Raw genomic sequence first — 56,452 nt, 5'->3', positions numbered from 1 at the left:
GTCATGTGAGATGTCTCGCAAATGCAGGATGACAGCGTCGGAGTCTGTCTGACTTGTATGCGCAGTATATTCGAATTTCCATTCCGTGTGTGCATCTTCGAGCTCTTTTCCCCAGGTTTTTCCTTTTAGAAAGAGGGCACATCCGGAAGGCTGAAGATGTCGATAAGCGAAGTTACATAAAAGCGGAAGCGGTGCCAGTGCGCGGGCCGTTGCGACATCACAACCCAACGGCTCAATCTGTTCTATCCGCTTTGCGATCACTGTCGCTGAGACCGACGTTTCGCGCAAAACTGTACGCAAAAAACTCGCTTTCCGCTGGTCCGCTTCAATCAATGTGATGTTCATCTCAGGCATTAATTCAGTGGCAATAATAGCCAGCACGAGACCAGGAAAGCCACCACCGGATCCGAAATCCACAACGCTCTTGGCGTGCTTCGGCAGCAAAGCGAATACCTGGGCTGAATCGTAAAAGTGACGGTTCTCGGCTTCGCTCAGAGTTTTTGCCGATATCAAGTTTATTCTAGGGTTCCACTTTTTTACGAGTTCCAAATAGTGGCCCAGCCGCTCCAGTGTTTCACGTGAAACATCCAGGCCAGCGATAGAACTCAAGGACATCAAGCTGACTTTCTGACAGAGTGACGAAGTTTAGCCAAAACCAACATCAGACCGGCCGGTGTCATGCCCTCGATCCTTGAAGCTTGGGCAATACTCTCGGGACGGACCGCTTCCAGTTTGGCGCGAAGTTCATTCGAAAGGCTTGAAACACTAGAGTAATCAAAATCCACGGGAATGCTCAACGCTTCATCACGCTTAAGAATTTCGACATCCCGAGATTGGCGGTCAAGGTAGTTGGCGTACAGAGCTTCCTTTTCAATCTGCGCTGAAATGTCTTCTGATATTGCAGACAAAGCATTGGAGCCTTTTGCAATCTGGGCAAAGCTGCAGTCCTTTAGGGACAGGAGCTGATAGGCTGACCGCCGTGTCCCGTCTAGGTTGACGGCAACACCCAATTCCCGAGCTTCCTTCGGCGTAAACATCAAATCGTTCAGGAGGTCGCGAGCTTTTTCAAGGTCTTCCTGCTTCTTAACAAAGGCCTGAGTCCTCTCTTCGGAAATGCACCCGATTTTCATGGCCAGAGGCGTCAAACGCTGATCAGCGTTATCGGCCCGAAGAGAAAGCCGAAATTCCGCGCGACTGGTAAACATACGATATGGCTCAGTCACTGACCGTGTGGTCAGGTCGTCGATCATCACGCCTATATAACTGTCGGTCCTGCTGAATCGAATTGGATCTCGATCAAGCGCTTTTGCAGCTGCGTTAAGCCCTGCAACAGTCCCCTGTGCGGCAGCTTCCTCGTACCCGGTTGTTCCATTGATTTGGCCAGCTAAAAACAAACCACCTACTGATTTCACCTCCAATGTAGAAGACAAACTTCTAGGGTCAACAAAGTCATATTCTATAGCATATCCGGGTTGGAGAATGGTGACGCTTTCAAGGCCTGCCATACTCCGAACATAGCTTTCCTGAACCTCGGCAGGCAAAGAGGTGGAAATGCCATTAGGATAGACAACGTCTGTGTCCAATCCTTCAGGTTCAAGAAAGACCTGGTGCGAAGTCTTCTCGGCGAATCTGACGATTTTGTCTTCAATTGACGGGCAATAGCGAGGACCCACACCATCAATGTGCCCCCCGTACATTGCAGATTTACCGAGGTTCTCTCGTATAATTTCGTGTGTTTCTTCGTTCGTGTGTGTGATCCCACAGGAGATTTGTCGCGCAGCCGGCCGTGTCGACAAAAATGAAAACATGACGGGATCGAAATCCCCTGGTTGCGCCTCCAAAGCGTCCCAGCGGATTGTGTTCCCGTCCAACCTTGGCGGTGTACCCGTCTTTAGACGTCCCAGAGGAAGTCCAAAATCGTCGATACGTTCAGCCAAAGTCAGAGAAGCCTTGTCACCCATTCGACCACCGGAATAGTTTACATCCCCGATATGGATAAGGCCTCGTAAAAAAGTTCCGGTTGTTAACACAACCGCGCGCGCAAAAATTTTCGTTCCGTCTGCTAAAACAATCCCTGAGACGTCAGGCCCGCTCAATATTAAGTCTGAAACCTCACCCTCAATGATATCCAAGTTTTGTTTTTCATGCAGAGCTTTGGTCATCGCGGAGGCATAGCGCTTCCGATCAGCTTGAGCGCGCGGGCCTTGGACGGCGGGCCCCTTTCGACGATTGAGTAGACGAAATTGAATACCCGCGAAGTCAGCAACGCGACCCATCAAACCGTCGAGCGCATCAATCTCGCGAACGAGGTGGCCTTTACCAAGTCCGCCAATTGCCGGATTACAAGACATAACCCCAATATCGGACAGTTTCAGCGTCACAAGTGCGGTGCGTACTCCCATACGAGAAGCCGCTGAAGCCGCGTCAGCACCTGCGTGCCCGGCACCGATTACAAGAACGTCGTAGTTCGATTGTTTCACGTGAAACACTCCTCACTTACCGATGCAGAAAGACGAGAAAATCTCATCTAACAGGTCCTCTACGTTGATTTTACCAACCAGGGTCTCAAGGTATCTGATGGCCACACGGATATCTTCACTCACAAGATCAGCTTGAAAATTCTCATCTAAAAGTTCGGTTAACGCACGATCTATATACGATATACTGAGACCAAGATTTTCTCTGTGTCGGGCACGAGATGCTAAGCCCGCATTGGCAACACGCCCGGACAGTACAGACTTAACATTATCTAGCAGGACTGAAACACCAAATCCCGAATGACCAGATACGCCCTTAGGATGCCCATGGTCCTGCTTGGGAACCAAAACTATATCTTCTTTTTGAACAGGGAGGAGGAGCTCTTCTTCATTTCTGGCAAGGTGTATCCGCAGATCCGCAGCTGATGCGCGATCTTTCGCGCGCTTTACACCAATTTGCTCGACAACATCGGAGGTCTCACGCAATCCGGCAGTGTCGAGGAATGTCACTGCCAGACCAAGAATATCCATTCGGACTTCGATGACATCGCGTGTGGTGCCAGCAACATCTGACGTAATAGCCGCTTCGCGTCCTGCCAGATAGTTGAGAAGTGTCGACTTCCCAGCGTTGGGCGGACCAACAATCGCCACCTCGAAACCTGAACGAATGCGTTCTGCTGCATCGACGCCGGAATGTTCGGTTTCCAAGTCCGCTTTTACTGAGGAGAGCAGAGAAACGACTTCATCAGACACATCGTAAGGAACATCTTCATCGACAAAGTCAATCGTTGCTTCAAGCAACGCTGCGGCACGAACCAACTTAGCGCGCCATTCAATGACCTTATCTGACAGCGCTCCGGTCAGAACCTGGATCGCTTGCTTCCTTTGCGCTTCCGTTTCAGCATCGATCAAGTCTGACAATGCTTCGACTTGGGTCAGATCTAGTTGACCATTATCAAGCGCTCTCCGAGTAAACTCGCCAGGTTGAGCCATTCTGTAAGACGGAAGTTTGCTCAGAAACGATAAAACGGCATTTACCACGGAAATACTTCCGTGGAGATGGAATTCGGCAATGCGCTCGCCAGTGAAGCTAGCACCTTCCTCAAAAACGACAATCATCGCTTGATCGAGAAATATGCCAGCTTCGTCTTTTAACGTACGCAGGCTTGTCGTTCGCGCCGGGGGAACTTTCCCCGCCAGCCGCTCGACCGACGTCCACGCATCTGGTCCAGATACGCGCAATACGGCGACCCCCGCCTTTCCAGGCGCGGAGGCCAAGGCAAAGATCGTATCCATATTTGCCTCAGCTGTTCATAGAGTCGAAAAACTCTGAATTTGTCTTGGTTTGCTTAAGCTTCGAAATCAGGAACTCAACAGCATCGGTAGTGCCCATGGGGTTCAGGATCCGACGCAACACGAAGGTCTTTTGAAGGTCAACTTTGTCGACCAACAGTTCCTCTTTCCGAGTACCTGACTTGAGAATATCCAGGGCCGGGAAGACGCGCTTGTCTGCGACCTTTCGATCGAGAACGATCTCAGAGTTGCCTGTACCTTTGAATTCTTCAAAGATCACTTCGTCCATGCGCGAACCCGTATCGATCAGCGCCGTGGCAATAATCGTCAGCGATCCGCCTTCCTCAATGTTACGTGCCGCACCAAAGAAACGTTTTGGGCGTTGCAGGGCGTTTGCATCCACACCGCCAGTCAAAACTTTGCCAGAAGATGGCACAACTGTGTTGAACGCCCTACCAAGTCTAGTGATCGAATCCAGGAGGATCACTACATCTCGCTTATGTTCAACAAGACGCTTGGCTTTTTCAATAACCATCTCAGAAACGGCAACGTGACGATCCGCAGGTTCGTCGAAGGTAGACGAGACGACCTCACCTTTAACTGAGCGTTGCATGTCCGTGACTTCTTCAGGACGTTCGTCGATCAACAGAACGATCAAGTAACACTCTGGATGGTTTTTCTCGATCGAGTTGGCGATGTTCTGGAGCAGTACTGTCTTGCCTGTTCGCGGCGGGGCCACGATCAAGCTTCGTTGGCCTTTGCCAATCGGAGCGACGAGATCGATGATACGGGCAGAACGGTCTCTGATCGTCGGGTCTTCAACTTCCATTTTCAGGCGCTCATCTGGATAGAGCGGGGTAAGGTTGTCGAAGGCAATCTTGTGACGGGCCTTGTCCGGATCTTCGAAGTTGATCCGTGCAACTGAGATCAAAGCGAAATAACGCTCTTCTCCATCGGGGGCTTTAATTTCGCCTTCGATGCTGTCGCCAGTGCGAAGCGAGAATTTACGGATCATATCGGGCGAGACGTAGATGTCGTCGGGACCAGGCAAGTAGTTTGCTTCAGGCGACCTAAGAAATCCAAACCCGTCCTGCAAAACTTCCAGAACACCGTCGCCAAAGATCTGCCAGCCATCATCCGCGCGTTCGCGGAGAATCTGGAACATCATCTCGCCCTTACGCATGGTCGAGGCGTTCTCGATCTCCAACTCTTCTGCCATCGACAGAAGGACTTTGGGACTTTGTGCCTTGAGATCGGCGAGGTTGAGCTTTTCTTCGGTCATGAAACACCTCACGCCAAGCCATGCGGCAGCGTGCTTTCTTGGTAGACTGGGAGAGTTTGATCCAGAACAGGAACAAGCGTTCAGGTAAAGGTCATGAGCTCGTCCGTCAATGCTCAAGTTCGAGAGCCTATCTTCCTTAAAGAATAAAGAATTTAGAAAGGTTTTTGATGTTCGTTGTGCGAGCTGTTTCTGTGGATACTTGGCATATCAACACGAATGTTAACAGGTTGTAAGTCTGAGGATAAAGTGGGGGGAAGGCTTGTGAACGTCATCTTGAAAAATACAAAATTTACAATGATTTCAGCCGCTTAAAGAGAATTTATTTTTTGTCTTCTGGCATGGATAAATCTGTGGGGTGGTGCTCCCTCACAGAGAAGTTCTCTCCTCATCAGTTATCCGTATCCACAGACGTACAGAAGATGTGAGAGGCGGCACAAGGTAGGGCTTTGCCCACACGCTTGCATGTTTAGGGAATTTTCCTCAAAACCATCATCAGACAACCGCACACGTTTATGCAAAGACTTACCCACATGAAAGTGGACTTGATCCTCGCTTCCAGTTCGTCAATCCGCCGCGAAATGCTCGAATCGGCGGGCCTTGTGGTTGAGTGCCAGCCAGCATCTATCGACGAAAAGACGATTAAAGAATCGCTCTTGTTTGAAGAAGCCTCGCCTAGAGATGTTGCCGATACGTTAGCAGAGGCGAAGGCACGCAAAATTTCCGCTCGAATACCGAGTGCTCTAGTTCTCGGCTGTGATCAGGTCTTGGAAGTGGAACAGTCTCTCCTGTCTAAACCTGAGACGCGAGATGATGCGCGCGAGCAGTTGCTCCGGCTTCGGGGAAAGACACATCGGTTGCTGTCTGCAGCTGTCATTTACGACGGTGGTGAACCGGTGTGGCGACACATTGGGATCGCGCGGCTTGGGATGCGAGCATTTTCAGACGAATATCTTGAAGCCTATCTTGACCGAAACTGGCCTGACGTTGGATCGTCGGTCGGAGGATACAAGCTAGAGAAAGAAGGTGTGCGTCTGTTTTCGCACATACAAGGCGACAATTTCACAATCCTCGGTCTGCCTCTGGTTGAGCTTTTGAACTATCTTTCGCTAAGAGGAGCCATTTCCGCATGAGTCTTCACCGCATTCCTTTGGCAGGTGTCATTGGCTCGCCTGTGGCGCATTCGCGGTCGCCGCGTTTGTTCAGTCATTGGCTTCGAAAATTTGGTATTCCCGGGCACTATGTCCCGATGGAGATTGCAGAAGACAAGTTGGAGGCAGCGCTGCGTAGTTTGCCGGACCTCGGATTTGTTGGCGCAAATGTGACCATTCCACACAAAGAAACGGTGATGGAGATCGCGGATCATGTATCTGAGCGCGCCACTCTGATCGGAGCTGCCAATACATTGGTTTTGAAGGAAGACGGGAGCATCCACGCGGACAACACCGACGGCTTTGGTTTCATCGAAAACCTGCGCCAAGGCGCGCCCGGTTGGGATCCTACGACCGGACCAGCCGCTGTCTTTGGGGCAGGGGGAGCATGTCGGGCGGTCATTGCCTCGTTGATTGATGTCGGCGTTCCGGAAATTCGCTTATCCAACCGCTCACGGGATCGGGCAGAGCAGTTGCGCCAGGACTTCGGCGATACGATTGTTGTTTATGATTGGGTGCAGGCTGGGAATATAGTCGAAGATTGCGCCACGGTGGTGAACACAAGTTCCCTTGGGATGACCGGTAAACCGGAATTCCGCGTGCCGCTTGATGCGTTAACGTCAGGCATGGTTGTGACGGACCTTGTTTACACTCCTTTGCAAACACGCCTGTTGGCCGAGGCAGAGGCGGCAGGCTGCACAGTGGTCGACGGATTGGGGATGCTATTGCACCAGGCCGTGCCGGGCTTTGAACGATGGTTTGGCACCAGACCCGAGATTGACGAAGAAACCCGCGCTGCCGTACTTCGATGAAATATCGGCTGGGTCTGACAGGCTCTATCGGCATGGGTAAATCCACAACCGCCCGGCTGTTTGCGGAGGTGGGGTGTGCTGTTTGGGATGCAGACGCCGCGGTTCATCGACTCTATGGTCTTGGCGGTGCCGCGGTTCCACTTATCTCAGAGCGGTTTCCAGAAGCGGTGAAGGCGGGGCAGGTGGATCGCAGTGTTCTGAAGGCCTTGATTGCAAAGGACAGTGGAGCGCTGGCAGGGTTGGAAGCTATCGTACATCCGCTTGTCCAAGAAGATCGTGTTCATTTCATGACGGAAGCGAAACAGGATATCGGCGTTTTCGATATTCCATTGCTGTTTGAAACCGGTGGTGACGCAGAGATGGATGCCACGGCCTGCGTCTCGGTTTCACGTGAAACGCAACGTGCACGAGTCCTCGCTCGTGGCACAATGACTGTGGCAGATCTTGAGCGGATCCTGGCGCGTCAGATGCCGAATGAAGACAAATGCACGCGCGCCAATTGGGTGATAGAGACAGACACAATGGAACATGCCCGCGCTCAGGTGCAGGCTATCGTTGCCGAGATTGAGGAGACCCTATCCCATGCGTGAAATCGTACTCGACACAGAGACGACCGGCTTCGAACCCGAGCAGGGGGACCGTATCGTTGAAATCGGTGCCGTTGAACTTTTCAATCATATGCCCACAGGTAAGACCTATCACCAGTACATTAACCCTGAGCGCGGTATGCCGGACGAAGCTTTTGGTGTGCATGGCATCGGTCCAGACCTGTTGTCTTCGCCGCGTCCGGCGGAGCCGGGTGAGGTCACCCTCAAGGACAAACCGCTTTTTGCAGAAATTGCTGACGATTTTTTAAAATTCGTTGGTAGCGATGCGAAGTTGGTCATCCACAATGCCAGCTTTGATATGAAATTCCTCAATGCGGAGCTTCGGTGGAGCAAGCGCCGCTTGCTACCGAGTGAGATCGCTATCGACACACTAGGTATGGCGCGCAGGAAATATCCCGGGTCTCCGGCCACGCTCGACGCGTTATGCCGACGGTTTTCCATCGATAACACAGCAAGAACACTGCACGGTGCTTTGCTCGACTCGGAGATTTTGGCGGAAGTTTATCTCGAACTGATTGGGGGAAAGCAGCCGGATTTTGGTCTGAGTGCGGTGCAGGAAACGGCGGGTGCCAGTGATCTGGACAGCAATTGGCGTCCCCAACCGCGCCCGACGCCTTTGCCATCGCGTTTGTCGGACAGCGAAAAGGCGGCTCACGCCGCCTTTGTCGAAACTCTTGGGGATGCTGCTCTTTGGCTGAAGAGCTGATCCCGATAGGGTCAGGCGGTTCCGGCGGGCTGCTCGGACGCGCGGCGCTGCAGTTCGGCCCGGTAGAGAGCCAGAAAATCGATCGTCTCCAGGTTCAGCGGCGGGAAGCCACCATCGCGGGTGACGTCCGACACGATGCGACGCACAAAGGGGAACAGCATGCGCGGGCATTCGATCAGCAAGAACGGGTGCATCTGATCTTCGGGCACGTTCTCGACATGAAACACACCCACGTAATCAAGTTCGAGCAGGAACAGAACTTCAGCGTTTGACTTGGACTTCGACTCGACCTTGAGCTTCATCACGACTTCGTACTGATTGTCGGCCGTGCGTTTTTTGGCATCAAGATTAACCTGAACCTGAACGTCGGGTTGAACTTCGCCGGTTACACCCTTTTGCGACAGGATGTTTTCAAACGACATGTCACGAATGAATTGCGCGAGAACGTTCATCTTCGGCGCCTGTTGGGGCGCTTCAGCGCCTCCGTTGGTCTCTGCCATGGATACTCTCCGGTTTAAATATTGTCAGTCTTGGGCATAGCAGGCGGGAAGTCGACGCTCAATGCCTACTGCGACGACGTGTCAATGCCTTGTCCAACCAGACCCGGGATGGTTCGGCGACTTTCCCTTTGGAGCCTCGGTAAACTCTCCGTCGATGACATCCTGCGAGGCCGGCGGCGCGTTGCGTGGATCGTGCGGGCGATGCATCTCTGTCGGTTGCGGCCCCATCTGGAAGCTGCTGACCTTAACGCGCTTGCGTACCCATCCGAAGACAGCAACACGCACCGGTGGTGCAAGCAAGGCAAAGCCCACGGCATCGGTAAAAAAACCTGGCGTCAACAAAAGCGCGCCGGAAATCAGAATCATGGCACCATGCGCCAGCGGTTGGCTGGGATCCTCGAGCTGAGAAAAGCTGCGACGCAAGTCGTTTATGGCACGCGCACCTTGCTGTTTGACCATCCAAGTGCCGAGAATAGCCGTCAAAATAACGATCAGCAAAGTCGGCCACAGACCGATAAGGCCCCCGACCTGAATGAACAGACCGATCTCGATCAGCGGGACCAAAAGAAAGGCCAGAAACAGCCGCATAGGTAAATCCTCCGTTTGCCGTGACTGTCGCCCTGCCGAACCTTCGGGCCGGCTTCTGTGGACTTGTCCAGACACGTCACCTACATAGGTATGCAGAACCGAAATTTCCATCCAATGACCTGCGAGGCCTTGATGCAAAGTACGCTTCTCCAGTTGCTTATTCTGGGCGGTATAGTTGTTTTCCTGGTGCTTCGGCTCCGTAGTGTGCTGGGCACGAGAGAGGGATTCGAACGAACTGACGAGACCCAGGCCACGGCACCGGAGCCGTCCAGTCGCAAAGGCTTCGAAGTCATCGAAGGCGGCCCGGATCATGATATCACCGATCACGTTCCCGAGGGCAGCGATTCCGCCTTGGCACTGGCCGAAATGAAACGGATGGAGCCGAGCTTCTCCGCGACTGAATTTCTCTCCGGTGCCCGCGGCGCATACGAAATGATCCTGATGGGATTTGAGCGCGGCGAAATTGAAGAGCTGAAACCGTTCCTTGCCGACGATGTGTACGAAACCTTCGTCGAAGTCGTCGCCAGCAGAAAGGCTCAAGGTCTGACCATCGAAGCACAATTCGTTGGCGTACGGGATCTTGCGCTGAACGAGGCGACTTTCGACGCGGCGACCAACACCGCCGAGATCACTGTGCGCCATGTGGGTGAACTGACCTCTGTCGTCAAAGACGCGACTGGTGAAGTGATCGAAGGCTCGCCGACGGCTGTGAAACGGCAAAAGGATATTTGGACCTACGCCCGTGTCATGGGCAGCTCCGATCCGAACTGGCAATTGGTCGCAACGGACGAATGATCCGTCTGGTCCTCGCGCTCTGTCTGGCCATGGGACCCATGCCCGGATCGGCGCAGGACGCGCCGGACGTCAGCTACGCGGTGCTGGGGTTCGAGGATTTGAATGGCTGGGACAGCGACGACCACGCCCAGGCATTGGAGGTGTTCCGCAACACCTGTCGGGACTTCGACGATCCCGACTGGCGGGCCCTGTGTCGCGTTGCCGACGAGGCCGGCAATGCCAGAGACTTCTTCGAGTTGTTTTTCCGCCCCGTTCAGATCAGCGACGGCACCGGAGAGGCGCTGTTCACGGGGTATTTTGAGCCCGAACTCAGGGGGTCTCCTGTTCCGACGGCGCGCTATCGATACCCGATCTACAAAATGCCCGAGGAGGCGCGGAACAATCGTCCCTGGCTGACGCGTCGTTCTATCCTGACGTCCGGCGTGATGAAAAACCGCGGACTGGAGATTGCTTGGGTTGATGACCCTGTTGAGCTCTTTTTCCTTCAAATACAAGGCTCTGGCCGTGTGCGTTTCCCCGACGGACACAGCATCCGGGTCGGCTATGGGGGATTTAATGGGCATACATATCGTTCCATAGGGCAAGAACTTGTGCGCCGCGGTATCTTCAATATGCACCAGGTTTCGGCCCAAGTGATTGGCAATTGGGTCCGGAGCAACCCATCCGCGGGGGAGGAGCTGTTGTATCACAACGACGGCTACGTTTTCTTTCGTGAAGTCAGCGAAGTGCCGTCGGAACGCGGACCATTGGGTGCCATGAATAGGTCGATTACGGCCATGCGGTCAGTGGCTGTAGATCCAAGATTTACGCCGCTTGGCGCGCCGGTCTGGATCGAAAAAGGGGGGCGCAGCCCTTTGAAACGGTTGATGATCGCGCAGGACACTGGATCGGCCATCAAGGGTGCGCAACGTGCGGATATTTTCATCGGTACAGGTTCGAGAGCCGGTAGGATCGCTGGCAAAATCAAAGATCCCGGCCGTATGATCGTGTTGATGCCGATCCAACGGGCGTACGCCTTGCTTCCGGACTGGATTGAATGACCCGCCGTCGGAAACTACACCCCGAGGAGATGGACCTCTGGAAACAGGTGACCCGCAGTACGGAACCTTTGCCAGATAAGCTGAAGTCGCATCCTGCGCCGACTGTCGATCCGGCGATGTCGCGCCCGTCAGAGCGCAAGGATGCGCCTTTGCAGTCGTTTGATCTGGGTGAGAAAGTTTCCCGAACTGAAACCCACGTCTTTCCCCGAACGACGGCGGATCGCTTGCACAATGCGCCTGTGCGGATGGACAGCAAGGCCTATCAGCGGCTGAAGCGTGGGAAGCTTAAACCCGATGCGCGTATCGATCTGCATGGCATGACGCTCGATCAAGCGCATCCCACATTGAATCGCTTTATCATGGGCGCACAGGCCAAGGGTCACAGGCTGGTGCTTGTGATCACTGGTAAGGGTGCTCCGCAAGATCCCTACGATCCTGCGCCGCGCCGGAGGGGTGTTCTGAAACAGCAGGTGCCGCTTTGGATGACGATGGCGCCCCTGTCCTCTGCGATTTTGCAGGTCTCGGAAGCGCATCTGAAGCACGGCGGATCAGGGGCTTACTACGTATATCTGCGTCGCGGGCGCTAAAGCATCCGGGCCGCGCGACGCACCCCTATGATCATGCACACCGTGGCAAACACGAAAAATGCGGCCACGCCAATGTACTGCGTTTCGATCCCGATGCCTGCATCGATCAAGACACCGGTTATGCCCGGTCCCAGAGCAGAGCCCAGAACCATGACCGCAGCGGCCATTGCCTTGATCGCGCCAAGGCTGCGGGTGCCATAGAACTCGGCCCAAAAAGCATTCGGCAAAGTTTGGTTGGCACCAGCGCTGATGGCGAGGAACATCAGACCAAGAAGTGCGGAAAACAGGCTTTGTCCTAACGCGAAAAGCACAAAGGCCGCCACCATCGGCAGTTGATACCAAGGCAGCAAACGAGCCGTGCCAAAGCGATCCAGCAGGCTACCGGAGAGCATCATCGCAGAGACAGCGGCGAGTGTGTACAGCGGGAAAAGCGCAACAAGCTCCAGGTGCGACCAGCCTTTGATCTCGGCAAAATGCACCTGTTGGAAAAAGAACGCCGTGTTGAATGCGCTTGGTCCCAGTAGGGCAGGGATCATGAACCAGAATAGAAAATGACGCAGCATTTCAGGCCGTCGCCAGTGCCGACCGAGCATCCCGGTGGCGTGATCCGTTTCCGCATGACTTTGCGGTGTGCGTTCTTGTTTCAGCAAACGGACCAAGACGGGGATCGCCAACAATGCTACAACCGCTGCCCCGACCCATAAGAACCGCCAGTCGACGAAGACCATTAGCGCCACGAAGGCCAGTGGCAAGATCGCCTCGCCGATGGAAAAGCCGAGCGTTGCCACGGACAGCGCCTTGCCCCGTGTGGCCACGAACCAACGCCCCATGGACACCACTGCGATATGGCTCGTCATGCCTTGGCCGGTAAACCGCAGTGCGAAGATCACCACGGGAAGCAGTGCTGCCCACATGTTAAACGCCATGAACAGGCAGGCTGCGGAGAGCATCGCCAGAACGATCCCGCCGATAACGCGCGTGCGGAAAATGTCGGTCAAACCGCCAGCCCAGATCATCACGGCGGCTGAAACGCTTGTGCCGATGGTGTAGGTCAGCCCCCAATCGCCATGGCTGAGGCCAAAGCTCTCGCGGATTTCACCGGCAAAGATTGAGATGAAAAAAGTTTGACCGAAGCTCGACAGGAATGTGAGTAGGATGCCCGCCGCCAGCCACTGCGCATTGTCGAGAAAAAAGCGAAAAAGGTTCATGGCATGTGGATGCGTCGGTCATGCAAAATGCGCAAGACCGGAATGCAGGCCCATGCACAAAACCTACTGATCAGTTTGACATGGCACCAGCCTGAGCCGTTACGCCAAGAAGTGACCCGATCAGACCAAAAATCGTGCGTGCGCTGGTGACAGGGCTTTCTGTTGCCAGCAGCGTATCATCCGGCTGAACCTCGAATTGGCGAGCTGCAAAGAGACCGTCGGCACTGGTCAGATCAAAGGTAAAGACAACTTGTTGTTTTTGAGGGCCTTTTCCGATCTGGTGCGCTGCGTATTCCCGCAGGACCAGCACGCCTTGGGGATCGGCGCGATTGTCTGAGATCCCACCCATGAGCGACATCGCCTCTATTGCGTTGAGCCGATCCTTGGGGAAATAGATCATGTTTTCGATGCCAGCGGCGCCCAGTGCGGTAAAGCTGCGGTCATCTTCCTCCACAACCACGCTGTCACGCGGCCACATCAGGGCATTGCGCGACCCGTCGGCGAACAGCTCTTTGGCAGAAATGACATAGGTGTTCGACCCGCGCAGCAGTCGTACGTGCGGGTTGCGCATAGAGGCGGGGATACCGCCGGCATCCGCCAAGACGTTCAAGATTTTGTAGTTGCGCGAGGGCATTGGATAGGCCCCTGGATTGACCACACCGCTCACCATATCCACTGCATGGTCTCTTCCCTGGGTCAGGCTCACCTGTACCTGCGCCGAAGGAATGATGGGCTCCAGACGGCTTTGAATGCGCGAGCGTGCGTCGGACGGACTAAGGCCGCGAACGCCTATCTTGTTGATATAGGGCAGGAAAACCGATCCATGCGCGTCGACCTCAAGCCCCTCGATCTTGGTGAAGTTCTGGCCGGGATTGGTCAGAAGAGAATTTTCCCGGCTATCCCAGATCGTCACGTCCAGCAGGTCTCCGGTGCGAATAATCGAAGAGGTGCTTCCGGACGACGTGTTGGGCCAATGAACAGATTTGTTTCCTCCTGTTTTGGGCCATGTCGCGATAGCAGGCATATTGGCCCGCGTGACCTGAACCACCTGAAAGGTCGGTTGCTCGGTATTCTGTTCTCTAACAACCTCTGATTGGAGGGCGGCCCCACGTGGAAGGCTGCACGCAGAGAGCGCAAGTGTCAGAACGATCATGGGTAAAAGACGCAGCTTCAAACTCACGCCGATCCCCCGAGCGGTGATTGAGTTCTTCTGCATACCCTGTTTACGTCGATGCACTTCATTGGCTTTCTACATCAAACAAGAGAGGCGATCAGCGTGTCACGCGTATGCTTAAAAGAGTGTAAAGTTTTGCTTGGCGCCTCGGGAAAGGTTGGCCGTATGGTCCGCACGCTTATGCAGGGAGACGGCTCCGGTTTGATTTGCCTCGGCCGTTCAGGCGCGCCGGGCGTCATGAAATGGACAGATATCGAGACGCAAAATTTTCAGGGTGTTCAAGCGGTTCTGGCTTTTTGGGGCGTGACGTCTGGCGACGATAGACAACTGTCCAGGAATGCAGAACTGGCGATCAAGGCGCAGGAGCTTGCCGTCACGCTTGGCGCGGAATTGGTGGTGCACTGCTCCAGCGTTGCGGTTTACGGCGCGCAGGCGAAGGTGTTGACGGAGGACACTTCCCTGCGTCCGGCGAACGCCTATGGCCAGGCCAAATCTGACATGGAGAAAGCTTTGGCAGATTGGCAGGCATCCCATCCGGGCGGGCCGAGGACAATCGTGCTGCGTTTGGCAAATATCGCCGGAGCAGACAGCTTGTTTGGTAATCTGGTTCCGGGCGGTACCGTGAGGTTGCACAGTTTCCCCGATGGGCGAGGGCCGTGCCGAAGCTACATTTCCCCCGTTGATTTAGTCACTGTTTTGGGCCGTTTGAGTTCGTCCGCGGAGATATCCGGGACTTTCAATTTGGGTGCGCCGGTGGCGACAGATATGGCAGATATCGTGCGTGCCGCAGGGGCCAAAATTGAGTGGGAAAGAGCACCGAGAGATGCGATTCAGGAAGTTACCGTCGACATGACACAGCTTGTCTCGCATCTGCCTGGCCTGTCTCTGGCTCATGACGCAACGACGCTTGTCTCGGACGTTCACGCGGCGGGTGGATGGTCGGAGAGCAGTTTGTGAGCGGTCGGGACCGAATTGCCGGGCTGACGCGCGTCCTCGATGTGGTCTATGCAATTGGGCTAGGGATCTTGCTTTCGCCGTTGATCCTCTTTGTTGCGCTGGTTGTCTGGCGGCGCGAGGGCACACCAATCCTCTTCAAAAGCGAACGGATGCACGCGGTTGATCAGCCTTTTTTGCTGTGGAAGTTTCGCACGATGGAACCTGTGACGCAGGACCAGGGCGTGTCCGGCGGAGACAAAGCTGCACGGATAACGCCGACGGGCAAATGGCTGCGGAGAACACGGCTTGATGAGCTGCCTCAGCTTTGGAATATCCTCCGGGGCGATGTGGGTTTCGTCGGGCCTCGCCCTCCTTTGCGGCGTTATGTGGAGATGTTTCCAGAGCTTTACGCCGATGTGCTTCGGGAGCGGCCCGGCGTGACCGGACTTGCAAGCATGATCTACCATGGTCATGAGGAACGCCTCCTGAGCAAAACCGAAACGGCCGCCGAGACGGAACAGGTCTATTGCCGCCGTTGCATCCCGACGAAGGCGCGGCTGGACTTGATATATGCCCGTCGGCGCACGCCTTGCACGGATATGCGGCTTATGTTTGCAACGGTTTTCCGGCGGGTATCGATGCATGACCGTCGTCCGGTAACGAAGCGTTAACCGACATTTTAACTGCGCATTTTTATTTATTAAGCCGAAGGTAAGCTGCGACCGCTAGACCTGCCCTTGGTGGGAGAAAAGGTGAGTGGGATGGCGAGCAACAATGAGCTGGCCCCGATCATCATCAAGCGCAAGAAGGTCGTCGGGGGTGAAGGCCACCATGGCGGCGCGTGGAAAGTAGCATATGCGGACTTCGTGACCGCTATGATGGCTTTCTTTTTGTTGATGTGGCTGCTGAACGCGACGACGGACAAGCAGCGTAAGGGGATTGCAGATTACTTTACACCGACTATTGCGATAGCTCGGCTATCAGGCGGTGGGGACGGATCTCTCGGAGGAGATTCCGTCTTTTCGGAAAATACGCTGCCACGGATGGGGACAGGCGCGACCAGTCTGAACGCAGCCTCGATACGTGGTGATACAACAACGGATTCCGAAGGCAAAAGTGACGAGGAGTCCGCCGAGGCAAATGAGCAGTTCAAGGAGGTCGAAGACATGCTCATGGGCCGGGGCGGTGAAAGTATGGTCGCCGACGAACTGATGCAGCACATCGTCACCCGTGTCACGGATGAAGGCCTGGTGATTGAGCTGTTCGAGACAGAGACGGCGCCGCTGTTCACGGGGGCGGCTACGCCGACCCCCCTGCTCGAAGATCTTGCGGTTGTTTTGGCGCGCGCGTCCGAGATTGTGACAAACGCCATGGCCATCGAAGGACATACAGCGGCCTATCCCTTGGTTCTGGCCGAGGATCCGTCGTGGAATGTTTCCGCGCTAAGGGCATCTGTTTTCCGAGAATTGCTGACGGGTGACGGGCTGGACCGAAAAAGAGTCCAGCGCCTGACCTCGCACGGCGATAGAGAACCCTCACATGCGAACCCAATGAATGTTCGTAACAATCGGATTGAGGTGGTATTTCTGAGAGACATTTGATCCGGAGCTGACCCGGGCAAAGAACCGGGTTTCGTGGGGAAGAATTGATCGGATTTTAGCTGTTAGCCGGGCGTTAAACCCGTTGGCCTTACTAGTTGTCTCGAAATTTGAACGAGACAGCAGAAAGGCGTGTCATGACAATCTCATCATCCCTCAACGCAGGCGTATCAGGACTGGCGGCCAACGCCAACCGCTTGGCCACCATCTCTGACAACATCGCCAACTCCTCCACGCGGGGATACAAACGCGTGGAGACAGAGTTTGCGGCAATGGTGACGGCCGGGCGAGGTGGTACTTACACAGCGGGCGGTGTGCGCACCACGACCAATCGACTGGTGTCTGAAAACGGCGCGCTTGTGTCGACAAACAACCCTACTGACCTTGCGATCAGAGGTTCAGGTTTCTTGCCTGTAGCGCAGGCGACGGAAGTGCTTGCGGGGAACGGGAACCAGCAAATGTACTTGACGACGACAGGCTCGTTTCGCCTGGACGCTGATGGATATTTGCGTAGTGAATCTGGACTGATGCTCATGGGCTGGGCGGCCAATGCAGATGGTACCATTCCGACCAACGCGAGGGACACCTCTGCAAGCCTTGAACCGATTCGAGTTGCTTTAAATCAATACCTTAGCGAGCCAACGACTTCCGTCACTCTGGGTGTGAACTTGCCTGCGACGGAAACCACGGCAGGGGCAAGTGGCGACTCGCTTGAACTTCCGGTGGAGTATTTTGACAATTTGGGCCGGTCTGAATCGTTGACAGTCAGCTTCACGCCGACTGTCGCTGCCTCCGGATCTTCGAACGAATGGACGATGGTCATTAGCGATTCAGCGAGCGGCGGCGCAGTCATAGGTGATTACACGGTAACCTTCGACGACACGCCCGCCGCCGGTGGGACACTCTCCAGTGTGAGCGCACCGCTGACCACCGGCGGCACGTACGTTCCGGCAACCGGGTCGGTCATCGTGAGCGCAGCGGGTGGCCCCATCGAATTGACAATCGGCCAACTCTTTACAAACGGCGGTTTAACCCAGCGCTCGGACAGCTTCGCACCGTTGAACATTGCAAAGGATGGTTCTCCTGCCGGGCATATCTCCTCGGTGGAGATAGATGAAACCGGCCAGGTGTTCGCACACTCCGACACAGGGATCAGCGCGTTGATTTATCAGGTTCCCCTGGTCGATGTGCCGAACCCGAACGGTATGATTGCCTTGAACGATCAGATTTACCAGCCGTCCCAGGAAAGCGGCAGGTTCTTTCTGTGGGATGCGGGTGATGGGTCTACAGGCCAGATCGTGCCCTATGCCCGGGAGGAATCCACCACCGACGTAGCTGGGGAACTTACTGACATGATCCAGACTCAGCGCGCGTATTCTTCGAACGCCAAGGTCATTCAGACAGTCGACGAGATGTTGCAGGAAACCACCAACATCAAGCGCTGACGCCAACTCATAGCTAAAGCAAGGAGGGCAAAAAATGTCCCTGTCGAGTGCTTTGAACAATGCCTTTACAGGCTTGAAAGCGAATACGCGCGCAGCTGGCGTCGTTTCGTCCAACATTTCGAACGCATCAAACGAGGCCTATGGCCGCCGCGAACTCGGGCTTTCCGCGCTGAGCGCGGGAAACCTCGGGGGAGTCAACGTAGCCTCGGTGATACGGCACTCCGATCCCGCTTTGCTGGCGGATCGCATGGTGTCCGATGCGCGGCTTGCCTACAGCAATGACATGTTCACCTTTGCTCAGCGATTGGAAGACATGGTTGGGGAGTCAGGAACAGCGGGGTCCCTGACAGATCGCGTCACCGCATTCGAAAATGCGCTGTTGTCAGCGGCCTCCAACCCATCGTCGACCCAGAGGCTGGAACTGGTGGCCACCAATGCTCGAGATCTGGCCACCACTTTCAACGAACTATCCAAAGAAGTGCAGGTCTCCCGGCAGTCAGCGGACACGGCAATTTCCCTTCAGGTCCGGGATTTGAACGACGCTGTATCGCGGCTGAAGGATATTAACGAGGTTATCGTCAAGGCAAAGGCCACAGGCACGGAAACGGCATCTATCCTTGATGAGCGCCAGGCCATCCTAAATCAGATATCGGACATTGTTCCGCTGCGTATTGTCGAAAGAGATAAAGGCGAAATTTCTCTTTTTACGCGAAACGGCGCAACACTTTTGGATGGCATGGCTTTTGAGGTTGGCTTCTCCACCACAGGAGCAATTGATGCGAGCACCACTTTTGCCAATGGATCACTGAAAGGTCTGACGCTGAATGGTAAGGCTGTTTCTGCGGCAGACGGCGGTATGTTTGCAGGAGGCAGCCTTGCGTCAAAGTTCGCCATTCGTGACGAGGCCGGAGTTTTGCGGCAATCCGAACTGGACGGCATGGCACGCGATCTGATCGAACGACTTGGTCCCGGTGGGCCGGATACGACCTTGGCCGCAACCGACCCAGGCTTTTTCACTGACAATGGGGTGGCTTTCGTCGCGGCAAGCGAGGCAGGTATCGCCGGTCGTATCTCTTTGAACGCTATGATCGAACCTGCGTCGGGGGGCTCATGGCGCATTCGCGATGGTCTTGGCGCGGCCACGATGGGCGAGGTGGGCGATGCAAGCCTGATCAAGGGCATTGCCGACATCCTTGGCGAGCAGATTGCGCCAAGTTCCGGGGCGCTGTCTCCGGTCGCACGCAGCTTTGTAGATCATGTGTCTCAATTCTCTTCTGCCATGGTTGGCGAGCGAGTCCGCTCGGAAAATGCCTTTATCTTCCAAACCGCGCAAAACACCACGCTGAAAGAAATGGAATTATCCAAAGGCGTCGATACAGATCAGGAGCTTCAAAAACTGCTTCAGGTTGAGCAGTATTACACCGCAAATGCCAAGGTCATCTCAACGGTAGATAGCCTCTTTGAGCGTCTGCTGTCAATTTAAGGGGGAATTGAAATGGAAGTTGTTGGTGATATGTCCCGCGTTCTTGTTTTGCGCACGAACCAAGTAAAATTGCGGGAAGAAATGGATAAGCTCGCGGTCGAAGTGGCCACGGGCTTTGTAAGAGATGCAGGGCAACATCTGAAAGGCGACTTGACGGGGCTGCAGGCGATTGACCGCTCCCTTTCCCGGCTTGAGGCATATTCTGTCAACACCACAGAGGCCACCTTTCTTACTGGTTCGATGCAGGTCACCTTGGGCGAGATCCAAAGCCGCTCCGAAACTATTTCGCAAACTCTGATCTCCGCGGAGCTAACGCCCAACGGGTCACTATTGGCCACCATGTCAGAAGACGCCGAAAATGCGCTGAGCCAGACCCTGAACGGTCTGAACCGCAATGTTGCCGGGCGGTTCTTGTTTTCTGGCACAGCCACGGATCGTCGCGCGGTTGAAGGCGTGGATGATGTGTTGACCGATGTGCGAACGGCCTTGATCGGGGCAACCTCAGTCGCAGATGTCGAAACTGTGCTAGACACATTTTTTGGCGCCGGTGGGACTTATGAGACGACCACTTATCAAGGCTCCAACACAGCGCTGTCACCCATGCAGCTGAGCGAGACTGAATCGATTAATGTCGATATTCGCGCCACCGATCCTGTGTTTCGCGAGGTTCTCAAGCCCTTGATCATGGCGGCACTGGCCACCGATGTCGCGCTTGGGTTTTCGCAGGATGTCCAGGTCGAGATGATGGCAAAAGCTGGTCGTGATCTATTGGGCGCTCAGGAAGGTCTCGTGGAGCTGCGGGCTGGCCTTGGCGCCTTGGAGGCGCGAGTCGAAGACGCAGACGCGCGCAATTCAGCAGAAATAACCGCAACCAGCATGGCACGGCTCGATCTGGTAGGGGCTGATCAATACGAATCCGCCTCACGATACGAGAACATTCGGTCCCAGCTGGAAAGCCTTTACGCGATCACGGTCCGGTCACAACGCCTATCGCTAGCGGAGTTCCTCTAATGATCAATGTCCTCGGTATGCTTCTGGCTTGCCTTACGCTGCTCGCGTCACCCGTCGCGGCGCAATCCGTCCGTATAAAGGATTTGGTAGAGGTCGATGGCGTTCGATCCAACGATCTGGTGGGTTACGGCCTCGTGGTCGGCCTGAATGGCACGGGCGACGGGTTGCGGAATTCGCCGTTTACCGAGGAAATCATGCAGAACATCCTCGAACGGCTTGGCGTGAACGTCACAGGCGAACAGTTCCGTCCACGAAATGTGGCTGCGGTCCTGGTCACGGGCCGCTTGCCAGCCTTTGCGCGGACTGGGGGGCAGATCGACGTCACGGTGTCGGCCATTGGTGATGCAGGTAGTTTGCTGGGTGGGACGCTCATTATGACGCCGCTCAATGCAGCGGATGGACAGATCTACGCCGTTGCTCAGGGGACTGTGATTGCAGGAGGCGCCGCAGCGGAGGGCGACGGCGCTCGGGTCGTGCAGGGCGTGCCGACCTCCGGTGTGATCCCCTCGGGTGCGCGGGTTGAGCGGGAAGTTCCGTTCGATTTCACGAGCCTAACCACTTTACGCCTTGCGCTACGAGAGCCAGATTTCACCACGGCGGCGCGGATCGAAGCGGTCATCAACCGATCCCTTGGACGACGCGCGGCAACGATGCTGGATGCCGGCACGATTACGTTGGATCTGGCGCGGGCTGGAACCGGCTCGCCTGCCCGCACGATCGTTTCGATTGAAAACCTGGCAGTGGAGCCACAACGTCGCGCGCGGGTCGTGGTCGATCAACGCTCTGGCACAATTGTCATGGGCGCGGATGTAAGAATTTCGCGGGTGGCCGTGTCGCAAGGTGGCCTGACGCTCCGGATCGAAGAAGCCCCTATTGTGATTCAGCCAAATCCCTTTGCTGAAGGGGAAACGGTCGTCGTGCCGCGCACCGGCGCCGCCATCGAAGAGGAGCCAGGCATTGGTTTAGCCGAAGTGCCCACCGGCACGAACCTATCGGAGGTGATCGCAGGTCTCAATGCGTTGGGCGTCGCGCCGCGCGACATGATCGACATCCTCAAAAGCATCAAGGCTGCTGGGGCGTTACATGCCGATTTCGTCGTGATGTGAAGTTGAAACAGAGGGTTTCTTAACGGCTCACTGTCAGTCTGGACCTGGTTATGGATCGGGAGAGCGAGAATGCTCGGAATTATTGGTTTAGTCGTCTTGTTCGCCATGGTGTTCGGCGGCTATCTCGCCGCTGGCGGCAAGATGGGTATCATCCTCAAAGCTATGCCATTTGAATTCATGATGATCGGTGGGGCAGCAGCAGGTGCCTTCATGATCAGCAATGACGGCGCTACCGTGAAACATACGCTCAAGGACCTGAGTAAGGTCTTTAAAGGGGCCAAATGGAAGCATGAGGACTATCGAGATCTGTTGTGCCTGCTGTTTGAGCTAATCCGTCTGGCACGGCAAAATCCGGTCGCCATCGAAGAGCATATCGAAACACCATCTGAATCTACAATATTCGGTAAATATCCAAAGATCTCGGCGGACAAGTATGCGCTTGAGTTGATTTGCGATACGATGCGCTCCGTTTCCATGAATTACGACGACCCGCATCAAGTCGAAGAGGTCTTGGATAAACGCCTTGATGGTATGGCTCATCATTCACAACATTCGAGTCACGCCCTGCAGTCCATGGCTGACGCTCTGCCAGCCTTGGGAATTGTCGCTGCGGTATTGGGCGTGATCAAAACGATGGCCTCTATCGACCAGCCGCCGGAGGTCCTCGGTAAACTGATCGGTGGCGCCCTTGTGGGAACGTTTCTGGGCGTTTTTTTAGCCTACGGAATTGTCGGCCCCTTTGCGACAAAGGTCAAAGCCGTTGCTGAGGAAGACATGCACTTCTATCACCTCATCCGTGAGGTTCTGGTGGCCAACCTACACAATCATGCAACCAACATATGCATCGAAGTAGGTCGCCAAAATACGCCTGGACACTTCCGACCCAGCTTTGAAGATCTTGAAGAAGCTTTGAAATCGGTGAAGCAGGAGGCAGCATGAGGCGCCTGATTATCGCTCTATTAATTTCGTTCATTCCTTCGTCTATTTTGGCGCAAGAGGTTATTGTACGCACGGGTGAGCATGGGGATTTCACTCGTCTCGTCATGCGCATACCTGCCGGCGCGGATTGGTCCATAAAAGCAGATCCAGCTAAAGACAAAATGATCGTTGAGCTGAGGGGGCAGGATGCTGAATTCGACCTTAGTGCAGCGTTTCAACGTATAGATCGATCCCGGATCTCTGAACTTACTCGGACGGCAAGTGGTGTACTTGAAATTGAACTCGGCTGCGCTTGCGGTGCCGAAACGTTCGTGGCGGATGGGAATCTACTGGTTATCGATGTGAGACCGGGTATCTCTATGCCTGAGAATAGCGGTTCAATAGTTGCTACCAATGAGCCAAATTCACCTCCACCCTCTGCGCCGCAGGTAACGAACCGAGAAGACGCGCCGTTGCTCTCGGATTTAGGGCGCGTTCGCGTCGGAGCCTCGCCCGGTGTCGGCCCATTGAAACAGCCGGATCCTCTTTTGCCCAGGTTGCCGACGAGGATGTCTGTTGATGCGGAGATGAAAGAAAATAAGCCTGAACTGCCAATAAGCACCTCCGTGCGGGTTGGCGGGCAAATTGCCGAAGATCTCGCCGCCGCTGCGACGGCCGGGCTTCTTACGCCGGCTGTTAGGACGGTACCTGATCCGCTTGGTTCGACATCCGCAGAGCAAGTAGATCGTTCCATTGCGGCTGAATCGGCTTCGACCGCTGACTTGGCCATGCAGATCGTCGAAGGTCTCGCTGGCGCAGATCGATCGGGATTATCTAGCAGCCGGGTAAGTTTGGGAGGAGAGAATTGTATATCCGATGGAAAGCTCGAATTGGCGAACTGGGTCGATCCAGATACTGATGCAGCGACGGCTTTTGCTGAATGGCGAAGTGATCTGTTCGGAGAGTTTGACAAGATAAATCCAAAAAAAATGAATGGTTATGCGCGCGCGTTGATCCACTTTGGTTTTGGTGCAGAAGCACGTCAGGTTCTCGACATGAACCCTGATGTTGCAGACCAAACCTTGGTTTCACTCAGCTTTCTTGTCGATGGTGAAAATGACCCAACGGGCATATTTAGCGGACAAATGGAATGTTTGGGCGCTGCTTCTCTTTGGTCTGTTTTGGCTGACTCGCGGCTAGGCGCAGAAGATAATTTCGATCAAAAAGCTGTCCTTCGGGCTTTCGAAAACCTTCCAAGTCACCTCAAAAGACACCTTGGTCCCATTCTGGCTCAAAAATTTGAAGCAGCCAGTTACTCTGATAGCGCCAAGGAAGTTTATCGTCGCCTTGAACGCTCTTTGGGTGCGGAAACCCCCTCAATTTCCTTGGGACGCGCGCAGATCGACCTCGCAGCCGGGAACCTGAACGCGGCCGAACAGAGGTTAAAACCTTTATCAGAGCAAGGAAGCCCGGAGACACCTGAGGCAATTGTTGCGCGAGTTAGAATTGCTGAGGCAAAAGAAGAGAAACTGCCAGAACGGATCTTGGATCTTGCTGAAGCATATTCGAACGAGCTACGCGATAGCGCAGAAGGTGTCGATCTTTGGCAGGCACATTTGCGGGGGCTTCTTTTGAATGGAGCCTTTGAACAAGCTTTTGGGGTATTGCAGCAGGGAAAATCAATCCCACGGGATGTGATGACTGATATGAATGAAGTGGCGGTGGGTTATCTAGTTGAAAAATCAGAGGACATCACTTTTCTTAAGCTGGTCGTCCCGATGCAAGTAGTAGCGAACGCAGCCCCTTTGCGTGATCGGACGCTTCTGGATATTGCAGATCGTTTGGTGAAAATCGGAATGCCTGAACCAGCGTTGTCCTATTTAGATCAAATTACCAACCCAGAAAGTGACCGTGCAGTTCGCTTGATTCGTGCAGCGGCCTTGCTCGACATAGATCAGCCGGCGGAAGCCGAAATACACTTGGTCGGCCTGAAGGGGGAGGACGTTTTTAAGTTGCGGGCGGAAGCTCGGCGTAAAATGGGCGACCACACGTTTGCAGGTGAAATTTATGAGCAACTGGGAGAAGAGGCTGACGCAACAACACAGGCGTGGCTTTCCGGAGATTGGGAGCATGTGGCGGATGACTCTAATAGCGCGTTCTCAGAATCGGCACGTCTTTTGCAAACAGCTCAGCCAGCGCTCGATTTAGCAATTCCAACTTTGGCCGAAGTTGAAACGTTGACTGATCAAAGCTCTAGTTCTTTGAATACATTGCGGACGTTGCTCGATGCCACGCGAATTGAGTCCGGAAATTGATTTTCCTTACTAATTTTAAAGACGTTAGCCATAATTTTAAAGATCTGCAACCTAAGCGAGGCCAAGAAATGGCGACTCACCAACCAGAATGGTTCATTTTAAAAAATATTTATCGAGAAAATAGCTTATTGGGCGGTGTTGTGGAAATAACGGTACCCTTTGGCTATACAGAGGCTCTTGTTTGTTTCATGCGTTTTAAACAAGGGGGGATGAGATGAAGTTTCGAGCTTCAGAGCTTTTTAGACCTACTGTTCTGATGGCTTTGGCTTTGATGGCCATCATCGTCATGATGATCTTACCAATGCCATCTTGGGTGCTCGACATAGGATTAGCGGCGTCTTTTGGTCTCGCTATCCTCATTTTCACGGTCACTCTTTTCATTGAACGCCCGCTGGACTTCTCGGCTTTTCCAACGATCCTGCTCACGTCTTTGATGCTACGCCTGTCTCTGAATGTCAGTTCGACAAAACTAATTATCGGCGAGGGTCATACCGGTACTCATGCTGCGGGCGAAGTTATACAGGGGTTCGCAAACTTCGTCATGGGAGGCAGCGTGTTTCTCGGCCTAGTTGTGTTCGGCGTGCTGATGATTGTGAACTTTGCAGTTATTACAAAGGGTTCAGCCCGGATGGCCGAGGTTTCGGCGCGTTTTGCTCTAGATGCAATGCCTGGTAAACAGCTTGCCATTGATGCTGATATGTCTGCGGGCGCCATCGACCATGCGGAGGCCAAAGCCCGCCGTGAACAAGAACAACAGGAAACGACATTCTTCGGGTCTTTGGATGGTGCGTCTAAGTTCGTTAAAGGGGACGCCGTTGCTGGTCTGCTGATCACTTTGCTGAATCTTGTAATGGGTGTCGTTATGGGCATCGCCGTGCATGACATGGCCGTCGGAGACGCGCTCGAAACCTATTCTATTCTCACGGTCGGTGACGGTCTGGTTTCGCAGATTCCAGCTGTAATCATCTCGATAGCCTCCGGTCTATTGTTGGCGCGTGGCGGTGCAACAGGGGCGACAGATCTTGCAGTAGTTGGTCAGCTTGGAAAACATCCTTCAGCGCTGGCGACGGTTGCAATTCTCATGGTTTTGTTTGCGCTCGTCCCCGGACTGCCGTTCATTCCATTCATCATTGGAGGAGGTCTTCTTGGTTGGATGGCATGGCGACGCGCAACGCGTCCAGCCGAGCCTGAGGCCTCTGAGATGATCGAAGATGAAGTCGAGGAGCCTGCCCACCAGCGTATGGGAGACGTGCTGGACCTCGACGACATACACGTCGAATTTGCGCCCGACTTGGTGAACATGGTTCTGGACCCTGGCACCGGCTTGGACATCCGGATATCCAACATGCGCACGCATATTGCATCCAATTTCGGCCTCATTTTACCTGAAATTCGCCTGACCGATGCGCCGTCCTTGCCGACCGGGACTTATGTTGTTCGAATTCATGGTGTCGAAATGGCCCGGGGCGAACTCAACCCAGATATGGTTATGGCTTTGCTTCCGGATGCGAAGGATTCCCTACCCAGCGGACGTGACGTGACTGAGCCAGTGTACGGTGCGCCCGCGCGCTGGATCAGGCCGGAGGAACAAGATCGGGCCGCCATCACGGGAGCTACGATCGTGACGCCGACCGAAGTTCTTGCGACTCATCTTCTTGAAGTCATTCGTCGCAACTTTGGGCGCCTGTTGTCGCTCAAGACCTTGCGGCGACAGTTGGATGAGATGGTCACGTTGACTAACGCAAACCGGGCCGAGGCAAACCGACGCCTGCTTGATGAGCTGATCCCTGAGAAGGTTCAGATCGATACGTTGCTGCAAGTCTTGCGTTTGTTGCTTGACGAACAGGTTTCGATCCGAAATTTGCCTTTGATTTTGGAAACTATCGCCGAAATGCGTGGTCAACAGACCCAGCCAGAGGCGATTTGTGAACATGTGCGCCAGCGTCTGGGTTTCCAGTTGGTGGCCGGAATGCGGCGCGACGATGGCACCATCCCGTTGGTCCAGCTCTCGCCAGAATGGGAGGAAACATTTCAAGCCTATCAAGTGGAAAGTAACCACGGCGCGTTGGACGTTGCCTTGCCTCCGGATCGGTTTGAGTCTTTGACAACAGGATTGGCCAACACCATTGGTGACGCGGGCAACCGCGGCGTGTTCCCTGCTGTGGTAACCTCCGCACGGAGACGTCGATTCTTGCGCACAGTCATGGTGGCCAAAGGGCTGACTAATCCGGTGCTCTCCTTTGAAGAAATTGGTTTGGAGGCACGTCCCTCCCTTGTAGGAGTGGTGGCGGCTTGATTGATGTCACGTCTCTCCAATCGCTTATCGCCGAGCCATTGTGGATCGCTTTTGCGGTTTTCCTCAGAATTGTGGCGGCGGTAAATGTCTTGCCAGTCTTTGGTGAGCAGATCCTGTCGGTTCGGATCAAATTGGTGCTCGCCTTAATGCTGACCCTGGTTATCCTGCCGACTGTCGCGCCGACATTGTCGGTGCCGCCCGCAGGCTTGAACGGGTTTCTGAGACTAATGGCGACAGAGACTTTGTCTGGGCTTTTTCTCGGCCTGATGCTGCGGATGTTCATCTTTGCTATCCAAACAGCGGGGGCGATAGCGGCCCAGTCGACATCATTGTCTCAACTCCTCGGGCAGTCTGGCATGGATCCCCTTCCTGCCATCGGTCACATCTTGACCATGGGGGCCTTGGCCTTGCTCATGACCACCGGATATCACATCAAGGCGGCAAGTTTTCTTGCTCTATCATATGAAATTCTTCCAATCATGGAATTTCCAAACCCATCATCGATTGCAGAGGCAGGACGGGCGCAGGTCGGTCGCAGCTTTGCGCTCGCTTTCACCTTGGCGGCGCCATTTGTGATTTTGTCAGTGATCTACAATCTAACGCTCGGCGCTATTAATAAAGCAATGCCACAGCTGATGGTCGCATTCGTTGGTGCACCTGTGATTACCTTCGGGGCCATTGCAACGCTATTAGTGGCCTCACCCTTCATGCTTGCGGCTTGGTTGACCGCACTTGAAGGGTTCTTAGCCGCGCCGTTCAGGTAGTGCGCGATGGCTGATCAGGACGAAGCATCTGAAAAAAGTCACGAGCCTTCTCAACGAAAGCTCGATCAGCAGCGGAAGAAGGGTGAGATTCCGCGCGCCACGGACCTCAATACAGCCATGGGGTATTTGGGGCTTCTGATTTGTGGTTTGTCTGTAGGAGGCTACAGCCTATCCACCTTCGCGAATGGAGTTCTACCACTCCTGGAACAACCAGATCGTATGGTTGATATATATTTACGAGACGGAGGATCTGCGCTTATCGGCGCATTGCTGTTTTCAGCCTTCGTACCTGTTCTGCCGCTTTTTTTGACGCCAGCGATATTCGTTTTGCTGACCCTATTCGCAATGCAGGGATTCACCTTTTCAGGCTCAAAGTTGCAGCCGAAAGGATCACGCATCAATCCTATCGAAAATGCCAAGAACAAGTTTGGCCGCAAGGGGCTGTTTGAGTTTTTCAAGAGTTTTGTCAAACTCGCAGTATATTCCATCTTGCTCACCTTGTTTTTGCGCAATCAGTTGGACGCAATTATCGGAACAATTTTCGGTACGCCTGGTGAGGCAGTTCTGGTGATGACCGACCTTATGCTTCGCTTTTTGACGGTGGTAGTGTTGATAGCTATGGTCATCGGCGGAATAGATGCGTTTTGGCAGCATGCGGAACACATTCGCAAAAATCGTATGTCTTTTAAAGAAATGAAAGATGAGCACAAGGAATCCGAAGGCGATCCGCACATGAAGCAACATCGTCGGATGCGCGCCCAGGAGCTGGCGATGAACCAGATGCTCCGTGACGTGCCCGACGCTGACGTGGTTATCGTCAATCCCACCCACTATGCGGTTGCTCTCAAATGGAGCCGCCTTAACGGGACGGCCCCAACGTGCGTGGCAAAAGGCACCGATCATGTCGCTGCGCGTATCCGCGAGTCGGCAAGCGACGCTGGTGTGCCAATCCACTCGGATCCGCCCACAGCACGCGCACTTTTCGCGACAACTGAAATCGGCAACGAAATCCCGACCGAGCATTATCGTTCGGTCGCAGCGGCGATCCGCTTTGCGGATAGCATGCGGATGAAGGCGCGCAACGCTCGGAGGTAGGATGACGAAGTACACTGAACTGGCGAGTATTACCCGCATTATGCTTGAGAAAGATCTGGATCAGCATCGAAAAAGTCTGGACCAAAGTCGTCAGATTGCAGGGGAATTGGCCCAAATTGATGCCATGCGTGCCGCAGCACAAGCGGATGCAGGCGCGATCAGTGCTCGCCAAATGTTGGGGGCCGACACGTTGTGGCAGGGGTGGCTGCTGCGAAAGCGGGCTGATATCCAGCGGCGTGCAGCGCAAGCCCGGGCGCAGGAGATGCAGACTTTGGCTGTTGCACGGGTCGCATTCTCTAGAACTCAGGCGGCTGAAAACCTCGTGGAGCAGGCCCGCACGGAAAACCTCCGCAAGCGGCAACTTGCGGAGGCAGATACAATTGACGCTTTGGGTCAGTTGCGGCGGATGGTGGATTCCGACCAGTAAAGCGGCATTGCGCGCTCAGGTGTCTTGGCGCGCAATTTCCGTAATGAGCACATCCGCAACATCTTTTCCCAGCACGGCGCGGGCCGCATCCACCAGAGACCTGCGCAGGATGTCCATTCGGTCACTTTTGGTAAATGAACCTTCGAACCCACCGATATTTGCGTGGTCGAACATGACCTGTAGGAAAACGTCGCGGAGTTTAGGTTCCCGCGAGTAGACAGCCTCTGTTGTGCCAGTGCGCACTTCAAGGCTCAAAGAGGCCACGACCATAGCCTGCACACGCTCTGTCCCCATGATGGGGATAATGAATTGATTGCTCATCTTCACGAACTCGGTTTGCGTAGGGGCATCGACGTCCACTGCCTCTTCTCCGTCGACGGTTTCATGATGAACCTCGCCATCTGGTGGCACACATTCGACAGCTGCCAGGTCCTCTGGCGCGGGCGATGGCTTGAGCATGATGCCGGCACCGATACCGGCACCAGTTCCGATCAAGGCCAAAAGAATAGGCAGAAGTTTTTTGATCATGCGGTGTCCTCAGAAAGGGAGAATCGCATCCAGCACTTGCTGGCCGATCCGGGGTTGCTGGACGTCGGTGATCTGACCACGCCCACCGTACGAAATTCGCGCTGAGGCGATTTTGTCATAGGTGATTTCGTTTTGGCGGGAGATATCTTCTGGCCGCACGTAGCCGGACACCAGAAGTTCACGCAACTCAAAGTTAACGCGGACCTCTTGACTGCCTTCGATCGACAAAACGCCGTTCGGCAGAACGTCGAGAACGGTTGCAGCTATGCGGAGAGTCAGGCTTTCGCTGCGGCGCACTGATCCTGTGCCATTTGAAGAGGCGGAACTGTCTATGCTCACGGCACTGTCGAGGCTCGCACCATCGGTGATGCCTTGGTTTATTCTTTCCGGATAGCCAAAAAGATCAGGGATGGCCAAAGATTCAGATCCGCCGCGTGAGCGCGCTGTCGTGTTCTGGATCTCTGCGCTGTCATCGATAGAAATCACCACGGTCAGGATATCGCCACGTTTCATGGCGCGGCGATCACCGAGCAATGAGGTTTGCCCGCTGGTCCAGAGCGAGGCCTCGTCCGTGTTTCGTGCGGGCGGGGACGCATCTGGAATGCCTGACGCGATCATGGCCACCCGCTCCGGGCTTTGGGTTTGTGGCGTAAAATCCGGTTCCTTGCCGATGTGGTTGACCCGCTCGCAGGCCGTCAGAGAGCAGATGATGCCGATCATACCAATGGTGCGCAGCATATGGATCCTCATTGCGCCACGAGGACAGTCCCGTCCTCGGCGATTGTGCCGAACAGGGTTGTTCGGGAGCTGACATTCATAACACGGATGCGGTCGCCAACAGCCCCACGGCCAAGCGCGCGCCCTTCCGTTGCAATCCGCAATCCGCCTTGATTATAGATAATCTCCACGACCTGATTGCGGTCGATAACAGCAGGCTCTGCCACTGTGCCGACCATCAGGGCACGACCAGGGTACACGGCATAGAGTGCTTCCAGCCCGATGACCTTTTCCAGCGAATCGTAGGCTCCGGGAACCTGTGCCGGATCCAACCGCACTGCATCGGCCGAGATGATCTGCTGTGCACGAATAGTGCGTGTCGCGACCACGGTTTCGGCCTGTGCGGCAGAGCAGAAGCAGAGGAAAAAAGCCAACGGCAGTCGCATCAGCGCACCTGTGTCGTGGCGCCAAGCATCTGATCCGCCGCCGAAATGACTTTGGAATTCAGCTCATACCCGCGCTGCGCTTCGATCAGATCGGTGATTTCTTTGACGGCATCCACGGAGCTGTCTTCAAGATATCCCTGTCGCAATGTGCCCAGGCCATCGAGACCGGGCGTTGACTGCAGCGCGGGACCGGAGGCTTCGGTTTCCACAAAGAGGTTCGAACCAATCGCTTCCAGACCTTTGGCGTTGCTGAAGCCTGACAAGGAGAATTGCCCCAGCAATTGCGCCTGCGCCGCGCCAGCGAAATATGCATAGACCTCGCCGTCAGCGTTAACGGAAATTCGGGTCGCATCGTCGGGAATCGTGATCTCGGGAGATACAGCGTAGCCATCCGATGTGACGATCAGACCTTCGCCTGTGCGTTTCAGCCCTCCGTCACGCGTATAGGCAAGCTGGCCAGAGGGAAGGGTAACTTCGAGATAACCGTTGCCTTCAATTGCCACGTCGAGGTCACCCCCCGTGGCGGAGAGCGAGCCTTGCGACAGTTGCACGGTGACAGAAGCCGGTCGAACGCCAAGGCCAAGTTGCACACCGGTCGGCAGCACGGTGCCGTTGGAGGCGCTGACCGTCCCGGCGCGGGCAAGTTGTTGATAATGCAGGTCCGCAAACTCCGCTCGCCGAGCGTTGTAGCCGGTGGTGGACATGTTTGCGAGGTTGTTCGATATGACCTCGACCCGCATTTGTTGGGCGCTCATGCCGGTGGCGGCAATCTTGAGTGCGCGCATGGTACTGCTCCTATTTCACGAATGCTTTGAGGGCATCTCTGATGCGTTGATCTTCACGTTCCGAAAAGCTCTGGCCCAGTTCGTAGGCCCGCTGCACCTCGACCATGCGAGCCATCTGCAAGATGGGATCGACGTTGGAGGCCTCGGTAAATCCTTGCATGACGCGGGGATTTTCGACTGGTTCAAATCCTGCTTCGGCATTGAACAACTGGCTGCCCTCTCGAACCATCGAAAGGGAATCAATCGGTTGGACCACGCCGACCTGTCCGATGGGGCGGCCTTCTGAGCTGATTGTGCCGTCTTGGGACACAGCAAGTTGCACGCCGCCCGGTGGTACAAAGATCGGTGCTCCGCCCGCGTCGAGCACGGGGTAGCCGTCAGAGTTCACCAGCGTCCCTTCTGCGCTGGGCGAAAACGCCCCCGCGCGGGTCAGTCGCTCACCATTTGGCGTGCCGACGAGGAAGAATCCGTCGCCCTCAACGGCAAGATCGTACATGCCTCCTGTGGGTTCCAATTCGCCTTGGATAAAGGACGTGTTGTGGATGCGTCCCTGCGCCATGGAGATGGAGTTCACATCGTCGCCGGACGTAATGTACTCTGAAAAGATCACACCCTCTTGCCGAAAGCCTGTGGTATTGGCGTTTGCGATGTTGTTCGCGATAACTTGCATTTCGCGCAGCAAGCCAGATTGGCGCGCCAACGCGGTGTAGCCGGCGGTTTCCATGTCAGCCTCCTGTTATGATGGGAATAATGCGTTCCTGAAAGAAGCCGATGAGCGTGTTTGTCATAAAGCTCATCGACATCCAGAACACGGCCACGATGGCCATCAGCTTTGGCACGAAGGTCAGCGTCATTTCCTGGATTGATGTCAGCGCCTGCAACAGACCGATGCCAACACCGGCAATCAAGGCCGCTGCCAGGATCGGGGTGGAGGTAACAGCTGCCACCCAGAGCCCCATTCGCAACGTGTCAAAGAAGATGGCTTCGTTCATCATGGCGTTAGACCGGCATCCGCAGGATTTCCTGGTAGGCCTCCACGACCTTGTCGCGTACGGCGACAACGGTCTCAACGGCCAGTTCGGATTGGGCCAACGCTTCGACAAGCGCATGCGGATCGGCATCACCGGTCATGGCTTGTTGTGCGATCTGTTCCGCCTGATCCATCTGGCCGACGAAATCTTGCGTAACGCGCGCAAATTCCTCCTCCAGGGGTGTGGCTTTGGTGGGGTCCGGCACCATGGCCGGCTTGGAAGCCGCGTATTTCTGCGCAGCATAAAGCGATCGGACGTCCATTCTGGTCTCCTTTCACGGTGGTTAAGGTTAAGTGGGGGGCTTTAGCGCCGCAGCAGATCCATCAGTGACGTGGACATCTGCCGGGTTTGGTCGAACATTTTAAGATTGGCTTCGTAAGAACGCTGGGCTTCGCGGGCATCTGCGATCTCGATCATCAGATCGACGCTCGATCCCTTGTAGTTGCCCGTTGCATCGGCAAGCGGATGGTCTGGATCGTAGATATCCGGCAGCTCGGTGCGCGACAGGTTCACATCGCCGGGAGCAACGGTCGACAAGCCACCGTCATTGCGTTGCATGTCAAACGACATTGTCTTGCGCCGATACCCAGGCGTGTCGACGTTGGCGATGTTTTCAGACACCACGCGCAGGCGCGCGGCTTGGCTTTTGAGTCCGCCGGTGGTGACGGACAGGGCGTCAGAGAATGCGCTCATGACGGTGCTCCTTTATCTGCGGCCAAGGCTGGCACGAAGAATGCTGAGATTGTTGCGATAGATGGCCAAGGCACGGTCATGTTGCCGCTTTGCGCCCACGGCAAAGACCATCTCTTCTTCAAGAGAGACGGTGTTCCCGTTGGGGTCGACCTCTGCATCGCGTCTCGTGACGTCCACGTCGCGTCCGGTGGTCCCGTTCAGGTGACCGGCCCGGGTGGCGAGTTGGCTCATCATCGACTCTCGCAGGGTCGAACTGAATTCCGGCACCGCTTTGGCACGGTAACCGGGTGTATCCGCATTTGCGATATTCTGCGCGCTCATGGCCTGTTGCAGGCCAGCGTGTCGCGCCATCGCCATCGCCGTTCTGAAGACGTCCAGGTTTTGGAACATCGGGGCTTCTCCCTCGATTGCTTCAATCAAGGCTTAACTGTGATTCCTTTAGAAACGGTTTGCGGACACTGAATGGAGCGTACGATGGAAGAAGAGATCACAGGCTTGAGAGCGCGGATTGCGCAGATGCAGCCCGTACGCGCCGTCGGGCGGGTGCAGTCGGTGGATGGTACGACCATATGGGTGCGCGGGCTGGCAGAAGTTGCCTGCATCGGAGACCGCTTGCGGCTACTCCACGGGCCAAATGTCTTGGGTGGGGAAGTTCTGCGGATTCGCGATGATCTGGTAGCTATGCTGCCTGACGAGGTGGCAGAGGGCGTATCCCGCGGAGATCGTGTGGCTTTATTGGGACCGCCGACCTTGGCGCCTTGTGACAGTTGGATCGGCCGGGTGATCGATGCCTATGGACGCCCGTTGGATGGTGCGCCGTTGGGACCGGGTCAAAAACAGCGCCCATTTCGAGCCAGCCCGCCGCCCGCGGCCGCACGTCGCCGTCTAGGTCCGCGCCTCGGTACAGGTCTCGCGGTGTTCGACACTCTCCTGCCGATTGCTCAGGGTCAGCGAATCGGTCTTTTCGCTGGTTCAGGCGTTGGCAAGTCCCGGCTGCTCGCGCAATTGGCGCAGGGGGTCGAGGCTGACGTGGTTGTCTTGGCGCTCGTGGGGGAGCGCGGGCGAGAGGTGTTGGATTTTGTCACACAGGTCTTGGGTCCAGAAGGTATGGCGCGCAGCGTTGTGGTTGCGGCAACCTCGGATCGTTCCCCTCTGGAAAGGCGGCGATGCCCCTTGGCCGCGATGACCATTGCTGAGCATTTCCGAGACCAAGGTAAACATGTTCTCTACCTTGCGGATTCCATCACCCGCTTTGCCGAAGCGCATCGAGAAGTTGCCATAGCTTCAGGTGAGTTACCTGCTTTGCGCGGCCATCCTCCCTCCGTGGCGCATCAAATTATGCGGCTGGCAGAGCGGGCCGGGAGCGGAACCTCAGAGACTGGGGATATTACGGCTGTCTTCAGTGTGCTCGTCGCCGGATCTGACATGGAAGAGCCCATCGCAGACATCCTGCGCGGCGTTCTTGACGGGCATGTGGTGCTGGATCGACAAATCGCCGAACGAGGTCGTTTTCCTGCAATTGATTTGCTTCGTTCTGTCTCGCGAAGCCTGCCGGAGGCTGCAAGCGAACGTGAAAATGCGCTCATTCAGGACGTTCGAAGACTTCTAGGCAACTACGCACGCTCGGAGACTATGATACGAGCAGGCTTGTATCGCGAAGGCGAAGATTCGGTTCTGGACCAAGCAATGCGCATTTGGAGCGAACTCGATGCTTTTCTTGCCGAGCCATCGCCGGGCGGGCCGGAAAACGCCTTCCAGCGGCTGGAACTTCTTCTTCGTCGCGCCAGTACCACTCGGCGTCAGCAGCCAACGCGCGCGAGACCTAATCGTGTGCAAGCACGCTGATGCGATTTTGGTGGGCGGTCAGAAGCTTCGATTGCCCATCGAAGACAATAGCGTCAGAGCAATCTGGTTGGATCCAAAGCCTGCGTTGGACGAGATATCGGTTTGCAGAAGGTAACTGTAGATTAATTTATTGCGAACTTCCTCATCTTTGATATCTTCAAAGGAGTTTATTCCAAACCTACTCTTAGATTTTTCTTTCATCATCTCAACTTGTTTGTCGATATCGATTTGGCTGAAACCGTTTGGCAACCCCAGAGCTGTTTCAAAAACATCGCGCATCATGGAGTTTCCCAAGACGTTGTACCATTTTGTATTTTCAGAAGCATCCAATCCAGCAAGGGCTGGGGCTTCGCGCTGAAAGCTAAGCGCCGTCCCAATAGCTGGATTCACGTTGTCTACGGCCTCTGCGAACAGCTGCCATTCGTAATTGTCTATGATAGTATCAGCGAAATCTTCTTTCTGAATAGAAATGACAGGTTCCGTGTCGAAACCAAAGGCTTTGGTCAACTTTATCAGCCCGCGATCGCCTAAAATGTTTGCCAAAGAAGCTGGATTATCTGCACCTTCCTCAAGAACGCGTTTTAGCAAATTCTTGGAGTTTGTACGATCCTCTACGCCAAATGCAGATAAAGCGACCTTTAATATATCATCATCGTTCAGAAAATCATCGACGGATGTTATCGCCCCGATGTTTTCCTCAAAATAAGTCTTTGTTGATTCCATCGCCTCAATGGCGGCAGCCTCAAGTGTGGCGGCTGCAAGCGGATTGTTAACGTACTCTTCAGTCTCTAGCAAGGTTTCAAGGTCACTGCGGATCTTTGCATCGTAGGCCGCAACTATGTCCGCAGAAAACCCATCTTTTTGAAATGGGAATTCGGTCGTTTCCTCAAAATTAAAGGCCGAAGCTAGAGCAACGTATCTACTATCATTAAGTTTTTTGGCCAACGCATCGTCGTCCTTCGCCCCTTCGGCTAAAACTCGCTTGACCAGATAGGTACTGTTGACTTCTTCTCCCAGGCCGAAAGCTGAAAGAGCAACACGCAACAGCGTACGATCTTCGATTAGCTCGTCACTTGAAGAAATTGAACCAATTTTCTCACGAAAATAGGACGTGTCGCGCGCCATATCAGCGCTGGCATTAAATGCCGAGCGCTGGTTGTCCATAGTCTTTTGCAAAACCTGCCAGCCGATAAGACCGGAGCCTGGGATCATCGGTGTAATGGGCATTATTTGTGTCCTGCCGCCAAAAGCCGATCCTCACGTGGGATCAGAGCTCTTAGTGCCTTTAGGCATTGATAGAATTGATCGCCAAGAAGTGCGTCCGTGGCCTGCGTCAGCAGTCGGCGACTGTCTGGGTCAATCAGGATATGGCTGAGTTCTTCAATCCGGGGAAGAATCTGTGATCTGGCATCGTCTGGTTCCGCGTCGCCCGTTAGTATCAGCTGAGCTGTGTAGCAAAGCCTGCGGACAGGGGTGCGGGCTTCGTCCGGATGGATTGCATCCCGCAGCCGCAAAACATTGGCGTTAGGTGTCACAATCGAAAGCCTGCTCCGCTTGTCACCATTTTCAATGACGGCACCGTTTATGAGAACGCGTTCTCTAGGGCCGAGCTTTAATACTAGTCCGCTCATCGATTGGTCCTCCGTCCGCTCAAGCCTTTCAGGATAGCGGCATTGATTTCCAGCAGGGGAGTAATCCGACCTTTCCGTGTCAATACTTTGGAAGTTTGCAGTTGGACGAACTCCGCAAGGTAGAAGATCCGCGCGCGAAGCTCCTGTGGAAGTTGATTGCGATCGTCGGCCACATCCACGGCGAGGGCTGTCCATAGCCTCTGATTGTCTGAGAGGGCTTCGACCAGCTTGGGGTACTGCATCGGGCCGGCTTCCGCGGCAGCCTTGATGCGATGTGTCACACGAGCAATTAGCTCATACTCCGTACCGCGCGGTGTCTGAGTGGTCCGTGCATTCTGGGCATAGGCCCGCAGCGCTTGGGTTTGGGCGTTCACTTGAGAACCTTCTGGCTTAGAGGGTCAAAGAGTGTAAACCGAAGGCCAGCTTATCCGGCCTCCGGCGGGCTAATTTACTGGAACAGCGACAAGAGCGACTGAGGCGCCTGGTTCGCAATGGACAGCGCCTGCACACCAAGCTGCTGCTGGACTTGAAGAGCCTGAAGACGGGCTGAGGCTTCTTCCATGTCAGCATCAACAAGAGTTCCAATGCCGGATTTAAGGGCATCGGTCAGTCCTGATACAAAGTCGAGCTGTGTCTCAATCCGGCCCTGAGCAGAACCAAAAGATGCCGCAGCATCGATGGCCGTGTTTATCAGACCTTCGATCTCTTGGAGTGCATTGTCAGCCCCGATCTGAGTGGTGACATCCACATCAGCGAGTTGCCAGAGTCCGCCTCCCACTGTTGCGCCGGTGGCCTGAAAAGCCGCGTATGCAAAGTCGACCCCATCCGTCGTGTCTTCAAATTCGAGCACGAGACCGGTGTCGCCGGTTGCATTGGCGCTGCCAACGGTGGCCGACACAGTGTTGGCATCGCCAGTGTTAATAAGCCGGGCGAGAGCGTTTGCCACGTCTTTTGCGGTATCACCGTCCCGTGCCACATATTCATATACCCCGGCAGTTGGTGTAAAATCACCGCCGCCATCACCAATCGTAGCGTTCCCTGCGGGTGCCGACAACGTAACTTGATAGCCAATTCCCGCCTCGACCACGCCACCTTCGAAGGTGATGGTTCGAGCCGCAGCACTGGACGCACCTGTCACACTCCCTGCGGTACCCGTTATGTAGTCGGTCAATGTTCCCACACCTGTGGACCCAATCACCTGTTCTTGAAAGGAGAGGTCCTCCTTGGAAACGTTGATATCAGATGCGGTCACGCCGGTTCCGGATCGGTCAAGCGATGACAGGATGCTGATTTCGCCGGTACCTGCGATCAGAGAAACATTCGACAGGAGGTTTAGGCCGTTGAACTGTGCCGCCCCGACAACTGCAGAAATCTGATCCCGCAGCGCGGAAATATCAGTCTGAATTTTTTCTCTATCTACGTTTTCTTCTTGGGCGGATACAATCTTGCCTTTGATGTCGGTCAGAAGATCAGAGACAGTCTCAGCCGCCTGGCGGGCGACCGCAACTGTCGACTGGCCAAGATTAAGGCTGTCCGAAATTCCTTTGAAGCCCTTGACATCAGCTTCCATGACTTTCGAAATTGCCCAAACGGCAGAATTATCTTTGGCATTGGCAACTGTCTTCCCGGTGGAGATTTCTTGCTGCGTCTCACCAAGTTTAGAGTTGATGGATTTCAGGGTTTGCAGTGCCACCATGGCGCCGTTGTTCGTCAGGATGCTAGACATGTTTTGTCCTTGCTGTTCAGAAGGCGCTTTGCGCCGGTTGCTTTGGCCGCGAACGGCATCTCTGACGTCTTTCTGACGTATACAGCCCGAAGCTTTATTCGACCTGCGCCACCCAATTTAGGTGCGCTGACCAACTAACCTGCGGAATCCTAATGGAGCGCTAAAAACCTCTTTTCTGGTATCGCAGATTTGACCTAAATCCTTATGCTTTGCGCTCCAGCTTGCGCTTTTCAGGGGCTTGTATGGATAGTTTTCGCCCAAGAGAATCATAGGTTTGCGTGGATTTTCGTGCTCGGCTTAGATCGCCAAGGCGTGCAGCTACATTGCGGATCCCCGCTAGAGCCTGATCAAATAATTCCTGATTCCGGCGTAAGCCTGCTCTGAGAGGAAGCAAGGTTTCCCTGCGAGCATCATGTTCACGCAGCTGCTTCACGAGGTCCTGCTTTTCCTCAACCAGAGACTCTATGCGGTTGAAGTCGCCTTTCAACAAAGCCTCTCGCTCTTGTTTCAGCAGTCGTTCCAGTCGTTCTGTCGTGGTCGGTTCAGACATCGGCCCGCCCCTTCAATGCATGATAAATAGACTCTGCCAAACCGATACCGCCGCTCTCCGCCATTTGTCGGGCCTGTTCCAACCGCAAGAAGGAAGCGAATTGATCCTCGCCAGCTCCCCCGCCCATTGCTTCGGGAGTTTTTCCAACACCCGCAACCTTTAGCATCTCTGCTAGAAAGTTAGCTTCCAGTTCGGTTGCAGCCGCGCGCATTTTCTGCTCGCGCTGTACAGTAGCTGCGAGGAAATCAGATGGCAGTTCCATGATGTTTCTCTCCAATTCGACTCATCTCGGACCGTTTTGAGGGAGATGCAGTAAAGAACCGGTAAGGATGTTTGGATTACATTCCAGAAGTGGAAGAATTCCAGGAGCGAACATGCTGAACCAATTGACAAGCCTGTTGGGCCTGGCCCCGAAGATGGTCGACGCCCATGAAAAGCCCACGGCGAAGGGCGACGATTTCTCAGACGTTTTTGCGGAAACTAACGTACCATCCCATCAATCCAAAGATGCCGGGGCAGAACTGGAACGAGAACCCCCGCCTGATAAAGCGGTCGCGGTAGAAACGAATGATGAAAGTGACCTTGGTATTGCTGATGAGGTAGACGAGTCAGAGGATTTGGATTCGGACTATCCAACTGAGACCGATCTGGTTTTGGATAAGGCGTTAGAGGATGTAAATAAATCAAGCCTTTTGTCATGGAAAGGTGATCCTGAGTCTTCAATCGATAGGCAGTATTTTAAAAACTCACTTCAATTTTCGGAAAATGTGAGCAAGTCTACTAGTGACAGCGATTTCAAGTCGGCCCGTCCGAAGGAAAGTAAGACCAATCACGAACTGCTTGGCGCAAATAATATATTAAGCAGAAAAGATGTTACCTCCTTGAGTAATATACCTGCCCAAACGTCGGATGCTGAAAAAAGCGGGGTTTCGAAAGACGTTAAGCAGTCGATTAGTTTGGCTTTGGAAGGTGCGGAGCGTATTAACCGGGCGGCCACGAATATCGAGGAGCCGAAGAAAACTGGCCTTCACGGCCGGGATAATGTCAAAGACGAAGCGGTTGTTGCCATTTCAAAATCCTCTGAAACTTCTGTCACTGATCAAAGGGCTAGGGACGTATTTGGAAAGGAGCGCCGCTCTATCCGGCCTCCAATTTTCTCTACCTCAGGCCTCGGTGCCGCGCCAAGTTCAGACACTCAAAAAGGTCCGGCTGGTTCGGGTCTCAGCTTTCCGACGGACAACGAGAAGTATACCGCTTCCCACGCGATAGCGTCGGTTGCCTCAAGGCAGGATCCAGCAATGGGAAAGTCTGTTCGGGGCGCTTCCGAAGGAACCGCATCAACGCTTTCAGTGAACGTGAAAATGGTCTCCGCCGGAAAAGAGGAAACATCCGGACATAGACACAAGTCAACTCACTTTATGTCGGGCTTGGGTGACCAGAGTATATCCGCAATCAGCGAAACACATAAGGAAGCCGTGACCCAGTCAAAGGCGGAGGAAATGACGTTAACCTTCGGCAAACACGAGGTTCCCAGATTTATGTCTCGGAGAGCTGCGCGAGAGCTGGAATCAACAAGTTTGAGCAGTAGAGTTGTAGGTCCAACTTCATCAGTATCACCCCAACAGGCAAGCACATCGCTTGGGGTGACGGCCTCAGGGCTGTCGGTGGCTCCTTTAGCCCAAGAGAACGTAGCGAAAGGAGCCCCTTTGGGTCAGATTGACGTCGAGGCTGAAGCGGAGGCCGACCTTATTCTGGAGGAGCTGTCGCTCGGGGCATCAATACGTCGCCAAGTGACGGGCTCCGCGCCGCACGCAATCCTTCAAAACGCTCCTAACCGTTCAGAAGCTGCTGCTGTTGTGCGCCAAATAGCTGAGGGCGCGGCACGGGTAACCGAGGGCACCGTGGAGTTGAGGCTTCAACCGGAAGAACTTGGCCGCGTACGAATGTTCCTCGTTTCTGGAGAACACGGCTTAACAGTTACCATTCTGGCGGATCGACAAGAAACGCTCGATCTCATGCGCCGAAACGTGGACGAATTGGCACGTAACCTATCAGACGCGGGTTTCGAAGGGGCGGGCTTCTCATTTGGTGAGGACCCAGGCTCAGATGAAGACGAATCCACGCGCAGCATCCCGCAAGACCCAGGCGAGGAACCGGAACTTAACCAAAAGGCCGATATATCTACCCAACCGGTGGACGGTTTGGATATCAGGATTTGAGGACACGACATGGTTGAACTTACTTCTCCCCCGCCTCTTTACAAAAGCGCTGCATCCACGACGGTGAAGCAGGCGCAAACGGCAGACAAAGCCGCGTCTTCACAGACCGAGGAAGACGCGGCCGTTCTCAGCTCCGACTTCGAGACATTTCTGAAGATGCTAACGGTTCAAGTCCAGAACCAAGACCCGCTCAATCCCGTGGATTCTACCGAATATGCGACGCAGTTGGCGACTTTTTCTTCGGTTGAGCAGCAGGTTCAGACCAATGACCTTCTGCGCGGGCTTAGTTCCACCTTGGGCGGGAGCGCATTGAGTGATGCAAGCCGATGGATCGGCATGGAAGGGCTGGTGCGGGCCCCTGTCTCTTTTTCCGGTCAGGCAATCTCTGTGCGGCCGGAATACGCGGCGGGTGCTGACGCCGCGGAAATGGTTGTGCGAAACTCAGAAGGCAGCGAAGTCGCGCGCTATGAGGTTTCTGTCGGGGAAGAGAGCATTGTCTGGGGCGGATACGCTGAAGACGGCAGTCAAATGCCCGCAGACATCTACTCTTTCCACATCGAAAGTTTCAGTGAAGGCAATTTGCTGTCCAACTCAATGTCTGAAATCTACAGTCGCATTGATGAGGTGCGAAACGATGATGGTGTCATAATCGTGCAATTGTCCGATGGCACTGAAATGAACGCCGAGATGATCGCGGGACTGCGCGCACCTATGGGATGATGTCACCCGGCGTTGCATCAATTGAACGTGTGCAACGCCAAGGTTCCTGCAACGCCAAGCGCACATCCCAGCGACGCCCAGCCGACGCGAGAAGCCCATGGACGCTTGCGGGGTTCCGGCTCTGGGGTCGCTTGGCGGATCAAGGCGGCCTCGACCAGCTTGGGGAGGCGCGGACCAAATCGTGCCATGACTTGCGCGGTTTTCCAAAGATCCGAGGCCGCAGCTTTTGGACCGATCGAGCCTTTGATATAATCCTCGACCACCGGTTGCGCGACTTTCCAGATGTTCATACGCGGATCAAGAGACCGTGCCACGCCTTCAACCACCACCATCGTGCGTTGCAAAAGAATCAGTTCTGTCCTGGTTTCCATGCCAAAGCGTTCGGTGACCTCGAACAGGTAGGCCAACAATTTACCCATTGAGATCCGCGTCGCGTCCATCCCGAAAATGGGCTCGCCAACAGCCCGCAGAGCCCGCGCAAATTCGTCGATATCGCGGTCCCCGGGAACGTAGCCCGCTTCAAAATGTACCTCAGCCACGCGTTTGTAATCTCGACGAATGAAACCAAACAGGATCTCCGCGTAAACGCGGCGTGTATATTCGTCGATATGACCCATGATGCCGAAATCATAAGCAATAATATTGCCGTTTGGGGCAACCTTCAGATTCCCTTGATGCATGTCAGCATGGAAAAAACCGTCGCGCAAAGCGTGATTGAGGAACAGTTGCAGGACCCGTTGAGACAACACGGCCCGGTCATGGCCGGCAGCGTCCAGCGCAGCGTTGTCACCCAGGGACTCGCCGGCAGCCCAGCTCATGGTCATGACCTTTCGGCCTGACAGCATCCAGTTCACCTGTGGCAGTTCAAAGCCTTCGTCTTTCACCGTGTTGGCTTGGAATTCGCTGGCGGCCGCCGCCTCCAACCTGAGGTCCAGTTCACCCATCACCACCCCCTCGAAGTGAGCGATCACATCGCGGGGACGCAGGCGGCGCGACGAGGGCGAGAGGGTTTCGATCATCGCGGCAGCGAACCAAAATGCGTCCAGGTCCTTGCGGAAGGCCCGCTCGATACCGGGGCGCAACACCTTGATTGCGACTTCCTCGCCGGTTTCACGCAGAGTGGCCTTGTGCACTTGGGCAATGGAGGCGGCCGCGACGGGTTCGCTGAAGTCGGAGTAGATCTCGTCGACCGGCATCCCCAGCTCTTCTTCGATCTGCTTTTTGGCTTCTTCGATGGGGAAGGGGGGCAGTTTGTCCTGCAACACGCGCAATTGGGTTGCCATCTCGGCGCCGACCACATCCGGTCGCGTGGACATGATTTGTCCGAATTTTATGTACGCCGGTCCCAAAGCCTGAATTGCGCGGACGACGGGTGGCAGCGTCGGATCACCTTTTTCACCAAGCCAGCTAAACGGCCAAGCAAGCACGCGCGCCGCCAGTCGCAACGGGGCAGGCGCATCAAAGGCATCAAGCGCCACGCGCATGGCGCCGGTCCGCTCGAACGTGGCGCCCGTACGGATCAGTCGCCAGATATTATGCGGGCCCCTCAAAGCTTCCAGCCCGAATGCAGGCAGGCCACGCCCATCGTCAGATTGCGGTATTTGGCATTGTCGAAACCGGCCTTGCGGACCATCGACAAAAACGTTTCCTGATCGGGGAACTTGCGAATACTTTCAACAAGATACTGATATGAATCGCGGTCGCCGGCAATCACTTGCCCCATGCGTGGGATGATGTTGAAAGAGTAAAGGTCATAGGCCCATTGCATCATCTCATTCGGGATCTGGCTGAACTCCAGCACCATCAGGCGGCCACCGGGTTTTAGCACGCGATAGGCTTCGTTCAGTGCTTCTTGGGGACGGGTTACATTTCGGATGCCGAATGAAATCGTATACACGTCAAAGGTATTGTCAGCAAAGGGCAGCTTCATCGCATCGCCGACCAGCCAATCCAGAGAATCGGCCATGGAGGCAGCCTCAGCCCGTTTGCGCCCTTCGACCAGCATGGATTCGGTGATGTCCAGGACTGTGGAATGGCCAGACCCAGCCCGTTTGAGGAACCGGAAGGAAATATCCCCGGTGCCGCCAGCGACATCCAGCAGTTTCTGGCCGGGCCGCGGCGCCAGCCAATCCATCATCGCATCCTTCCAAACGCGGTGAATCCCAAAGGACATGGCATCGTTCATAACGTCATATTTTGACGCTACGGAGGTGAAAACACCCTGAACCCGCCCAGCCTTTTCCGCCTCTGGGACCTCAGTAAAGCCGAAATGTGTCGTCTTGTCAGGATCTTGCGCCATATACGCCTCTCAGGGCTTGTCGTTACACCGTCTGACCCCTTCTTATAGAGCGCCGCCCGGCCGTTACAATGCGAAGGACCCAGACAATGCCCGAATTGCCCGAAGTCGAGACAGTGCGTCGCGGCCTGACCCCCGCTATGGAGGGCGCGGTGATAGCCCGCGCACAGGTAAACCGCCCGGATTTACGCTGGCCGTTTCCGGAACGCATGGCTGACCGACTCACGGGCGCGAAGGTTTTGCAACTGCGCCGGCGATCGAAATACATTCTTGCTGACCTGTCGACAGAGGAAACGCTTCTGATTCATCTTGGAATGTCGGGACGGATGCTGGTGTCCGGCGATCCGCTGGGACAGTTCGTGCATGACCATCCCGCGGCGGAAAAACACGATCACGTCGTCTTTGACATGGAAAATGGGGCGCGCGTGACGTTCAATGATCCGCGACGTTTCGGGGCGATGGACTTGCTCGACACCGCGACAGCAGAACAGCATCCATTGTTGGTGCAGATCGGGCCGGAGCCGCTGGGCAACCTGTTCACCGAAGCTCATCTTGTAGAGCGACTCAAGCCACGGAATACGCCTATTAAATCTGCTCTTCTTGATCAGAAAATTGTCGCCGGGCTGGGCAATATCTATGTGTGCGAGGCGCTTTTTCGGGCGGGAATTCACCCCGCTCGGCGCACGCGCAACATTGCTTCCGCGCGGATTGCCACGCTTGTGCCCATCATCCGCGAGGTGCTGCGCGATGCCATTGAGGCGGGGGGATCATCCTTGAAGGATTTTCGCCAAGCCGATGGAGAGCTTGGGTACTTTCAGCATAGCTTCGACGTTTACGGACGGGAGGGCGAACCATGCCGCTCGCTCGACTGTGACGCTACGATACAGAGGGTCGTGCAATCGGGCAGATCCAGCTTCTATTGTCCATCTTGCCAAAGATAGGCTTGATCGGTCTGAACCAGATGTTAAGGCTGGGCGTCTGACGGAACCTGACGGAGCCCAATGCCCATGGCCTATGAGACGATCATCGTCGAAGTAGAAGACCACGTCGCCACAATAAAGCTTAATCGCCCAGATGCCCTTAACGCGCTCAACTCAGAGCTGTTGCGGGAACTGGGGACTGCGCTGGCGGAAGCGGATCGCAACGACAAGGTTCGCGCGATCATCATCACTGGTTCACCTAAGGCATTTGCCGCTGGGGCCGACATCAAGGAGATGTCGGAAAAGAGCTATGTGGACATGTACATGTCCGATTACTTCGGACCCGAAGGCGGTGCCATCGTGTCCACCCGCAAGCCGATCATCGCCGCCGTCGCAGGCTATGCGCTGGGCGGCGGTTGTGAACTGGCCATGATGTGCGATTTCATAATCGCGGCGGATACAGCCAAATTCGGCCAGCCGGAAATCAACCTCGGGGTCATTCCCGGTTTGGGCGGCACGCAGCGTCTGACGCGTTTCATCGGCAAGTCCAAGGCAATGGACATGGTCCTGACGGGCCGGTTCATGGGCGCCGAAGAGGCAGAGCGCTCCGGTCTGGTCAGCCGCGTGGTGCCTGCGAAAAGCTTGTTGGAAGAGGCACGCTCTGCGGCTGAGAAGATCTCCGAAAAATCGATAATTTCTCTGCTCGCGGCCAAAGAGCAGGTGAACAACGCGTACGAGACGACCCTGGCACAAGGCTTGTTGTCGGAACGACGCGCCTTTCACGCGCTGTTCAACACCGAAGATCAAAATGAAGGCATGTCTGCTTTCATGGAAAAGCGATCCGCACAGTTCCGCGATCGCTGAATGAGATAACTGCGGGCAAAGTGGGGCGGAAACGTCTTGCCCGCAGGGCTATGCTGCTTTATACGCCGCTGCCATACATGCGCGTGATGCCCGCTCAGGCAAGAATCGGCCCCGTGTTCAATTCGGGTCTGCAACGGCTTTCGCCGCGCACCCCAGTTTTGAACCGAATTCGCTGCTTAGATCAGCGATCACATCAGTAAGGACCGATCCTCATGGCAAATACAGCCCAGTCAAAAAAGCGCGCAAAGCAGTCCGAAAAGCGTTACTCCGTCAACAAAGCACGGCGTTCGCGCGTTCGGACCTACCTGCGTAAGGTCGAGGAAGCCATCGCTTCCGGTGATCAGGCTGCAGCAAAGGCCGCTTTGACCGCAGCTCAGCCCGAGCTGATGCGCGGCGTCACCAAGGGTATCTTCCATAAAAACACTGCATCGCGCAAAATGTCGCGCCTCGCGGCACGTGTAAAGTCCATGGCGGCTTGAACCGTACCTGTGATTTCTGCCCGCGTGGTCAGCCATGCACACTTCTATAAGTGACCGAAGAGCATCACCCCCGTGTGATGCTCTTTTTTTATTTCCTGAATAGATTTCAAACGCTTCTGAGAGTCGGGAGATTCTTTTTCGGGAATCTCCGAGTCAAGTTGGAAGTTCAGTTGCCGCTGCCTGTGGATGGTTGGTAATTTCACCCAGCGAGTCACACCGCAGATATGGGGGGACAAGGCTGCCGATTCCATCGCTCCTGCCGGGGCATGGGATACGTCGCAAGGATGCTGTCACAAGTTTATCCGCGCGATGATCAGGGGAAACCCTGGCCTGTCCAAAGTACATGAAACGAGCCTGTTCGGCTCATCACACCGTCGGGACAATGGCGTGTGAGTTGATCGGTTCTGGAGCATTGTCTCCGTCTCATGCCTTTCGGGTATGGGGTCGATAGTTTCGTGCTTCATGCAAAGGTTTGGCCCGCAGCTGCGCGCACGCGGCTTACGGAACGAAACGAGGAACAGTTGGCGGATGACAAAAGAACAATGGGGCGCCCTCCAAGAGCAGATCTGCAAGACGATCGGACAGAACAATTACAAAACCTGGATCGAACCTCTCCGCTTCCGTGGTGTTAACGACGATGGCATCATGACACTCCAGGCGCCGACGAATTTCTTTGGCACATATGTGTCCCAGAATTTTGGCGACATGCTTCTGGCGCAGATCTCAACCAAGGATTCAAAGATCCGACGTTTGAACTTTCAGGCCGGTATCAGCGAAGCGTCGCGCGCGCCTGATGAACCGAAAAAGCCTGTTGAGCTGCCCGGCGCGGCAGAACCCGTTGCCCGGGCGACCACGGCAAAGGATCAGGCTTTGCCCGGTGCGCCGCTGGATATGCGTTTCACCTTCGACACTTTTGTCGTGGGGAAACCGAACGAACTGGCGCATGCGGCCGCCAAGCGCGTGGCCGAAGGCGGTCCTGTGACGTTCAACCCGCTGTTCCTGTATGGGGGCGTGGGTCTTGGTAAAACGCACTTGATGCATGCAATTGCGTGGGAGTTGTCGCAGCGCAATCCGCACCTGACAGTGCTGTATCTGTCGGCGGAACAGTTCATGTACCGCTTTGTGCAGGCGCTGCGAGAGCGCAAGATGATGGATTTCAAGGAGATGTTCCGTTCTGTCGACGTTCTGATGGTTGACGACGTGCAATTCATCGCTGGCAAGGATTCCACACAGGAAGAGTTTTTCCACACGTTCAACGCGCTGGTGGATCAGAATAAGCAGATCATCATTTCTGCCGACCGCGCGCCGGATGAGATCAAGGAGCTTGAGAACCGCATTCGCTCGCGTCTGCAATCCGGCCTCGTGGTCGATCTGCATCCGACGGATTACGAGCTGCGTCTTGGCATCCTGCAGTCCAAGGTTGAGGGGTATCGCGAGATGCACCCGGGGCTGGAAATCGACGATGGCGTGCTGGAATTCCTCGCGCATCGTATTTCCACCAACGTGCGTGTTCTTGAAGGGGCGCTGACCCGTCTGTTCGCCTTTGCATCCTTGGTGGGTAAGCCGATCAACATGGATCTTGTGCAGGATTCGCTGGCTGACGTCCTGCGAGCGTCGGAGCGGAAGATCTCGATCGAGGAAATCCAACGCCGCGTTGCGGAACATTACAACATTCGCCTGTCCGACATGATCGGGCCGAAGCGCGTGCGTAACTTTGCCCGCCCACGTCAGGTTGCGATGTACCTGTGCAAAAAGCTGACCTCACGATCGCTGCCCGAAATCGGGCGCCGCTTCGGGGGACGTGATCACACCACGGTCATGCACGGTGTGAAGCGCATTGACGAGCTGCGTCAATCGGATGGGCAGATCGACGAAGACGTCGAAATGCTGCGCCGCGCGCTCGAAGCCTGAGACGTCAACACAACACATGGCCGCGCGCCGTTGCATATGCGCCGCGCGGCCTTGACGCTTTGGTAAATACGTTCGACAAATCGCAAAACTGGCTTGGACCACGCGACGCTCCGCGCTAACGTGCGCGTCCGGACTGACGAAGGGGTAAGGGCGATGAAATTCAGCATGGAACGGGCGACGCTGCTGCGCGCTGTAGCTCAGGCGCAGTCGGTGGTGGAACGGCGCAACACGATCCCAATCCTCGCCAACGTGCTGATCGAGGCCGAGGGCGAGACCGTAAGTTTCCGCGCGACGGACCTCGACATCGAGGTTCTGGACAAGGCGGTGGCGCAAGTCGAGAAGGCCGGCGGGACCACGGTCAGTGCGGTTACTTTGCACGAGATCGTCCGCAAACTGCCTGACGGCGCACTGGTGTCGCTAAGCGAAGAGCCTGGCTCTGGCCGCCTGACAGTTTCGGCGGGTCGTTCCATGTTCAATCTCGCGACCCTGCCCAAGGAAGATTTCCCGGTTATGGCGTCGAGCGAGTACAGCTCGAACTTCACGGCCAAGGCGCAAGTGTTGCGCCGCTTGTTCGACAAGTCGAAGTTTGCAATCTCCACAGAAGAAACGCGCTACTACCTGAATGGCGTATACATGCATGTGGCAGATGGCGACGGCGGCAAAAAACTGCGCTGCGTTGCGACGGACGGCCACCGGCTGGCCCGCATCGACGCAGATCTGCCGGACGGCGCCGAGGATATGCCGGGTGTTATCGTGCCGCGCAAGACCGTTGGCGAGATGCGCAAGCTGCTGGACGAGGATGACATGGACATCGCCGTGTCCGTCTCTGAAACCAAAGTGCGCTTTGCCACTCCGGAAATCACGCTGACCTCAAAGGTCATTGACGGTACTTTCCCCGACTACACGCGGGTCATCCCGCAGGGCAACACGCGCAAGCTGGAAGTGGACGCGACCGAGTTCGCCAAGGCCGTTGATCGCGTCGCGACCGTCTCGTCAGAACGGTCACGTGCCGTAAAACTGGCGTTGGATGAGGACCGGTTGGTGCTGTCCGTCAACGCTCCCGACAGTGGCGCCGCCGAAGAAGAGCTGGCCGTGGCCTATGGTGACGAACGGCTGGAGATCGGATTCAACGCCAAGTACTTGCTGGAAATCGCGTCGCAGGTTGATCGTGAAAACGCTGTTTTCATGTTTAACTCCTCCGGCGATCCGACCTTGATGCGCGAGGGTAATGACACCTCTGCGGTCTACGTCGTTATGCCAATGCGCGTTTGACTTCAGTTTGAGCCGATTTTTGCCAAAAATCGTGCCTTCGGCGAGAGTAATTTTGAAGCAAAGAAGCCGGGAGCGTGGCGCGTGTACCTGACGTCGCTGACCCTGTCGCACTTCCGATCTCATAAACGGGCGGTGGTCGAAGTCGATCATCGCCCTGTTGCCATTTGGGGTCCGAACGGCGCAGGCAAAACCAACTTGATCGAGGCGGTGTCGCTCTTCTCCCCCGGGCGTGGTTTGCGGCGGGCGTCAGCGCAGGAGATGGCGCGGCGGCCGGAAGCGCTTGGTTGGAAAGTCAGCGGTGATCTGGTTGGGGTGAACGGCGCGCATGAGGTGTCTTTTGTCTCAGAAGGGGGCGCGGCGCGCCAGGTGCGGGTGGACGACAAGCCTGCGTCTCAGGTCGCGTTGGGGCGTCTGGCGCGTGCAATTTGGCTGATTCCCTCCATGGACCGGCTGTGGATCGAAGGAGCGGAGGGGCGGAGGCGATTCTTGGACCGTCTCACGCTGTCGTTTTTTCCCGACCACGCGCAGGCGTCGCTGGACTACGAGAAAGCAATGCGGGAGCGCAATCGTCTGCTCAAGGACGTGGTGCGAGATGCCAATTGGTATGCCGCGCTTGAGATCCAGATGGCTGAAGCAGGCGCGGCTATCCATTTGAACCGCCGGGCCGCAGTTGCGCGCATTGCGCAGGCACAGGCCGGGGCGGAGACGGAGTTTCCAACCGCTATTTTGGAGTTGGTTCAGTCAGAGGGGGATATGCCCCAGTCCATGGAAGACCTGCGTGCTGCGTTGTCCGAAAGCCGATCTCGCGATCTCCAGGCCGGGCGGACCTTGATTGGACCGCATCGGACGGACCTTCTGGGCACCTTTGCGGCAAAAGAAGTCCCCGCGTCAGAATGTTCGACCGGAGAGCAAAAGGCGCTTCTGATTTCGCTGATCATGGCGAATGCGCGCGCGTTGGCAGAGGATGTGGGAGAGCCGCCTATTTTGCTTCTGGATGAAGTGTCTGCACACCTTGATGCAGGACGCCGCGCTGCATTGTTTGACGAGATTTCCGCGCTTGGCGCGCAGGCATGGATGACTGGAACCGGACCCGAAATGTTTGCGGAACTTGGTGACCGGGCGCAGGCACTGGGGGTCACGGAGGAGGGGGCTTCCTCTGTTGTTTCGAAAGCAGCGCTGAGCCACTAAATCTTGTGTCATACGCGTGACATTCCCCGCGTCCGGGTCTATAAATCGGGCGATAATAACAAGGGAAATGGGCATGTCCGACCAGCCGAGCGCCAACACCGAGTACGGCGCCGATTCCATCAAGGTTCTCAAGGGCTTGGAAGCAGTCCGCAAACGTCCCGGCATGTACATCGGCGACACCGACGATGGCTCGGGCCTGCATCACATGGTCTACGAGGTCGTGGATAACGGCATCGACGAGGCGCTGGCCAAACATGCAGACTATGTGCATGTGAAAATCCACGCCGATTCCTCTGTGTCCGTGCGTGACAACGGCCGTGGTATTCCCACCGATATTCACACCGAGGAGGGCGTCTCCGCCGCGGAGGTCATCATGACCCAGCTGCACGCGGGCGGTAAGTTTGACCAGAACTCCTACAAGGTGTCCGGCGGTTTGCACGGCGTGGGTGTGTCTGTGGTGAACGCGCTTTCTGTTTGGCTTGAGCTGCGCATCTGGCGCAACGGCAAGGAACATTACGCAAAATTCGAACACGGTGATACCTCAGAACATCTTCGTGTCGTCGGCGAGGCAAATGGCGAAACCGGGACAGAGGTGCGCTTTCTCGCCTCGACGGGCACGTTTTCCAATCTCGATTATGACTTCCACATTCTGGAAAAGCGCCTGCGCGAGCTGGCCTTCCTGAACTCGGGCGTGCGGATCATCCTCGAAGATGAGCGTCCGGCAGAGCCGATCAAATCCGAACTGCACTACGAAGGCGGTGTCCGCGAATTCGTGAAGTACATCGACCGGTCCAAAACGGCAGTGATGCCGGACCCCATTTATATGGACGGCGAAAAGGACGGTATCGGTGTCGAAGTCGGCATGTGGTGGAACGACAGCTACCACGAAAACGTGCTGCCTTTTACCAACAATATTCCTCAGCGCGACGGCGGCACCCACATGGCGGGTTTTCGTGGCGCATTGACACGCCAGTTGCAGAAGTACGCCCAGGAAACCGGCATCGCCAAGCGGGAGAAGATCAACTTCACCGGTGATGATGCACGCGAAGGTTTGACTGCTGTGCTGTCGGTCAAAGTGCCGGATCCGAAGTTCTCCAGCCAGACCAAGGACAAGCTTGTCTCGTCCGAAGTGCGCCCGGCGGTCGAGAGCCTCGTGAACGAAAAACTTGGCGAATGGTTCGAAGAAAATCCGACCCAAGCCAAGCAAATCGTCGGCAAGATCATCGAGGCTGCAATGGCCCGAGAAGCAGCGCGCAAGGCCCGCGATCTCACTCGCCGTAAGACGGCGATGGACGTATCGTTCAACGCGGCCAAGCTGAAGGATTGCTCGGAGAAAGACGCCTCCAAAACCGAACTGTTCCTGGTGGAGGGTGACTCCGCCGGCGGATCTGCTCAGACCGGACGTGATCGCCGGAATCAGGCGATCTTGCCCCTCCGTGGCAAGATCCTGAACGTGGAACGTGCGCGCTTTGATAGGATGCTGGGGTCGCAGGAGATCGGCAACCTTGTGATGGCGCTCGGCACGGGAATTGGCCGTGACGAGTTCAACATAGACAAGTTGCGCTACCACAAGATCATCATCATGACCGACGCGGATGTCGACGGTGCGCACATCCGAACCCTCCTGCTGACGTTCTTCTACCGTCAAATGCCAGAGTTGATCGAGGGTGGTTACCTCTACATCGCCCAGCCGCCTTTGTTCAAAGTGGCACGTGGCAAGTCCGAGGTTTACCTGAAGGACCAGCCTTCTCTAGATGACTATTTGATCCAGCAAGGCATTGAAAATGCACAGCTTATACAAGGAAACGGCGAGGTCATCGCCGGACAGGATTTGATCCGTGTGGTCGACGAAGCTCGTCAGTTGAAACGTGTCTTGGAAGCCTTCCCGACACATTATCAGCGACACATCCTGGAGCAGGCCGCCATCGCCGGGGCCTTCGTTCCGGGCGCGGTGGACAGCGACTTGCAGGGCGTGGCAGATGCTGTTGCAAAGCGACTCGACCTGGTTGCGCTGGAATATGAGCGTGGCTGGCAGGGTCGAATTACCCAAGACAAGGGGGTGCGTCTCGCGCGTATCCTGCGCGGTGTTGAAGAGGTCCGCACCTTGGACGGTCCGATGCTCCGCTCGGGTGAAGCACGTCGCACAGGCTCTTTTACCGAAAGCTTGATGTCAGTCTATGGCCTACCGGCAACGCTGGAGCGCAAAGACCGTCGGCAACTGATCCACGGACCATTGGAGCTGCTTAAAGCGATCCTGGAAGAGGGCGAAAAGGGTCTCTCTTTGCAGCGGTACAAGGGGCTTGGGGAAATGAACTCTGGTCAGCTGTGGGAAACCACGCTGGACCCGGATGCGCGCACTCTTTTGAAGGTGACCGTCGATGACATGGCAGAAGCAGACGATCTTTTCACCAAGCTGATGGGTGATGTCGTCGAACCGCGCCGGGAATTCATCCAGCAAAATGCGCTATCTGTGGAAAACTTGGACTTCTGATTCGGTGTAGGCGCGCGCGTAGTTTTTCGCGGCGCGCATAGTTTTTCGCGTGCTGAGGTCGAGGTTCGGCCACGTTTTCCATGACTTTCAGAAGGTTAGCGCGAAATTCAGGCCCTCGCGGAAAGTGAAGATGCTTCGCGCGGAGCGCGTAGAGCAGCGTCTGCAAAACGAACGAGCTTCGCGATTGTGTCTCGGTTGATGCCTATTGCCCATCAACCGAGACAGAAGCCTACTTCTCCGCAGGAAAAAACTTGAGTTTCAGCTCAGCGTTGAAAGCCGGCGTGGCGATCGCAGGGAGCGCACGTAATCTTCAATTGCGGCTCCGGTCTTGATTTGACTGGATTTTATGTGCCTCATTTCCGAGTTCGCGAAAGAGGTGCGTTGTGCCAGAATTGGATCCGAATATAGCTTTTCCGATCGCCGCCCTGATATTCCTGATCGGTTTTCCGCTTTTTCACATTCTATTCCTGGTCGCGCGACGGCGGACAAAGCGGCTCGGCCGCGAGCTCGATCAGGAGAAGACGCGGGCCTCCGAAGACCGCGACCGGATCCTCGCGGAGGAAAAGGAGAAGCGGCAGGCGATCAAGCAGAAATACTCACCGATCATCGATATGGAGGGCGAGGTCGGGCGGTTGAAAGCTGAGTCTGAAGAGTTGGCCAGGAATATCGACGACCTGCGATCCAGCTACGCCAGTAAGCGCGAGACCATGAAGAAGCTCGAGCATCAGGTCGCGGTGTATGACGAGCGTCTCGCCTTCGCAGAGCTCGGTGTCTATGAGCCTCACTTCGATTTCGGGGAAAGCGAGATCTTCAAGGAGCAGATCAAGCAGATACGGGAGCAGCAGAAGGCAATGGTTTCGCAGAAGACTGCCGCCATTTGCCCGACCGATTGGACCGTTGATGGCAGCCTCTCCAAGGGCCAGACCATGATCAACCGTCAGATGCGACTGACCATGCGCGCCTTCAATAACGAATGCGAGGCGGCGATCGCGAACACGCGTTGGAACAACGTGGTCGCCATGGAGAAGAGGATCCTGAACGCCGCGAAGCAGATTAACTCGGCCAATGCCTCCATGAACCTTTCAATCAACGAGCGATACGTCTCGCGCAAGCTGAACGAGTTGCTCCTCACCCACGAGCATCGGGAGCAACTCAAAGTCGAGAAGGATGACTGGGCCGAGCGCGCCCGCATGGAGCGCGAAGAGAAGAAGTTGCTCGCCGAGGCCAAGGCCGCCGAGAAGGAAAAGCGGAAATATCAGGACATGCTCGACAAGGCCCGCCAAGAGGCTGGTGTCGACGAAAGCCGTATCGCGGACCTTCAGGCCGCCTTGGCGGAGGCCCACGCAAAGACAGAGCGCGCGAAAGCGATGGCCGAGATGACGAAGTCTGGTTACGTCTACATCATCTCGAACATCGGCAGCTTCGGCGAAGAGGTCGACAAGATCGGCCTGACCCGACGCCTTGATCCGGACGATCGCGAGAAGGAGTTGGGCGACGCGAGCGTGCAGTTCGGCTTCGACACGCACGCAATGATTTATTCCGAAGAGGCACCGGCTCTCGAAAAGGCCCTGCACCGGGAATTTGCCGACCGCCGGATCAACGCTTCAAATATGCGCAAGGAGTTCTTTCGCGTCGGCCTGGAGGAGGTGGAGGATGCGGTGAAGCGCTTGGCTCCGGACGCCAACTTCTTCAAAGATCGTGAGGTGCAAGAGTGGCACGAAACCTTGGCACGTCGTAAGGAGCAGGCTGAGTTGTGGCGGCAGGCGACGGAAGAGGCGCTGCCGGAAACAATCTAACTGGTCATTCGACCAAGTCTATCGTCCAAGAAGCATCTTTGCTGAGGTAGGTGCAGGTTGGTAGCGGTCAGGCAATCAGGGCGGAGAGCGGGCTTCAGCGGCATCTGCGAACGTAGTATGCCAGAACTGCAAAAGCGGCCAATTAAACTGTGGCAGACCGAATCCCCATGCTGAGCTGCAAACCGAGGTCGGCTGTGCGCAGTAAGCAGACCGTCAACGCGCCGCCCTAATCAACAGGACTGCGCCTGGCCCGGCCAGCCTCAAGCCTAGATCGGCGCCAAGTTCAGGAACCCGATCTTCGCCATGTCTAGCTCGATAGGCAGTCAGCTTGGAACACTGCGAGGAACGGCTATGCATTAGGTTCCGCGCGCCGTAGGTTTTCGTGAGCTATGACTGGCACAAGAGGTCGACTGAAATGCTTCAAATCGCTTCCGGAAAAATTGTTCACTCGGGGGGCGCTGTTGCGCAAATCAGCTGACGACCGCATTTCCCCTTTCCCCGGACACACTTATCCCATGGCTACGGTGAGCGGGATGCCGAGGGCCGTGAAACGGTTCAGGACTGCCATCCGGATCTGGATCTCGGCCACTTGGCGATCGAAGTCTCTTGTCATCAGCCGCTGCCCGAGCAGCTTCACGCAGTTCATTTTCGTCTCCACCCTGCTCCGGCGGTGGTACCCGCTCCAGGTAAGCCACAGCGCCCGGCCAAGATGCTTTGACGCGCGCAGGATTT

58 protein-coding genes and 1 pseudogene (2 of these 59 running past the window's edge) are annotated in these 56,452 nt (G+C 55.5%); 32 read left to right on the top strand and 27 right to left on the bottom strand.

Going from position 1 to position 56,452, the window contains the following annotated elements; genetic code table 11:
- Positions 1–5, bottom strand: partial view of a ParA family protein gene (locus tag J4E08_RS04690; RefSeq protein ID WP_183962315.1) — the beginning only. The gene continues 805 nt to the left of window position 1, outside the view; 5 of the gene's 810 nt are visible here — the first part of the coding sequence; it begins with the start codon at positions 3–5; its stop codon lies off the left edge, out of view.
- Positions 1–615: the 5' portion of a 16S rRNA (guanine(527)-N(7))-methyltransferase RsmG gene (rsmG, locus tag J4E08_RS04685; RefSeq protein WP_349537504.1), read on the bottom strand. 3 nt of this gene lie to the left of the window's left edge; the window shows 615 of its 618 coding nt (coding positions 1–615); it begins with the start codon at positions 613–615; the stop codon falls past the left edge of the window. The genes J4E08_RS04690 and rsmG overlap by 8 nt, the downstream gene beginning before the upstream one ends.
- Positions 615–2,489 (bottom strand): tRNA uridine-5-carboxymethylaminomethyl(34) synthesis enzyme MnmG, encoded by a 1,875-nt coding sequence (gene mnmG, locus J4E08_RS04680; RefSeq protein ID WP_349537503.1) that lies wholly within the window; start codon positions 2,487–2,489, stop codon positions 615–617. Before mnmG ends, rsmG begins: the two co-directional genes overlap by 1 nt.
- 3 nt (positions 2,490–2,492) lie before the next feature.
- Positions 2,493–3,773 (bottom strand): tRNA uridine-5-carboxymethylaminomethyl(34) synthesis GTPase MnmE, encoded by a 1,281-nt coding sequence (gene mnmE, locus J4E08_RS04675; protein WP_349537502.1) that lies wholly within the window; start codon positions 3,771–3,773, stop codon positions 2,493–2,495.
- A 7-nt stretch (positions 3,774–3,780) separates the two neighbouring features.
- Positions 3,781–5,052 (bottom strand): transcription termination factor Rho, encoded by a 1,272-nt coding sequence (rho, locus tag J4E08_RS04670; RefSeq protein WP_183962308.1) that lies wholly within the window; start codon positions 5,050–5,052, stop codon positions 3,781–3,783.
- A gap of 530 nt (positions 5,053–5,582) precedes the next feature.
- On the opposite strand from rho, the gene J4E08_RS04665 reads away from it, so the two are divergent.
- Genes J4E08_RS04665 through dnaQ form a run of 4 tightly spaced genes read left to right on the top strand, consistent with a single transcriptional unit; the run spans position 5,583 to position 8,326 of the window.
- Positions 5,583–6,182 carry a Maf family protein gene (locus J4E08_RS04665; protein ID WP_349537501.1) on the top strand — a complete coding sequence of 200 codons (600 nt, stop codon included), beginning with the start codon at positions 5,583–5,585 and terminating at the stop codon, positions 6,180–6,182.
- Positions 6,179–7,012, top strand: coding sequence for a shikimate dehydrogenase (locus J4E08_RS04660; RefSeq protein ID WP_349537500.1), 834 nt, complete (start codon positions 6,179–6,181; stop codon positions 7,010–7,012). Before J4E08_RS04665 ends, J4E08_RS04660 begins: the two co-directional genes overlap by 4 nt.
- A complete protein-coding gene (gene coaE, locus J4E08_RS04655; RefSeq protein WP_349537499.1) occupies positions 7,009–7,602 on the top strand; it encodes a dephospho-CoA kinase in 594 nt (197 codons plus the stop codon). The genes J4E08_RS04660 and coaE overlap by 4 nt, the downstream gene beginning before the upstream one ends.
- Positions 7,595–8,326 carry a DNA polymerase III subunit epsilon gene (gene dnaQ / locus J4E08_RS04650; RefSeq protein WP_183962300.1) on the top strand — a complete coding sequence of 244 codons (732 nt, stop codon included), beginning with the start codon at positions 7,595–7,597 and terminating at the stop codon, positions 8,324–8,326. The genes coaE and dnaQ overlap by 8 nt, the downstream gene beginning before the upstream one ends.
- Positions 8,327–8,337: 11 nt before the next feature.
- On the opposite strand, the gene secB is transcribed toward dnaQ, so the two are convergent.
- Entirely contained in the window at positions 8,338–8,826 is a 489-nt protein-coding gene (gene secB / locus J4E08_RS04645) for a protein-export chaperone SecB (protein ID WP_183962298.1), read from the bottom strand.
- 81 nt (positions 8,827–8,907) lie between these two features.
- Positions 8,908–9,414, bottom strand: a complete 507-nt coding sequence (locus J4E08_RS04640; protein WP_349537498.1) for an FxsA family protein — start codon at positions 9,412–9,414, stop codon at positions 8,908–8,910.
- 132 nt (positions 9,415–9,546) lie between these two features.
- Between J4E08_RS04640 and J4E08_RS04635 the strand changes: the two genes are divergently transcribed.
- The 3 genes from J4E08_RS04635 to J4E08_RS04625 are packed head-to-tail and all read left to right on the top strand — an operon-like array spanning position 9,547 to position 11,836.
- A complete protein-coding gene (locus J4E08_RS04635; RefSeq protein ID WP_349537497.1) occupies positions 9,547–10,209 on the top strand; it encodes a Tim44/TimA family putative adaptor protein in 663 nt (220 codons plus the stop codon).
- Positions 10,210–10,238: 29 nt separating this feature from the next.
- The gene (gene mltA, locus J4E08_RS04630; RefSeq protein WP_349537496.1) at positions 10,239–11,249 is read left to right on the top strand and encodes a murein transglycosylase A; all 1,011 of its coding nucleotides are present in this window, start codon (positions 10,239–10,241) and stop codon (positions 11,247–11,249) included.
- Positions 11,246–11,836 carry a Smr/MutS family protein gene (locus J4E08_RS04625; protein ID WP_349537495.1) on the top strand — a complete coding sequence of 197 codons (591 nt, stop codon included), beginning with the start codon at positions 11,246–11,248 and terminating at the stop codon, positions 11,834–11,836. Before mltA ends, J4E08_RS04625 begins: the two co-directional genes overlap by 4 nt.
- On the opposite strand, the gene J4E08_RS04620 is transcribed toward J4E08_RS04625, so the two are convergent.
- Both J4E08_RS04620 and J4E08_RS04615 read right to left on the bottom strand, forming a co-directional pair.
- Positions 11,833–13,044, bottom strand: a complete 1,212-nt coding sequence (locus J4E08_RS04620) for an MFS transporter (protein ID WP_349537494.1) — start codon at positions 13,042–13,044, stop codon at positions 11,833–11,835. The two genes, J4E08_RS04625 and J4E08_RS04620, sit on opposite strands and share 4 nt — an antisense overlap.
- A 70-nt stretch (positions 13,045–13,114) precedes the next feature.
- On the bottom strand, positions 13,115–14,068 hold the full coding sequence (locus J4E08_RS04615) for a polysaccharide biosynthesis/export family protein (RefSeq protein ID WP_349537969.1): 954 nt from the start codon (positions 14,066–14,068) through the stop codon (positions 13,115–13,117).
- Between the two features lie 207 nt (positions 14,069–14,275).
- On the opposite strand from J4E08_RS04615, the gene J4E08_RS04610 reads away from it, so the two are divergent.
- The 14 genes from J4E08_RS04610 to J4E08_RS04545 all read left to right on the top strand — a co-directional run bounded on the left by J4E08_RS04610 (position 14,276) and on the right by J4E08_RS04545 (position 29,612).
- A complete protein-coding gene (locus J4E08_RS04610) occupies positions 14,276–15,175 on the top strand; it encodes an NAD-dependent epimerase/dehydratase family protein (protein WP_349537493.1) in 900 nt (299 codons plus the stop codon).
- Positions 15,172–15,825 carry a sugar transferase gene (locus J4E08_RS04605; protein ID WP_349537492.1) on the top strand — a complete coding sequence of 218 codons (654 nt, stop codon included), beginning with the start codon at positions 15,172–15,174 and terminating at the stop codon, positions 15,823–15,825. The genes J4E08_RS04610 and J4E08_RS04605 overlap by 4 nt, the downstream gene beginning before the upstream one ends.
- Before the next feature lie 90 nt (positions 15,826–15,915).
- A complete protein-coding gene (locus J4E08_RS04600) occupies positions 15,916–16,755 on the top strand; it encodes a flagellar motor protein MotB (protein ID WP_183962282.1) in 840 nt (279 codons plus the stop codon).
- Between the two features lie 134 nt (positions 16,756–16,889).
- A complete protein-coding gene (locus tag J4E08_RS04595) occupies positions 16,890–18,197 on the top strand; it encodes a flagellar hook protein FlgE (RefSeq protein ID WP_349537491.1) in 1,308 nt (435 codons plus the stop codon).
- Between the two features lie 34 nt (positions 18,198–18,231).
- Entirely contained in the window at positions 18,232–19,680 is a 1,449-nt protein-coding gene (flgK, locus tag J4E08_RS04590; RefSeq protein ID WP_349537490.1) for a flagellar hook-associated protein FlgK, read from the top strand.
- An 81-nt stretch (positions 19,681–19,761) separates the two neighbouring features.
- Positions 19,762–20,691, top strand: a complete 930-nt coding sequence (locus J4E08_RS04585; protein WP_349537489.1) for a flagellin — start codon at positions 19,762–19,764, stop codon at positions 20,689–20,691.
- A complete protein-coding gene (locus J4E08_RS04580) occupies positions 20,691–21,797 on the top strand; it encodes a flagellar basal body P-ring protein FlgI (RefSeq protein WP_349537488.1) in 1,107 nt (368 codons plus the stop codon). Before J4E08_RS04585 ends, J4E08_RS04580 begins: the two co-directional genes overlap by 1 nt.
- 69 nt (positions 21,798–21,866) lie before the next feature.
- Positions 21,867–22,736, top strand: a complete 870-nt coding sequence (motA, locus tag J4E08_RS04575) for a flagellar motor stator protein MotA (protein ID WP_183962272.1) — start codon at positions 21,867–21,869, stop codon at positions 22,734–22,736.
- The gene (locus J4E08_RS04570) at positions 22,733–25,030 is read left to right on the top strand and encodes a tetratricopeptide repeat protein (protein WP_349537487.1); all 2,298 of its coding nucleotides are present in this window, start codon (positions 22,733–22,735) and stop codon (positions 25,028–25,030) included. The genes motA and J4E08_RS04570 overlap by 4 nt, the downstream gene beginning before the upstream one ends.
- Positions 25,027–25,248: a hypothetical protein gene (locus J4E08_RS04565; protein WP_349537486.1), complete on the top strand. Its 222-nt coding sequence runs from the start codon at positions 25,027–25,029 to the stop codon at positions 25,246–25,248. Before J4E08_RS04570 ends, J4E08_RS04565 begins: the two co-directional genes overlap by 4 nt.
- Positions 25,245–27,326: a flagellar biosynthesis protein FlhA gene (gene flhA, locus J4E08_RS04560; RefSeq protein WP_349537485.1), complete on the top strand. Its 2,082-nt coding sequence runs from the start codon at positions 25,245–25,247 to the stop codon at positions 27,324–27,326. The genes J4E08_RS04565 and flhA overlap by 4 nt, the downstream gene beginning before the upstream one ends.
- Positions 27,323–28,090 (top strand): flagellar biosynthetic protein FliR, encoded by a 768-nt coding sequence (locus J4E08_RS04555; RefSeq protein WP_349537484.1) that lies wholly within the window; start codon positions 27,323–27,325, stop codon positions 28,088–28,090. The genes flhA and J4E08_RS04555 overlap by 4 nt, the downstream gene beginning before the upstream one ends.
- Before the next feature lie 6 nt (positions 28,091–28,096).
- Positions 28,097–29,185 carry an EscU/YscU/HrcU family type III secretion system export apparatus switch protein gene (locus J4E08_RS04550; RefSeq protein ID WP_349537483.1) on the top strand — a complete coding sequence of 363 codons (1,089 nt, stop codon included), beginning with the start codon at positions 28,097–28,099 and terminating at the stop codon, positions 29,183–29,185.
- A gap of 1 nt (position 29,186) precedes the next feature.
- The gene (locus J4E08_RS04545) at positions 29,187–29,612 is read left to right on the top strand and encodes a hypothetical protein (protein ID WP_183962262.1); all 426 of its coding nucleotides are present in this window, start codon (positions 29,187–29,189) and stop codon (positions 29,610–29,612) included.
- A 15-nt stretch (positions 29,613–29,627) separates the two neighbouring features.
- Here J4E08_RS04545 and J4E08_RS04540 read toward each other — a convergent pair whose 3' ends face one another.
- The 9 genes from J4E08_RS04540 to J4E08_RS04500 are packed head-to-tail and all read right to left on the bottom strand — an operon-like array spanning position 29,628 to position 34,202.
- Complete coding sequence (locus J4E08_RS04540; RefSeq protein WP_183962260.1) at positions 29,628–30,140, bottom strand: flagellar basal body-associated FliL family protein; 513 nt, start codon at positions 30,138–30,140, stop codon at positions 29,628–29,630.
- Positions 30,141–30,149: 9 nt separating this feature from the next.
- Positions 30,150–30,860, bottom strand: a complete 711-nt coding sequence (gene flgH, locus J4E08_RS04535) for a flagellar basal body L-ring protein FlgH (RefSeq protein WP_349537482.1) — start codon at positions 30,858–30,860, stop codon at positions 30,150–30,152.
- A 26-nt stretch (positions 30,861–30,886) separates the two neighbouring features.
- Positions 30,887–31,303: a flagellar basal body P-ring formation chaperone FlgA gene (gene flgA, locus J4E08_RS04530; protein WP_349537481.1), complete on the bottom strand. Its 417-nt coding sequence runs from the start codon at positions 31,301–31,303 to the stop codon at positions 30,887–30,889.
- Positions 31,303–32,088: a flagellar basal-body rod protein FlgG gene (gene flgG / locus J4E08_RS04525; RefSeq protein WP_183962254.1), complete on the bottom strand. Its 786-nt coding sequence runs from the start codon at positions 32,086–32,088 to the stop codon at positions 31,303–31,305. Before flgG ends, flgA begins: the two co-directional genes overlap by 1 nt.
- Before the next feature lie 10 nt (positions 32,089–32,098).
- The gene (locus J4E08_RS04520; RefSeq protein WP_349537480.1) at positions 32,099–32,812 is read right to left on the bottom strand and encodes a flagellar hook-basal body complex protein; all 714 of its coding nucleotides are present in this window, start codon (positions 32,810–32,812) and stop codon (positions 32,099–32,101) included.
- Position 32,813: 1 nt separating this feature from the next.
- The gene (locus tag J4E08_RS04515; protein ID WP_183962250.1) at positions 32,814–33,083 is read right to left on the bottom strand and encodes a flagellar biosynthetic protein FliQ; all 270 of its coding nucleotides are present in this window, start codon (positions 33,081–33,083) and stop codon (positions 32,814–32,816) included.
- 4 nt (positions 33,084–33,087) lie between these two features.
- A complete protein-coding gene (fliE, locus tag J4E08_RS04510) occupies positions 33,088–33,381 on the bottom strand; it encodes a flagellar hook-basal body complex protein FliE (RefSeq protein WP_349537479.1) in 294 nt (97 codons plus the stop codon).
- A gap of 41 nt (positions 33,382–33,422) precedes the next feature.
- Positions 33,423–33,812, bottom strand: a complete 390-nt coding sequence (flgC, locus tag J4E08_RS04505) for a flagellar basal body rod protein FlgC (protein WP_183962246.1) — start codon at positions 33,810–33,812, stop codon at positions 33,423–33,425.
- A 12-nt stretch (positions 33,813–33,824) separates the two neighbouring features.
- Positions 33,825–34,202, bottom strand: a complete 378-nt coding sequence (locus J4E08_RS04500; protein ID WP_349537478.1) for a FlgB family protein — start codon at positions 34,200–34,202, stop codon at positions 33,825–33,827.
- A gap of 84 nt (positions 34,203–34,286) precedes the next feature.
- On the opposite strand from J4E08_RS04500, the gene J4E08_RS04495 reads away from it, so the two are divergent.
- Positions 34,287–35,657 carry a FliI/YscN family ATPase gene (locus J4E08_RS04495; RefSeq protein ID WP_349537477.1) on the top strand — a complete coding sequence of 457 codons (1,371 nt, stop codon included), beginning with the start codon at positions 34,287–34,289 and terminating at the stop codon, positions 35,655–35,657.
- 18 nt (positions 35,658–35,675) lie between these two features.
- On the opposite strand, the gene J4E08_RS04490 is transcribed toward J4E08_RS04495, so the two are convergent.
- From J4E08_RS04490 to J4E08_RS04465, 6 genes are all read right to left on the bottom strand, one after another.
- A complete protein-coding gene (locus tag J4E08_RS04490) occupies positions 35,676–36,884 on the bottom strand; it encodes a DUF1217 domain-containing protein (RefSeq protein ID WP_349537476.1) in 1,209 nt (402 codons plus the stop codon).
- Positions 36,884–37,288, bottom strand: a complete 405-nt coding sequence (gene flbT, locus J4E08_RS04485; protein WP_183962240.1) for a flagellar biosynthesis repressor FlbT — start codon at positions 37,286–37,288, stop codon at positions 36,884–36,886. The genes J4E08_RS04490 and flbT overlap by 1 nt, the downstream gene beginning before the upstream one ends.
- Entirely contained in the window at positions 37,285–37,662 is a 378-nt protein-coding gene (gene flaF, locus J4E08_RS04480; RefSeq protein ID WP_183962238.1) for a flagellar biosynthesis regulator FlaF, read from the bottom strand. The genes flbT and flaF overlap by 4 nt, the downstream gene beginning before the upstream one ends.
- Before the next feature lie 74 nt (positions 37,663–37,736).
- Positions 37,737–39,014 carry a flagellin N-terminal helical domain-containing protein gene (locus tag J4E08_RS04475; RefSeq protein ID WP_349537475.1) on the bottom strand — a complete coding sequence of 426 codons (1,278 nt, stop codon included), beginning with the start codon at positions 39,012–39,014 and terminating at the stop codon, positions 37,737–37,739.
- A gap of 202 nt (positions 39,015–39,216) precedes the next feature.
- The gene (flgN, locus tag J4E08_RS04470; RefSeq protein WP_349537474.1) at positions 39,217–39,564 is read right to left on the bottom strand and encodes a flagellar export chaperone FlgN; all 348 of its coding nucleotides are present in this window, start codon (positions 39,562–39,564) and stop codon (positions 39,217–39,219) included.
- Complete coding sequence (locus tag J4E08_RS04465) at positions 39,557–39,826, bottom strand: rod-binding protein (protein ID WP_349537473.1); 270 nt, start codon at positions 39,824–39,826, stop codon at positions 39,557–39,559. The genes flgN and J4E08_RS04465 overlap by 8 nt, the downstream gene beginning before the upstream one ends.
- 112 nt (positions 39,827–39,938) lie before the next feature.
- Between J4E08_RS04465 and J4E08_RS04460 the strand changes: the two genes are divergently transcribed.
- Together J4E08_RS04460 and J4E08_RS04455 are read left to right on the top strand one after the other, a co-directional pair.
- Positions 39,939–41,783 (top strand): flagellar hook-length control protein FliK, encoded by a 1,845-nt coding sequence (locus J4E08_RS04460; protein WP_349537472.1) that lies wholly within the window; start codon positions 39,939–39,941, stop codon positions 41,781–41,783.
- Between the two features lie 9 nt (positions 41,784–41,792).
- Positions 41,793–42,503, top strand: coding sequence for a flagellar hook capping FlgD N-terminal domain-containing protein (locus J4E08_RS04455; RefSeq protein ID WP_349537471.1), 711 nt, complete (start codon positions 41,793–41,795; stop codon positions 42,501–42,503).
- Positions 42,504–42,520: 17 nt separating this feature from the next.
- Here J4E08_RS04455 and ubiB read toward each other — a convergent pair whose 3' ends face one another.
- A complete protein-coding gene (ubiB, locus tag J4E08_RS04450) occupies positions 42,521–44,053 on the bottom strand; it encodes a 2-polyprenylphenol 6-hydroxylase (RefSeq protein ID WP_349537470.1) in 1,533 nt (510 codons plus the stop codon).
- A complete protein-coding gene (gene ubiE / locus J4E08_RS04445) occupies positions 44,050–44,802 on the bottom strand; it encodes a bifunctional demethylmenaquinone methyltransferase/2-methoxy-6-polyprenyl-1,4-benzoquinol methylase UbiE (RefSeq protein WP_349537469.1) in 753 nt (250 codons plus the stop codon). The genes ubiB and ubiE overlap by 4 nt, the downstream gene beginning before the upstream one ends.
- Before the next feature lie 86 nt (positions 44,803–44,888).
- Here ubiE and mutM point away from each other — a divergent pair, with 86 nt between their 5' ends.
- From mutM to J4E08_RS04405, 8 genes are all read left to right on the top strand, one after another.
- Positions 44,889–45,740, top strand: a complete 852-nt coding sequence (mutM, locus tag J4E08_RS04440; protein ID WP_349537467.1) for a bifunctional DNA-formamidopyrimidine glycosylase/DNA-(apurinic or apyrimidinic site) lyase — start codon at positions 44,889–44,891, stop codon at positions 45,738–45,740.
- 66 nt (positions 45,741–45,806) lie between these two features.
- The gene (locus J4E08_RS04435; RefSeq protein ID WP_349537466.1) at positions 45,807–46,583 is read left to right on the top strand and encodes an enoyl-CoA hydratase; all 777 of its coding nucleotides are present in this window, start codon (positions 45,807–45,809) and stop codon (positions 46,581–46,583) included.
- A gap of 212 nt (positions 46,584–46,795) precedes the next feature.
- Positions 46,796–47,062 carry a 30S ribosomal protein S20 gene (rpsT, locus tag J4E08_RS04430; RefSeq protein ID WP_183962217.1) on the top strand — a complete coding sequence of 89 codons (267 nt, stop codon included), beginning with the start codon at positions 46,796–46,798 and terminating at the stop codon, positions 47,060–47,062.
- 528 nt (positions 47,063–47,590) lie between these two features.
- Complete coding sequence (gene dnaA, locus J4E08_RS04425; RefSeq protein WP_349537465.1) at positions 47,591–48,973, top strand: chromosomal replication initiator protein DnaA; 1,383 nt, start codon at positions 47,591–47,593, stop codon at positions 48,971–48,973.
- 153 nt (positions 48,974–49,126) lie between these two features.
- Positions 49,127–50,245, top strand: a complete 1,119-nt coding sequence (gene dnaN, locus J4E08_RS04420) for a DNA polymerase III subunit beta (RefSeq protein ID WP_183962213.1) — start codon at positions 49,127–49,129, stop codon at positions 50,243–50,245.
- 81 nt (positions 50,246–50,326) lie between these two features.
- Complete coding sequence (gene recF / locus J4E08_RS04415) at positions 50,327–51,433, top strand: DNA replication/repair protein RecF (protein WP_349537464.1); 1,107 nt, start codon at positions 50,327–50,329, stop codon at positions 51,431–51,433.
- Between the two features lie 73 nt (positions 51,434–51,506).
- Positions 51,507–53,924: a DNA topoisomerase (ATP-hydrolyzing) subunit B gene (gyrB, locus tag J4E08_RS04410; RefSeq protein ID WP_183962209.1), complete on the top strand. Its 2,418-nt coding sequence runs from the start codon at positions 51,507–51,509 to the stop codon at positions 53,922–53,924.
- Positions 53,925–54,307: 383 nt separating this feature from the next.
- Positions 54,308–55,720 (top strand): SNIPE associated domain-containing protein, encoded by a 1,413-nt coding sequence (locus J4E08_RS04405; protein WP_349537463.1) that lies wholly within the window; start codon positions 54,308–54,310, stop codon positions 55,718–55,720.
- A gap of 508 nt (positions 55,721–56,228) precedes the next feature.
- Here the strand turns inward: J4E08_RS04405 and J4E08_RS04400 are convergent.
- Positions 56,229–56,452: pseudogene (locus J4E08_RS04400) on the bottom strand (IS5/IS1182 family transposase); the annotation flags it as partial.

Source organism: Sagittula sp. NFXS13, assembly GCF_040148795.1.
Taxonomy (GTDB): Bacteria; Pseudomonadota; Alphaproteobacteria; order Rhodobacterales; family Rhodobacteraceae; genus Sagittula; species Sagittula marina.
Note: the sequence above shows the minus strand (reverse complement) of the source record. Positions and strands in the feature narration are given on the sequence as shown.

Bases quoted from the DNA above. Each gene is read 5' to 3' on its own strand.
- rpsT (WP_183962217.1), top strand. From the start codon at position 46,796: ATGGCAAATACAGCCCAGTCAAAAAAGCGCGCAAAGCAGTCCGAAAAG.
- flgN (WP_349537474.1), bottom strand. From the start codon at position 39,564: ATGTCTGAACCGACCACGACAGAACGACTGGAACGACTGCTGAAACAA.
- mutM (WP_349537467.1), top strand. From the start codon at position 44,889: ATGCCCGAATTGCCCGAAGTCGAGACAGTGCGTCGCGGCCTGACCCCC.
- gyrB (WP_183962209.1), top strand. From the start codon at position 51,507: ATGTCCGACCAGCCGAGCGCCAACACCGAGTACGGCGCCGATTCCATC.
- J4E08_RS04540 (WP_183962260.1), bottom strand. From the start codon at position 30,140: ATGATCAAAAAACTTCTGCCTATTCTTTTGGCCTTGATCGGAACTGGT.
- flbT (WP_183962240.1), bottom strand. From the start codon at position 37,288: ATGAGCGGACTAGTATTAAAGCTCGGCCCTAGAGAACGCGTTCTCATA.
- J4E08_RS04615 (WP_349537969.1), bottom strand. From the start codon at position 14,068: ATGCCTGCTATCGCGACATGGCCCAAAACAGGAGGAAACAAATCTGTT.
- J4E08_RS04550 (WP_349537483.1), top strand. From the start codon at position 28,097: ATGGCTGATCAGGACGAAGCATCTGAAAAAAGTCACGAGCCTTCTCAA.
- J4E08_RS04580 (WP_349537488.1), top strand. From the start codon at position 20,691: ATGATCAATGTCCTCGGTATGCTTCTGGCTTGCCTTACGCTGCTCGCG.
- fliE (WP_349537479.1), bottom strand. From the start codon at position 33,381: ATGGACGTCCGATCGCTTTATGCTGCGCAGAAATACGCGGCTTCCAAG.
- flgA (WP_349537481.1), bottom strand. From the start codon at position 31,303: ATGCGACTGCCGTTGGCTTTTTTCCTCTGCTTCTGCTCTGCCGCACAG.
- mnmE (WP_349537502.1), bottom strand. From the start codon at position 3,773: ATGGATACGATCTTTGCCTTGGCCTCCGCGCCTGGAAAGGCGGGGGTC.
- J4E08_RS04610 (WP_349537493.1), top strand. From the start codon at position 14,276: ATGCACTTCATTGGCTTTCTACATCAAACAAGAGAGGCGATCAGCGTG.
- J4E08_RS04515 (WP_183962250.1), bottom strand. From the start codon at position 33,083: ATGATGAACGAAGCCATCTTCTTTGACACGTTGCGAATGGGGCTCTGG.
- coaE (WP_349537499.1), top strand. From the start codon at position 7,009: ATGAAATATCGGCTGGGTCTGACAGGCTCTATCGGCATGGGTAAATCC.
- J4E08_RS04520 (WP_349537480.1), bottom strand. From the start codon at position 32,812: ATGGAAACCGCCGGCTACACCGCGTTGGCGCGCCAATCTGGCTTGCTG.
- J4E08_RS04495 (WP_349537477.1), top strand. From the start codon at position 34,287: ATGGAAGAAGAGATCACAGGCTTGAGAGCGCGGATTGCGCAGATGCAG.
- dnaA (WP_349537465.1), top strand. From the start codon at position 47,591: ATGACAAAAGAACAATGGGGCGCCCTCCAAGAGCAGATCTGCAAGACG.
- J4E08_RS04500 (WP_349537478.1), bottom strand. From the start codon at position 34,202: ATGTTCCAAAACCTGGACGTCTTCAGAACGGCGATGGCGATGGCGCGA.
- dnaN (WP_183962213.1), top strand. From the start codon at position 49,127: ATGAAATTCAGCATGGAACGGGCGACGCTGCTGCGCGCTGTAGCTCAG.
- secB (WP_183962298.1), bottom strand. From the start codon at position 8,826: ATGGCAGAGACCAACGGAGGCGCTGAAGCGCCCCAACAGGCGCCGAAG.
- J4E08_RS04640 (WP_349537498.1), bottom strand. From the start codon at position 9,414: ATGCGGCTGTTTCTGGCCTTTCTTTTGGTCCCGCTGATCGAGATCGGT.
- J4E08_RS04460 (WP_349537472.1), top strand. From the start codon at position 39,939: ATGCTGAACCAATTGACAAGCCTGTTGGGCCTGGCCCCGAAGATGGTC.
- J4E08_RS04635 (WP_349537497.1), top strand. From the start codon at position 9,547: ATGCAAAGTACGCTTCTCCAGTTGCTTATTCTGGGCGGTATAGTTGTT.
- ubiE (WP_349537469.1), bottom strand. From the start codon at position 44,802: ATGGCGCAAGATCCTGACAAGACGACACATTTCGGCTTTACTGAGGTC.
- J4E08_RS04475 (WP_349537475.1), bottom strand. From the start codon at position 39,014: ATGTCTAGCATCCTGACGAACAACGGCGCCATGGTGGCACTGCAAACC.
- J4E08_RS04570 (WP_349537487.1), top strand. From the start codon at position 22,733: ATGAGGCGCCTGATTATCGCTCTATTAATTTCGTTCATTCCTTCGTCT.
- J4E08_RS04455 (WP_349537471.1), top strand. From the start codon at position 41,793: ATGGTTGAACTTACTTCTCCCCCGCCTCTTTACAAAAGCGCTGCATCC.
- flgC (WP_183962246.1), bottom strand. From the start codon at position 33,812: ATGAGCGCATTCTCTGACGCCCTGTCCGTCACCACCGGCGGACTCAAA.
- J4E08_RS04545 (WP_183962262.1), top strand. From the start codon at position 29,187: ATGACGAAGTACACTGAACTGGCGAGTATTACCCGCATTATGCTTGAG.
- rho (WP_183962308.1), bottom strand. From the start codon at position 5,052: ATGACCGAAGAAAAGCTCAACCTCGCCGATCTCAAGGCACAAAGTCCC.
- J4E08_RS04490 (WP_349537476.1), bottom strand. From the start codon at position 36,884: ATGCCCATTACACCGATGATCCCAGGCTCCGGTCTTATCGGCTGGCAG.
- dnaQ (WP_183962300.1), top strand. From the start codon at position 7,595: ATGCGTGAAATCGTACTCGACACAGAGACGACCGGCTTCGAACCCGAG.
- flgG (WP_183962254.1), bottom strand. From the start codon at position 32,088: ATGCGCGCACTCAAGATTGCCGCCACCGGCATGAGCGCCCAACAAATG.
- flhA (WP_349537485.1), top strand. From the start codon at position 25,245: ATGAAGTTTCGAGCTTCAGAGCTTTTTAGACCTACTGTTCTGATGGCT.
- J4E08_RS04585 (WP_349537489.1), top strand. From the start codon at position 19,762: ATGGATAAGCTCGCGGTCGAAGTGGCCACGGGCTTTGTAAGAGATGCA.
- J4E08_RS04595 (WP_349537491.1), top strand. From the start codon at position 16,890: ATGACAATCTCATCATCCCTCAACGCAGGCGTATCAGGACTGGCGGCC.
- mltA (WP_349537496.1), top strand. From the start codon at position 10,239: ATGGGACCCATGCCCGGATCGGCGCAGGACGCGCCGGACGTCAGCTAC.
- J4E08_RS04465 (WP_349537473.1), bottom strand. From the start codon at position 39,826: ATGGAACTGCCATCTGATTTCCTCGCAGCTACTGTACAGCGCGAGCAG.
- flgH (WP_349537482.1), bottom strand. From the start codon at position 30,860: ATGATCGGCATCATCTGCTCTCTGACGGCCTGCGAGCGGGTCAACCAC.
- J4E08_RS04625 (WP_349537495.1), top strand. From the start codon at position 11,246: ATGACCCGCCGTCGGAAACTACACCCCGAGGAGATGGACCTCTGGAAA.
- J4E08_RS04435 (WP_349537466.1), top strand. From the start codon at position 45,807: ATGGCCTATGAGACGATCATCGTCGAAGTAGAAGACCACGTCGCCACA.
- flgK (WP_349537490.1), top strand. From the start codon at position 18,232: ATGTCCCTGTCGAGTGCTTTGAACAATGCCTTTACAGGCTTGAAAGCG.
- J4E08_RS04665 (WP_349537501.1), top strand. From the start codon at position 5,583: ATGAAAGTGGACTTGATCCTCGCTTCCAGTTCGTCAATCCGCCGCGAA.
- motA (WP_183962272.1), top strand. From the start codon at position 21,867: ATGCTCGGAATTATTGGTTTAGTCGTCTTGTTCGCCATGGTGTTCGGC.
- J4E08_RS04620 (WP_349537494.1), bottom strand. From the start codon at position 13,044: ATGAACCTTTTTCGCTTTTTTCTCGACAATGCGCAGTGGCTGGCGGCG.
- J4E08_RS04660 (WP_349537500.1), top strand. From the start codon at position 6,179: ATGAGTCTTCACCGCATTCCTTTGGCAGGTGTCATTGGCTCGCCTGTG.
- J4E08_RS04600 (WP_183962282.1), top strand. From the start codon at position 15,916: ATGGCGAGCAACAATGAGCTGGCCCCGATCATCATCAAGCGCAAGAAG.